This is a genomic window from Streptomyces sp. NPDC002306 (genome assembly GCF_053593435.1).
The window spans coordinates 1-52,769 of the sequence record NZ_JBSFCK010000034.1 but is presented as its reverse complement, the minus strand read 5'-3'; the positions used below and the strand labels follow the sequence as shown (position 1 = coordinate 52,769).

44 protein-coding genes, 1 tRNA gene and 10 pseudogenes are annotated in these 52,769 nt (G+C 67.3%); 24 read left to right on the top strand and 31 right to left on the bottom strand.

Annotated elements, in window-relative coordinates; genetic code table 11:
• Positions 1 to 814 precede the first annotated feature (814 nt).
• The 4 genes from ACWCQK_RS34870 to ACWCQK_RS34855 all read left to right on the top strand — a co-directional run bounded on the left by ACWCQK_RS34870 (position 815) and on the right by ACWCQK_RS34855 (position 3,408).
• Positions 815 to 1,396, top strand: a complete 582-nt coding sequence (locus tag ACWCQK_RS34870; RefSeq protein WP_451162023.1) for a DoxX family protein — start codon at positions 815 to 817, stop codon at positions 1,394 to 1,396.
• Positions 1,397 to 1,677: 281 nt separating this feature from the next.
• Positions 1,678 to 2,271, top strand: coding sequence for a GNAT family N-acetyltransferase (locus ACWCQK_RS34865; RefSeq protein WP_451162015.1), 594 nt, complete (start codon positions 1,678 to 1,680; stop codon positions 2,269 to 2,271).
• A gap of 637 nt (positions 2,272 to 2,908) precedes the next feature.
• Complete coding sequence (locus ACWCQK_RS34860) at positions 2,909 to 3,205, top strand: DUF6247 family protein (protein WP_451162013.1); 297 nt, start codon at positions 2,909 to 2,911, stop codon at positions 3,203 to 3,205.
• Entirely contained in the window at positions 3,202 to 3,408 is a 207-nt protein-coding gene (locus ACWCQK_RS34855) for a hypothetical protein (protein ID WP_451162012.1), read from the top strand. The genes ACWCQK_RS34860 and ACWCQK_RS34855 overlap by 4 nt, the downstream gene beginning before the upstream one ends.
• Before the next feature lie 534 nt (positions 3,409 to 3,942).
• Here ACWCQK_RS34855 and ACWCQK_RS34850 read toward each other — a convergent pair.
• From ACWCQK_RS34850 to ACWCQK_RS34835, 4 genes are all read right to left on the bottom strand, one after another.
• Positions 3,943 to 4,602, bottom strand: a complete 660-nt coding sequence (locus ACWCQK_RS34850) for a hypothetical protein (protein ID WP_451162010.1) — start codon at positions 4,600 to 4,602, stop codon at positions 3,943 to 3,945.
• 592 nt (positions 4,603 to 5,194) lie between these two features.
• Positions 5,195 to 6,172, bottom strand: a complete 978-nt coding sequence (locus tag ACWCQK_RS34845) for a phosphotransferase family protein (protein ID WP_451162021.1) — start codon at positions 6,170 to 6,172, stop codon at positions 5,195 to 5,197.
• 1,085 nt (positions 6,173 to 7,257) lie between these two features.
• On the bottom strand, positions 7,258 to 7,890 hold the full coding sequence (locus ACWCQK_RS34840; protein ID WP_451162008.1) for a DUF2461 family protein: 633 nt from the start codon (positions 7,888 to 7,890) through the stop codon (positions 7,258 to 7,260).
• A 571-nt stretch (positions 7,891 to 8,461) separates the two neighbouring features.
• Complete coding sequence (locus ACWCQK_RS34835) at positions 8,462 to 10,423, bottom strand: RICIN domain-containing protein (protein ID WP_451162006.1); 1,962 nt, start codon at positions 10,421 to 10,423, stop codon at positions 8,462 to 8,464.
• A 457-nt stretch (positions 10,424 to 10,880) separates the two neighbouring features.
• Between ACWCQK_RS34835 and ACWCQK_RS34830 the strand changes: the two are divergent.
• Together ACWCQK_RS34830 and ACWCQK_RS34825 are read left to right on the top strand one after the other, a co-directional pair.
• Positions 10,881 to 11,031 (top strand): annotated as a pseudogene (locus tag ACWCQK_RS34830) (telomere-protecting terminal protein Tpg); the annotation flags it as partial.
• Positions 11,032 to 11,052: 21 nt separating this feature from the next.
• A pseudogene (locus ACWCQK_RS34825) lies at positions 11,053 to 11,310 on the top strand (IS4 family transposase); the annotation flags it as partial.
• A 640-nt stretch (positions 11,311 to 11,950) separates the two neighbouring features.
• On the opposite strand, the gene ACWCQK_RS34820 reads toward ACWCQK_RS34825, so the two are convergent.
• From ACWCQK_RS34820 to ACWCQK_RS34805, 4 genes and pseudogenes are all read right to left on the bottom strand, one after another.
• Positions 11,951 to 12,148 (bottom strand): hypothetical protein, encoded by a 198-nt coding sequence (locus ACWCQK_RS34820; RefSeq protein WP_451162004.1) that lies wholly within the window; start codon positions 12,146 to 12,148, stop codon positions 11,951 to 11,953.
• A gap of 61 nt (positions 12,149 to 12,209) precedes the next feature.
• A pseudogene (locus tag ACWCQK_RS34815) lies at positions 12,210 to 12,293 on the bottom strand (IS5/IS1182 family transposase); the annotation flags it as partial.
• A gap of 254 nt (positions 12,294 to 12,547) precedes the next feature.
• Positions 12,548 to 13,447, bottom strand: coding sequence for a LysR family transcriptional regulator (locus ACWCQK_RS34810; protein WP_451162019.1), 900 nt, complete (start codon positions 13,445 to 13,447; stop codon positions 12,548 to 12,550).
• A 269-nt stretch (positions 13,448 to 13,716) separates the two neighbouring features.
• Positions 13,717 to 13,854 carry a hypothetical protein gene (locus ACWCQK_RS34805; RefSeq protein ID WP_451162002.1) on the bottom strand — a complete coding sequence of 46 codons (138 nt, stop codon included), beginning with the start codon at positions 13,852 to 13,854 and terminating at the stop codon, positions 13,717 to 13,719.
• Between the two features lie 373 nt (positions 13,855 to 14,227).
• Between ACWCQK_RS34805 and ACWCQK_RS34800 the strand changes: the two genes are divergently transcribed.
• The 4 genes from ACWCQK_RS34800 (at position 14,228) to ACWCQK_RS34785 (ending at position 17,823) form a co-directional block, all read left to right on the top strand.
• Positions 14,228 to 15,133 carry a hypothetical protein gene (locus tag ACWCQK_RS34800; RefSeq protein WP_451162000.1) on the top strand — a complete coding sequence of 302 codons (906 nt, stop codon included), beginning with the start codon at positions 14,228 to 14,230 and terminating at the stop codon, positions 15,131 to 15,133.
• Positions 15,134 to 15,783: 650 nt separating this feature from the next.
• Entirely contained in the window at positions 15,784 to 16,104 is a 321-nt protein-coding gene (locus tag ACWCQK_RS34795; RefSeq protein ID WP_451161998.1) for a winged helix domain-containing protein, read from the top strand.
• A complete protein-coding gene (locus ACWCQK_RS34790; RefSeq protein ID WP_451161996.1) occupies positions 16,101 to 17,009 on the top strand; it encodes an aldo/keto reductase in 909 nt (302 codons plus the stop codon). Before ACWCQK_RS34795 ends, ACWCQK_RS34790 begins: the two co-directional genes overlap by 4 nt.
• Positions 17,010 to 17,028: 19 nt before the next feature.
• Positions 17,029 to 17,823 carry a hypothetical protein gene (locus tag ACWCQK_RS34785; protein WP_451161994.1) on the top strand — a complete coding sequence of 265 codons (795 nt, stop codon included), beginning with the start codon at positions 17,029 to 17,031 and terminating at the stop codon, positions 17,821 to 17,823.
• A gap of 614 nt (positions 17,824 to 18,437) precedes the next feature.
• Here the strand turns inward: ACWCQK_RS34785 and ACWCQK_RS34780 are convergent.
• The gene (locus ACWCQK_RS34780) at positions 18,438 to 18,815 is read right to left on the bottom strand and encodes a ribosomal protein L7/L12 (RefSeq protein ID WP_451161992.1); all 378 of its coding nucleotides are present in this window, start codon (positions 18,813 to 18,815) and stop codon (positions 18,438 to 18,440) included.
• Between the two features lie 803 nt (positions 18,816 to 19,618).
• On the bottom strand, positions 19,619 to 20,029 hold the full coding sequence (locus tag ACWCQK_RS34775) for a hypothetical protein (protein WP_451161990.1): 411 nt from the start codon (positions 20,027 to 20,029) through the stop codon (positions 19,619 to 19,621).
• A 523-nt stretch (positions 20,030 to 20,552) separates the two neighbouring features.
• Here ACWCQK_RS34775 and ACWCQK_RS34770 point away from each other — a divergent pair.
• Both ACWCQK_RS34770 and ACWCQK_RS34765 read left to right on the top strand, forming a co-directional pair.
• A complete protein-coding gene (locus tag ACWCQK_RS34770; protein ID WP_451161988.1) occupies positions 20,553 to 21,917 on the top strand; it encodes an FG-GAP repeat protein in 1,365 nt (454 codons plus the stop codon).
• 270 nt (positions 21,918 to 22,187) lie between these two features.
• Positions 22,188 to 22,439 (top strand): hypothetical protein, encoded by a 252-nt coding sequence (locus tag ACWCQK_RS34765; RefSeq protein WP_451161986.1) that lies wholly within the window; start codon positions 22,188 to 22,190, stop codon positions 22,437 to 22,439.
• A 191-nt stretch (positions 22,440 to 22,630) separates the two neighbouring features.
• On the opposite strand, the gene ACWCQK_RS34760 is transcribed toward ACWCQK_RS34765, so the two are convergent.
• On the bottom strand, positions 22,631 to 23,269 hold the full coding sequence (locus tag ACWCQK_RS34760) for a hypothetical protein (RefSeq protein WP_451161984.1): 639 nt from the start codon (positions 23,267 to 23,269) through the stop codon (positions 22,631 to 22,633).
• 625 nt (positions 23,270 to 23,894) lie between these two features.
• Between ACWCQK_RS34760 and ACWCQK_RS34755 the strand changes: the two genes are divergently transcribed.
• Positions 23,895 to 24,512, top strand: a complete 618-nt coding sequence (locus ACWCQK_RS34755; protein ID WP_451161982.1) for a hypothetical protein — start codon at positions 23,895 to 23,897, stop codon at positions 24,510 to 24,512.
• Between the two features lie 42 nt (positions 24,513 to 24,554).
• Here ACWCQK_RS34755 and ACWCQK_RS34750 read toward each other — a convergent pair.
• Positions 24,555 to 24,869, bottom strand: a pseudogene (locus ACWCQK_RS34750) (ISKra4 family transposase); the annotation flags it as partial.
• 19 nt (positions 24,870 to 24,888) lie between these two features.
• Here ACWCQK_RS34750 and ACWCQK_RS34745 point away from each other — a divergent pair.
• Entirely contained in the window at positions 24,889 to 25,578 is a 690-nt protein-coding gene (locus tag ACWCQK_RS34745) for a hypothetical protein (RefSeq protein WP_451161980.1), read from the top strand.
• 414 nt (positions 25,579 to 25,992) lie between these two features.
• Here the strand turns inward: ACWCQK_RS34745 and ACWCQK_RS34740 are convergent, their stop codons facing one another.
• Together ACWCQK_RS34740 and ACWCQK_RS34735 are read right to left on the bottom strand one after the other, a co-directional pair.
• A complete protein-coding gene (locus ACWCQK_RS34740) occupies positions 25,993 to 27,645 on the bottom strand; it encodes an alpha-keto acid decarboxylase family protein (RefSeq protein ID WP_451161978.1) in 1,653 nt (550 codons plus the stop codon).
• Between the two features lie 526 nt (positions 27,646 to 28,171).
• Positions 28,172 to 28,375 carry a hypothetical protein gene (locus ACWCQK_RS34735; protein WP_451161976.1) on the bottom strand — a complete coding sequence of 68 codons (204 nt, stop codon included), beginning with the start codon at positions 28,373 to 28,375 and terminating at the stop codon, positions 28,172 to 28,174.
• A 670-nt stretch (positions 28,376 to 29,045) separates the two neighbouring features.
• On the opposite strand from ACWCQK_RS34735, the gene ACWCQK_RS34730 reads away from it, so the two are divergent.
• Positions 29,046 to 29,477, top strand: coding sequence for an Imm1 family immunity protein (locus ACWCQK_RS34730; RefSeq protein ID WP_451162017.1), 432 nt, complete (start codon positions 29,046 to 29,048; stop codon positions 29,475 to 29,477).
• A gap of 156 nt (positions 29,478 to 29,633) precedes the next feature.
• Here ACWCQK_RS34730 and ACWCQK_RS34725 read toward each other — a convergent pair whose 3' ends face one another.
• Positions 29,634 to 29,849, bottom strand: coding sequence for a hypothetical protein (locus ACWCQK_RS34725; protein WP_451162025.1), 216 nt, complete (start codon positions 29,847 to 29,849; stop codon positions 29,634 to 29,636).
• Here ACWCQK_RS34725 and ACWCQK_RS34720 point away from each other — a divergent pair.
• Together ACWCQK_RS34720 and ACWCQK_RS34715 are read left to right on the top strand one after the other, a co-directional pair.
• A pseudogene (locus ACWCQK_RS34720) lies at positions 29,750 to 30,753 on the top strand (transposase family protein). The gene ACWCQK_RS34725 and the pseudogene ACWCQK_RS34720 sit on opposite strands and share 100 nt — an antisense overlap.
• Before the next feature lie 165 nt (positions 30,754 to 30,918).
• The gene (locus ACWCQK_RS34715) at positions 30,919 to 31,506 is read left to right on the top strand and encodes an Imm21 family immunity protein (protein ID WP_451161974.1); all 588 of its coding nucleotides are present in this window, start codon (positions 30,919 to 30,921) and stop codon (positions 31,504 to 31,506) included.
• Positions 31,507 to 31,533: 27 nt separating this feature from the next.
• On the opposite strand, the pseudogene ACWCQK_RS34710 reads toward ACWCQK_RS34715, so the two are convergent.
• From ACWCQK_RS34710 to ACWCQK_RS34695, 4 genes and pseudogenes are all read right to left on the bottom strand, one after another.
• A pseudogene (locus tag ACWCQK_RS34710) lies at positions 31,534 to 31,746 on the bottom strand (transposase); the annotation flags it as partial.
• Positions 31,747 to 31,833: 87 nt separating this feature from the next.
• Positions 31,834 to 31,920, bottom strand: a pseudogene (locus tag ACWCQK_RS34705) (IS5/IS1182 family transposase); the annotation flags it as partial.
• Positions 31,921 to 32,155: 235 nt separating this feature from the next.
• Positions 32,156 to 32,839, bottom strand: a complete 684-nt coding sequence (locus tag ACWCQK_RS34700; RefSeq protein ID WP_451161972.1) for a hypothetical protein — start codon at positions 32,837 to 32,839, stop codon at positions 32,156 to 32,158.
• On the bottom strand, positions 32,836 to 33,591 hold the full coding sequence (locus ACWCQK_RS34695) for a MerR family transcriptional regulator (RefSeq protein ID WP_451161970.1): 756 nt from the start codon (positions 33,589 to 33,591) through the stop codon (positions 32,836 to 32,838). The genes ACWCQK_RS34700 and ACWCQK_RS34695 overlap by 4 nt, the downstream gene beginning before the upstream one ends.
• Positions 33,592 to 33,786: 195 nt before the next feature.
• On the opposite strand from ACWCQK_RS34695, the gene ACWCQK_RS34690 reads away from it, so the two are divergent.
• Positions 33,787 to 34,215: an ester cyclase gene (locus ACWCQK_RS34690; protein WP_451161968.1), complete on the top strand. Its 429-nt coding sequence runs from the start codon at positions 33,787 to 33,789 to the stop codon at positions 34,213 to 34,215.
• Positions 34,216 to 34,767: 552 nt separating this feature from the next.
• Here the strand turns inward: ACWCQK_RS34690 and ACWCQK_RS34685 are convergent.
• Together ACWCQK_RS34685 and ACWCQK_RS34680 are read right to left on the bottom strand one after the other, a co-directional pair.
• Positions 34,768 to 35,202 carry a hypothetical protein gene (locus ACWCQK_RS34685; protein ID WP_451161966.1) on the bottom strand — a complete coding sequence of 145 codons (435 nt, stop codon included), beginning with the start codon at positions 35,200 to 35,202 and terminating at the stop codon, positions 34,768 to 34,770.
• A gap of 108 nt (positions 35,203 to 35,310) precedes the next feature.
• Positions 35,311 to 36,550: pseudogene (locus tag ACWCQK_RS34680) on the bottom strand (IS110 family transposase).
• A gap of 314 nt (positions 36,551 to 36,864) precedes the next feature.
• Here ACWCQK_RS34680 and ACWCQK_RS34675 point away from each other — a divergent pair.
• Together ACWCQK_RS34675 and ACWCQK_RS34670 are read left to right on the top strand one after the other, a co-directional pair.
• On the top strand, positions 36,865 to 37,437 hold the full coding sequence (locus ACWCQK_RS34675; protein ID WP_451161964.1) for a transposase: 573 nt from the start codon (positions 36,865 to 36,867) through the stop codon (positions 37,435 to 37,437).
• Positions 37,367 to 38,596 carry a transposase gene (locus ACWCQK_RS34670; protein WP_451161962.1) on the top strand — a complete coding sequence of 410 codons (1,230 nt, stop codon included), beginning with the start codon at positions 37,367 to 37,369 and terminating at the stop codon, positions 38,594 to 38,596. Before ACWCQK_RS34675 ends, ACWCQK_RS34670 begins: the two co-directional genes overlap by 71 nt.
• Before the next feature lie 168 nt (positions 38,597 to 38,764).
• On the opposite strand, the gene ACWCQK_RS34665 is transcribed toward ACWCQK_RS34670, so the two are convergent.
• From ACWCQK_RS34665 to ACWCQK_RS34655, 3 genes are all read right to left on the bottom strand, one after another.
• Positions 38,765 to 39,148, bottom strand: coding sequence for a hypothetical protein (locus ACWCQK_RS34665; RefSeq protein ID WP_451161960.1), 384 nt, complete (start codon positions 39,146 to 39,148; stop codon positions 38,765 to 38,767).
• A gap of 420 nt (positions 39,149 to 39,568) precedes the next feature.
• The gene (locus ACWCQK_RS34660) at positions 39,569 to 39,796 is read right to left on the bottom strand and encodes a hypothetical protein (protein WP_451161958.1); all 228 of its coding nucleotides are present in this window, start codon (positions 39,794 to 39,796) and stop codon (positions 39,569 to 39,571) included.
• A gap of 448 nt (positions 39,797 to 40,244) precedes the next feature.
• Positions 40,245 to 40,314, bottom strand: a tRNA-Met gene (locus tag ACWCQK_RS34655).
• 397 nt (positions 40,315 to 40,711) lie between these two features.
• Here ACWCQK_RS34655 and ACWCQK_RS34650 point away from each other — a divergent pair.
• Complete coding sequence (locus ACWCQK_RS34650; RefSeq protein WP_451161956.1) at positions 40,712 to 41,449, top strand: vWA domain-containing protein; 738 nt, start codon at positions 40,712 to 40,714, stop codon at positions 41,447 to 41,449.
• Positions 41,450 to 42,294: 845 nt separating this feature from the next.
• Positions 42,295 to 44,133: an Ig-like domain repeat protein gene (locus tag ACWCQK_RS34645; RefSeq protein ID WP_451161954.1), complete on the top strand. Its 1,839-nt coding sequence runs from the start codon at positions 42,295 to 42,297 to the stop codon at positions 44,131 to 44,133.
• Between the two features lie 674 nt (positions 44,134 to 44,807).
• Here ACWCQK_RS34645 and ACWCQK_RS34640 read toward each other — a convergent pair.
• The 3 genes from ACWCQK_RS34640 to ACWCQK_RS34630 form a co-directional block, all read right to left on the bottom strand.
• Positions 44,808 to 45,248 (bottom strand): hypothetical protein, encoded by a 441-nt coding sequence (locus tag ACWCQK_RS34640; RefSeq protein WP_451161952.1) that lies wholly within the window; start codon positions 45,246 to 45,248, stop codon positions 44,808 to 44,810.
• A gap of 487 nt (positions 45,249 to 45,735) precedes the next feature.
• Positions 45,736 to 46,290, bottom strand: coding sequence for a hypothetical protein (locus ACWCQK_RS34635; protein ID WP_451161950.1), 555 nt, complete (start codon positions 46,288 to 46,290; stop codon positions 45,736 to 45,738).
• An 887-nt stretch (positions 46,291 to 47,177) separates the two neighbouring features.
• Positions 47,178 to 47,393: a hypothetical protein gene (locus ACWCQK_RS34630; protein ID WP_451161948.1), complete on the bottom strand. Its 216-nt coding sequence runs from the start codon at positions 47,391 to 47,393 to the stop codon at positions 47,178 to 47,180.
• A 259-nt stretch (positions 47,394 to 47,652) separates the two neighbouring features.
• On the opposite strand from ACWCQK_RS34630, the gene ACWCQK_RS34625 reads away from it, so the two are divergent.
• On the top strand, positions 47,653 to 47,928 hold the full coding sequence (locus ACWCQK_RS34625) for a hypothetical protein (RefSeq protein WP_451161946.1): 276 nt from the start codon (positions 47,653 to 47,655) through the stop codon (positions 47,926 to 47,928).
• Between the two features lie 87 nt (positions 47,929 to 48,015).
• On the opposite strand, the pseudogene ACWCQK_RS34620 reads toward ACWCQK_RS34625, so the two are convergent.
• Positions 48,016 to 48,327 (bottom strand): annotated as a pseudogene (locus ACWCQK_RS34620) (transposase); the annotation flags it as partial.
• Between ACWCQK_RS34620 and ACWCQK_RS34615 the strand changes: the two are divergent.
• Entirely contained in the window at positions 48,280 to 48,942 is a 663-nt protein-coding gene (locus ACWCQK_RS34615; RefSeq protein ID WP_451161944.1) for a tyrosine-type recombinase/integrase, read from the top strand. The pseudogene ACWCQK_RS34620 and the gene ACWCQK_RS34615 overlap by 48 nt on opposite strands.
• 246 nt (positions 48,943 to 49,188) lie before the next feature.
• On the opposite strand, the gene ACWCQK_RS34610 is transcribed toward ACWCQK_RS34615, so the two are convergent.
• From ACWCQK_RS34610 to ACWCQK_RS34600, 3 genes and pseudogenes are all read right to left on the bottom strand, one after another.
• Positions 49,189 to 49,764 (bottom strand): hypothetical protein, encoded by a 576-nt coding sequence (locus ACWCQK_RS34610; RefSeq protein WP_451161942.1) that lies wholly within the window; start codon positions 49,762 to 49,764, stop codon positions 49,189 to 49,191.
• A 386-nt stretch (positions 49,765 to 50,150) separates the two neighbouring features.
• Positions 50,151 to 50,438, bottom strand: a pseudogene (locus ACWCQK_RS34605) (hypothetical protein); the annotation flags it as partial.
• A gap of 246 nt (positions 50,439 to 50,684) precedes the next feature.
• On the bottom strand, positions 50,685 to 51,272 hold the full coding sequence (locus ACWCQK_RS34600) for a ScbR family autoregulator-binding transcription factor (RefSeq protein ID WP_451161940.1): 588 nt from the start codon (positions 51,270 to 51,272) through the stop codon (positions 50,685 to 50,687).
• Positions 51,273 to 52,769 lie beyond the last annotated feature (1,497 nt).

Sequence of the window (52,769 nt, the reverse complement as noted above, 5' to 3'; positions counted from 1 at the left end):
TCGCTCGATATCGAGCGACGCCCGCCTACCTATTTATGGCGCAGTTATGGACTTAAAACACAGGGAGTCACGAACCTATGACTTTCCCGCCTACTCCAAGTTGGTCTGCGGAATAGTTCAGTATGGCGGCAAATCGGACGTGCGTTCGCCGTCTGCGCGTCTACCGCTCGCTTCCCCTCGACTGCAGCGAGGGGCGACGCGTCGTCGGCGGGGCCGACCAGAGTGAACTCGCCAAGGCGGATCGCCGAGGCTTCGTTGTTGCCGAACTGCGTGACGGCCGCGGTGAGCATCCGGTGTGCAGGCGAGTGGTCTCGCGAGAGCGCCGTCCCCATCGATGCGCTGGCGGCGGTGGGCGACGACCAGGGCGTCGGGCACCACGCCGAAGCAGAGCGGACATCCGCGAGCCTCAAGAACACCAACTGCTGCCCAAACTGGCAGACAAATGCTGCTCCTTGAAGTGGACGAAGCCGGCGACCGGTCCAGCTGTTCTCGGGAACCGAGTTCGTCCAGGACCAGGCGGTGAAGCCCGGCTCACAGTCCGGCCTTGGGCTGTGCGCAGACGAAGGGCCTGGGTCGCGGCGCGCGCTTCGCGAAGGGCGTTGGTTGTGGAGCGTGGTGATGGTTTTCGCATTCCGAAATAGCCGATATCGTGACTTGTCAATGGACATGATGAGATGACGGCGTGATGCTTGGTGACGAGGGGGGAGCCCGCGTTACGGCGGGCGGATGAGCTGTCTCCGACAGTGAAGGCCTCTTCATGCGTGCACCGCGTTTCAATCATTTCGGCGGACTCCACCTCCTGTCAGTGACCGAGATGCCCGTCTTGGTGGCGACGGGCAGCAAGCCCGTCTCCTTGGCCGAGGGCGCCGCGTTGGATCGCCGCAACAGGCCAAGAGTCCTGCGCCTTCCATGGACGCCCACCGGCGCGTGGGGACTCCTGCTGATCAGGCTGACCTTCGGACTTCTGATGGCCGGCCACGGTATGCAGAAGCTGTTCGGCTCCTTCGGCGGGCCGGGTCTGGCGGCCACCGGCAGGAGCTTCGACGTCCTCGGATACCACCCAGGTGTGGTCTTTGCCGTGATCGCAGGTCTCGCCGAACTCGTCGGCGGCCTCGGCCTGGCTGCCGGACTGTTCACTCCGCTCGCGTCCGCCGCCGTCATCGGCGTGATGATCAACGCTATGGCAACCGTCAGCGGGGCCCATGGCCTGTGGATCCAGAACGGCGGAGTCGAATACGGCGTTTCCATCTGCGTCGTCGTCATCGCCATCGCCGCCATCGGTCCGGGCCCCCTGGCTCTTGACCGGTTCTTCCCTTGGCGGTCGGGCGGCTGGGCCGCCGCTGGTGTTGCCCTGGGTCTGGGCGGCATCGGTGCCGCTATCGCGCTGAGTGTTTGAATCGTTCTGCACACGTCTCGACGGCATCGGCCTGGCAGCCTCGTCAGGCCGGTGCACGCGGCACGAGAACCAAGCGTCTCGGTCGCGGCCGGCACCGTCTGCCCCGCCCGTGCATATGCAACGCGATCCGGGATCTGGCGAGATGCTCGCGCGAACGCCGGCTGACCCACGACTGGTGAAGGCGGCGGTCTCCCTGCATGCCAGCGTTGTGACGGGCGCGTGTGCACTGCATGACGAGGGCGTGGAACCACGTGCGGAGGGCCGGACACAGGCTTCCGCGTTTGCCGCAAGCCGCCTGTACTCAGACGGCGGTCCAGTCCGGTGCCGCCACCGACGCCATGTCGTCGTATCGACACTTCTCCCGAAGCCAATGGTGGAGTCGTCGACGGCAGCGGAAGACTACCGATGTGCTATCTCCATCAACCGGTACGGAAGGTGTGTCGATCCGCTCGGCTCGGCTGGAGGATCTGCCGGTCCTCGACGAGTTGGTCGTGCGGTCGAAATCGCACTGGGTGGGCGGCCGGGTGGAGGACGTTCGCCCGGTGACGCCGAGGCTGACGGCGGCCGATGTCACCACTCGGCATGCCACGGTTGCCGAGAGAGATGGTGTTCCCATCGGCTTCTACACGCTCAACGAACACGAGGACTACCTGGGCATCGGGCTGCTGTTTGTCGATCGACCGTTCATCGGGACCGGAGTCGGCCGACTGCTGTGGGGTCATCTGCTCCAGCGGGCGCGAGCGCTGGACGCACACCTCCTCGGTGTCGGCGCCGAGCCGCGGGCGGAGGGCTTCTACCGTCGGATGGGCATGGTCCGCAGGCGCGAGGTCGAGCACAACGGTGAGCGTCTGATCTGGATGACGGGTGAGATCTGACGACTCCTCACCGCGCAGGCGATCCCCGTTTCTGCGTGGAATTCGATCTGCAGAAGTGTGACTTTGGTCAATTCGTAGCGTGACTCTTGGTGGCATGTAAGGGAGTTGAGTATCGGGAGGGTCCTCAAGGATTCGGTGACGCGTTCGAAGATGCACCCGGTCCCGGTGATCCGAAAAGAAGACGGAGAGGCGGGCCGTGGTCGCTCATCAGTGAGGACATGGACGGCGAGCCGCGCTGGGTCCGCCCCGAGGTCACCAGCACCCGCGTCGCCCACGTCCGGGACCAATGGCGAGCGTGTGCGGCGCGATCAACTCGACGTGCCCAACACGTCCGGGGACGGCGTGCCGTGCCTGGTCGACCGCAACGGCTCCTTCCCCTCCGCCTGCTCGGCCGTTCCCCTCGCCCCGAACAAGCTCCTGCACACCGGCTGCCTCGATGCGTTCGACAGGAGTCAGGCCGGGATCTACCAGATCGACATCGCGGAATGGGACTACCCGAGCATGCCGCACCCGCTGGGACGCCTCATCGACCGGCCCGACGCCGAAGACCGGGTGCGGATAACCAATCTGTCCCATGCCCGCATCCACGGCCACTGCGCGCGCGTACGGTGGTGGTACGACCCGTCTAGAGGTGCCGATGAGTGCGCAGCCCGAAGAGATCCCGGCTCCGCCGGCCCCGGCCGCCGCTGCCCGACTCCTCACCGAGCTGCGCGCCGACCGGCGTGCCGAGACGTGGGTGCCGGCCTTCGAACGGGACTGGGCAAAGGCCCTGAAGGACTCCCGCCACACCTACAGCCTCACCCCCTTGCACGATGTCGTCCGCACCTGGCAGCTGCGCCTGGCCGCGGCCCCGGCCGTCGACGCCTATATGGACTCCGGCCGCGACGAGAGCGGCTTCGTCGACCTGGACGACGTGCTCGGCTCCCGCCCGTGACCGACCAGCCGTGGACGGTACGCCTGTCCCCACAGGCCGCGAAGACGTTCACCGAGCTCCCCTCCCACGCCAGGGAGATGGTGCGCGACGGGCTGGACATCGCGGTGCGCTCCCCTTGGGGCTGGCCCCAGTGGAACGGCGCCGACCCGGAAGGTGAGGACGTCCGCGCCGCGTCCGTGGGGCAGTGTCCGTTGCCTATGTGATCAACCGGCTCACCCGGGGGCTGTCCGTCCTGGACATCGTCTGGCTCGGGTAGCAGACCTTGGCTCTGTTTGCGAGTCTCGAGAGCACCTGTAGTGCAGCGGCGAGAGCGCCCTCTTCGACGGGAGAGTGATGTCGCTGGGTTTTGAGAGCGCCTGGGTGTTTGATTCGCGATCATGGTTGTGCTCTGCCCGACGAGGGGGCCCGGGTGCTGCCGAAGTCCAAGGTCGATCTGTATGAGGCGAGGCGTTGCTGGCCGTGCAGAAGACGTTGACGTCGGCCTGGCCGGAGCTGGAGCCGCGGCGCGAAGGTGGCCGGCGCCTACGGCCAAATCAGCGACCGCAAGCGCATCACCCCGCGGATGCCACCCTCGCCGCTCACGAACCGCATCCACTCCGAGGTCATCCACCTCGCCCACATCTGACCCGCCCCCGCGCCAGGCCGGGACCACCCCGCCCCTGCCGGCGCGCCCTGCAAGATCCAGGAGCCAATACCTATGGGCCCAGGGGAGCCGCCCGCCCACGCGGCGGCTTTGCTCAGCCGTTCAGGATGCCGCCGACCTCCGTGACGGGGACCGTGTCCGAGGCCCGCGGAACCGTCACGCGGACCGGCTCACCGATGTCCGACAAGGCCATGGTCAGCGTCGCCTGCGCACCGGGCATGTTGGCGCTCGTGCGGGTCTGCACCAGCCGCCCCCGGCCGTCGACCCACGCGTCGGCGAAGACCGGGAGGTCGCTGCCCAGCATGTCGCGGGCCTGATCCATCTTCGTGCGCACGTCCTTGGCCATGCGCAGGGTGACGGTTCGGTGGTCGAGGATGCCGCGGTAGTGCACGGCACGCACCCCTTGGACGGTTTCCTCGCCCTCCTGGGAGATCTCGCGCATGGCGGCGATCTGCAGAAGCACGTGCTCGGGGTCGTTGAGCGGGGCCCGCAGCAGGTAGTGGGCCTCCGCCTTGTCCCGGGGCATGACACCCCAGGCATCCTCATCGACACCCTCGGCGCCGCTGATGTAGATCTTGCCGTCCGCGAAGACCTGGTCGCTGTGGTCGATCGCGCCACCGGGGAAGTCGACCGCCAGATGGCCCTTGTCCGCGGCGAAGTCGAAGTCGCCGTTGACAGTGAGGCCGTACGCCTTGCCCTCACCCTCCAGTTCGACCTCTTGGCGGAACCCGGCGCTTCCCTCGCGGAGAGCCACGACGGCCGCTCGTACGGCGGAGCGGGGGTCGGACGACGATTTGAAAGACGGTGACGGTGACGCAGCCCCGGGCTTGTCGCGGTTACCGGCGTCGACCGTGGAGCAGCCGGCGCACAACAGCGCGGCAGCAACAGCGATCACGAAAGGACGGCGCATGGAGTTCTCCGAGGTTCTTGGGCGAGCACTCGGCCATTGCGGCACTGCCTCGCGCCGAGATCTTACGAAGCAACGCACAACCGTGCGACACGACCCCGGCGTTTGACGCTCGCTCCGGGGCCGGGTCGCTCAGCTCTCGACGCACGGAGCCCCTGTTCCGTTGGCCGCGCCCACTGTCACGACAGTGAAAGATCGGAGTCTCTTCAATGGTGTCGAGTGAGAGCCGTCCAGGTCACGTGCGGACACGAAGGCGCGAGATTGCGATTCAAGCTCTTGGAGTTCGCACAGGCATGCTGGCGGGCGATCATCGGAGCTCAGCTTGTAGTCCTGGTCCGGTTCAACGCCCCTCTCAAGAACGGCCAGTTGGTCGAACATTCCGAAGAACTGACAGCGTGACAGGCTCATGCGTCCGAGGCCGCTGGACGTCAGATCGGATTCACGCGTACCGGTCGAACAGGGCCTGGATGTACTCCTCCAGCCTGTTCGTCAACACGGTGGGGGTCAGATCGACCCGGCCCAGTTCACGCCAGGGAACGGCGACCTTCTCCGCGTCCGGGGCGAAAGCCAAGGTGTCCAGAAGCCGCCAGTAGAGATGCGTAGCCGGGTCTCCCGTCAAGGTCCCTCCTGCTGCAATGTATCGGTCGGCGAAGTTCATGCCTGCAGGGACGCCGTGCAGCAGCGCCAGTGCTGTCGAGCAGTGGGCCACGTCCAGATCGGCCGGCCCCCAGGAGGTCTCCACCCAGTCGACAACGCCGCTGATCTTGAGGTCGTCGCCGTTGCCGTCGAAGAGGACGTTGCCGGGGTGGAAGTCCCTGTGCAGGAAGCAGGAGAGGTGATCCGGCGGCTGACGTCGAATGACGTCCACGGCTCGTCGCCAAAGCTCGGGCCGTTCGGTGGCTTCGGGCAAGGTTACGCGCTCAGCCGTTGTCCACGCCTGGTAAGGGCGAGGCCGGGCCTCGGCGGACACGTGCACCCTGTGGATCAGAAGCAGTTGGCGGGCCAGCAGGTCGCTGCGCCGGACGGCTTCCTGGTTGGCGAGGCGAACAGATCCAGGTAGCAGGGACATCAGCAAGGAGGGGTAATCGCAGTGCTTCGCAGTCGCGTCGACGTCCAGGAGCGTGGCTGCGGGCACATCCGTGCCCTCGAGCAGGCGCAGAACGCCCGCCTCCCGCGTCAGCAGACCCTCCGCGTGTTGAAGGTAGAACGGTTTGACGAAGGAGCGAAGTACCACGGCGCGCTGGCCTCGCGGCCCGGAGATGTCCAGGCGGCGCATCTCCGACGTCCACCCACCATGCAGCCGAGTCACGGCTTCGATGGACTCCGGTACGAGCAGGCCCTTCTCGATCCATGAGCGCGTCGCACTCCGTACATGGTCGTCGAGATCCCTGTTGATGCCGTCAACTTCCCCACCCATCACCATGGGATGCAGGCTATCGGCCGTCCCACGGAAGCACCGCGCGGGCTTCTCATCCACAAATCTTGACACTTGCTCGGCATGGGCCTTCGCGGGAGCCTGCCGCGCAGCCTCAAGCGGCCCGCTGGGGCCCGAGTGCGGCGGGTGCGGCGAGTTTGTCGGTGGTGAGCTTGGCGCGGCGGCCGTTCTGGTTCGTGATCCACGCTACGAGCTTGACGTCCGCGCCGTCTTACAGTCGTTCCACGTGGGTCCTGGTACAGCGACGGAACCGGTGCGGGTCTTGTTCCGAGCATGGGCTGCTACGCCTTGCTCGAACGCCCCTGCAGTGCCTGCCTGCTGGCGCAGGGAAGTTGTGTGGTGTCGGCTGATGCGGATCGGTACGTCCGTTGTCAGACGTTGCTGGCAGCATCACCGCTGTGAACGCCATCCGTATCACTCCGCCGCGGCCGTTGGATGTGACCGCGCAGCTTCCTCAACTGGCCCCGTTGGCGCGGACGGCGACGCGGCTGCACCCGCGGCCGGGGGCGGCGACCGTGCACGACAGCTCCGTCGGCGGGTCGCTGTTGTGGCCCGCCGGTGAGCCGTGGCCGTGCTGCGACGAGCCGCACAACAGTCGCGCGGCGCGGGTGGTTCACTCCCCGGACGGCATCCGGCTCCACCGCCGCCTCTGCGCCGCATCGGCCGAGCGGCTGCACCTTGCTCCTCAGGCCCCCCAGTGGACCCCCGAGGAACGGGAGACCTGGGAGCGGATCTTCGCGGGCCGCCCGTGGTTGCGAGGTGCGCATCGCGATCGACGCTTTTCGCCGGCACATGGTCGACTAGACCGGTCGGGCGGACCGATTCGGGCACAGCTGTGGCGTTCGGCATCGCAGGCTTGCGGATCCTGCGATGCAGAGCGCCAACAGGTGTCCCGTCCGGCGTCCGGTGTTGCTCGCTGAGGTGCATTCCCGAACTCCGGCCGGATGTGCTCTCCGGGGCCCTCGGTTCGGGGCCGGGTTTCCGACCGTGCCGGTGCGCATCGTGTGAGCGCGGGGGATGGCGGCACGGGTGTGCTTGCTCCCGTGCCGCGCGGCGCCCTCGTGATGTCAGGCGGTGCGCTTCACGTGGCGGACCAGCCATATCAGCAGGGCGTCCAGGTCGGCGGCGGCCGAGAGGACCCGGTCGACCGCCTCGGGGGTGTGCAGCCACTCCTCGCAGCCGAGGGTACGGGCGGCGATCAGCGAACGGTGGCGCAGCAGGTTTGCACGGGAGTGGTCCGTCGGATAGCCGCGCGGGGGGCGTTTCATCACGTCCCCGGAGATGTCGTAGCCCTTCTTCCGCACATCCTCGAGGATGGCGGACAGTTCGCGGCCGCTCCCCTCGGAGGCCACGGCTTTGCGGAACATGTCCACCTGGCCGGGATCGGGGTACCACCAGGCGCCCTGGATCCGCAGGCCGTCCAGGTCGAACCGGAGACCGATCTCGATCTTGCGGCCGAGCCGGATCACCGCGCCCTGGTGCTGCCACCACCAGGAGTTGGTGCGGTAGTGCCAGACGGAGAAGTCCTCGTACCGGGGGTCGGTGTCCGCGACCTCGTTGAGCAGGGCGATCATCGGCTGCCGGACCAGGCGTTCGCGGTCGGTGCGGTAGCGCTCGCGGGTCGCGTGGGTCGGTTCGCCCTGGAGCTGCCACAACACGTCCATGGCCTGCTCCGGCCAGCCGGTGAACTGTCCGCGCATGCGCGGAGGATAGCTCACCCTTGGTCCGCGCGCGGAGAGTGAGACGGGCTGGGAGGCTGCTGCCGTTTGAGGGGCAGTAGGTAGAGGGGCGGCTGCCCTTGCGCCCCTGTCGGGGGCAGCCGCCGTACAGACGCCCGGCCCGCCCTCGCACCCCAGGCGACAGAGGGCGGGGGGTTCAATCGCAGGGAACGCTCAACGGGCGAGAGATTGCTGCCACCCTGGTCAGTCCGCGCCCTGCCCCGCTTGACCAGCCCCTGACGGATCGGCTGACATTGGTACGTTTCGAGCAGGCGATGGACGTTGCTCTGACCGCAGCAGAATTGCGGTCCTCCCCGATTCCGCTCACGTCGGTGGGCCGCTGCACCGAGCTCTCTTGCTGCCTCATCGAACCAGGACCGCTGCTTTTGGCGACACTGCCCTTTTGGGCGTCCTCACAGAGGGGGGAGTAGGTGAGCCCCTGGTCGGTGGACTCGGCGCTGCACCCTGCCGACCGACCGCCTTTTGCCCGGGTGGCGCTGCCCGGCGTCCTGCGGCACCGCGGGTGCCGGACGGCGGGCAGCGCCGATCCGGCCTACTGAGAGGTGAGCGTGAAGGACTGGGCAGCACCGCCGGAGCAGCTCCACTGCTGGAGCCGGGCGCCGTCGGTGGTGGAGACGTCGGTGACGTCCAGGCATCGGGAGGGATTGCTGCGTGGCGTCAGGGTGTACGTGCCGCCTGCCCCAGGCACCGGCTTCCACTGCTGATTGGTACCGCCGCCGTAGGCCCAGAGCTGGATCTTCGCTCCATTGCCGGCGCTCGTCCCGCCGGTGACGTCCCAGACGGCGTTGGCCGCGTTGCGGCTGACGACCTTGTAGTAGCCGCTGTCGGTGGGCTGGAACTGCCACTGCTGGTTGGTGCTCCCGGACACGCAGGTCCACTGCTGCACGGCGGCGCCGTTGGCGGTCGAACCGGCCGCGTCGTCGACGCACTTGCCGCTGTTGGCATTGGTGACCGTGTACCACTTCGCCGGGTCGATGGGCCCGGTGCTGCCTCCGCCGACGTCGGGCCAGATGTACGTGCCCACCGTCTTGGCGGGCAGCGTGCTGCTGATCTGCTGGCCGTTGGCGCGTAGCGTGACGGGCTGGTTGGAGGCCGTCTGGTTGACCACGACGGTCACCAGGCTGCCGTCGGGGTTGAGGAAGGCGACATTGGTGACACTGCCGCTGGTGCCGTTGTTCGTCTGGACCCGGGTGGCGCCGCGTGCGATGAACTTCGAGAACTGGCCGACGATGTAGTACTCGGGCAGGGCCCAGTACGTGTCTGGGTTGCTCGGCGACTGGATGAACATGGTCGGGTCGGGTGCGCCGGACCACTGCTCAGGGCTGCGGTTCTGGTCGAGCATGGTGACCCAGTCCTGGTACATGATCGACTGGTTGCGGAAGTACTGGACGATCCGGTCCGCGCCGGCGGTGCCCCACACGGCACGCTCGGTCATGGCGACATCCTTGGTCGGGTAGCTCGACTTGACCTGTCCCATGGCGGTCGGATCGCCGCCGTAGTCGTGGAAGGCGACGCCGTCGACCGAGCTGAACGCGCTGCTGGGCGAGCCGGGATTGCCGAGCACCCCGGCGGTGTAGGTTGGTCCCTCGCCGAAGTTGTGGTCGAAGGCCCAGATCTTGGTGGCTGACGCGCCGTTGCTGTTCAGCTCGGTGCGCAGCGCAGTGGCGATCCTGCGTTCCTGGTCGGCGGTGAGCGTCATGCCCGGGTAGTCCGGTGGCGAGAACAGCGGTTCGTTCTGCATCGTGACGGCGTACAACGGCAGTCCCTGGCCTGCGTAGGCGGTGACGGCCTTGCGCAAGTACGTCGCGAGCACGGGTATGTTTGCGTCGGGAAGCGTGCCGCCGATCAGACTGTTGTTGTTCTTCATCCAGGCCGGGGGGCTCCACACGCTGCCGAACAACAGCAGGTTGGGGTTGATCGCCTTCGCTTCCCTGAGGACCGAGATGATGTTGTAGTCGATGTCCTTCTGGATGGAGAACCGCGACAGGCTCGGGTCGGCCGCGCCATCGTCGTAGGTGTAGAACTGCCGCGAGGTGAAGTCGCTCGAACCCAGCGGGATCCGGGCGATGTTGAACCCGGCACCGTTGACTGGGTCGACGAGCTTGCGCAATGCCGCGGTACGCGCGGAGACGCTCATCCGGGACAGGTTGTAGATCGTGGACTCCTCCAGCGAGGAGCCGACGCCAAGGACGGACTGGTAACGGGTGGCCGTGTCGGCGGTGATGTTGGCCGCCCCCGAGGCGGTGACCGCAGTGAGGTCGGACTGCCGCGACAACTGGTACCGGGTCGAGGCGAGCCCCGTCGTCGGGTTGGTGAACCAGTTCGCGTTGGCCGGGCCGAATCCCGAGGCGGTCGACTCCGAGCTGAAGTACACCTGAACGGGAGCGCCGGCCGCCTGGGCCGACGGCGCGTTCACTGTGGTCAGAGCGACGGGTGCGAGCAGCGCACCGACTGCCGTCGCCGTCAGTGCGAGCGTGGTCCGACGGCTGCGCACCACGGGACTGGCGGTTCGGGAGCGCGGTCGCCACCAGTGGGGGTGTCTCAGAGGCACGGGAACTCCTGATCGGGTGGGGGATGTCGCCTGCCGCTCGGTGTGAGCCGGTGGGACCCGCTCGTCCGACGCCGGGCGGGCGGTGCGGGTGCTGGATCGGGCGGGGCGTTCAGAAGGCGGGAGGCTGATGCGACTGTGGTGGACGATCAGTGGGGTGACACAATGGATTCACCTCTTTTTACAAGTCGTGAACTTAGAGGGGGCGCCGAAGTACCGTCAACCCACGCGTCTCAACGGGCGCATCAGGCGTGGTGCCCCGGGACCAGCCGGTCGCTGTCTCCGTGCATCGTGGGAACCTGGCACGCCGAAGGCCGATCGGCCCGACCTGGTTCGGAGCCGAGCCGACGGCAAAGGAGGCAGCACGGGTGACAGACCCGATGCGCTTCCATCTCACCTTGACGTGGGGGCGATCCAGGACGCGATCGAGCACGCCGACCGCGAGGCGTTCACCCGCGAACCGCCGAAAACGCTCAAGGGCCGTATCGGATACCTCATCAAACAGTTGGGCAGCGCGAAGGCGGTCGCCCAGGAGATCGGTGTCACCGCCGAGACCCCGAGGCCGCCCGGCCATTTATCACGAGCGGTGGGAGATCGAGACCACGCTGGACGAGCTGAAGACCCACCAGCGCGGTCCCGCCCAGGTCCTGCGCTCCCGCTCGCCCGACGGCGTCGAGCAGGAAGTCTGGGGTCACCTGCTGGTCCACTACGCCATTCGCAGCCTGATGCACGACCCCGCGGACGCCGCCCGACTCGACGCCAACCGGCTCTCCTTCATCCGCATCCGCCTGGCCCGCCGCCAGGTCACCGCGCAGGCGGCTCTTTCCCCCTGACCGCCTGGCCACAGCCCTTGTCGAAGGTCTGCGCGAGTTAACCCGGCACCTGCTCCCCGCCCGCCGTAGACGCTTCAACCCCCGTGTCATCAAACGCAAGATGTCCGGCTTCGGCGTCAAACGCGACGAACACCGACGCCCTCCCCAGCCCGACCGGAGCCCAGCCGAGGCCGTCGCCCCGCACTGGCGCACAGCCTCGATCAACCCGCCAATCAAGGTCCCACGAAGCTGGGATCCAATCCGTTAAGTCACTGGTATTGAGTCCAGCGGGAGGGTGTTTCGATGTCCAGACGCGGTATGCCCGACTCGGCCAGCGGAGCGTGCTGAAACGAGGCTGGCCGTTCAGTCGAGGAAGGCCAGGCGGTTGTCCGGGCCGGGCAACCGGGAGCAGAGTGAGCGGGTAAGGGAAGAGATTGCGGCCAGTATCGAGGAGCCAAGAACTATCGCCCCTCTCGAAATTTAATACGCGGCCGCCACCACGATCCGAGAAGGTCACTCATGCACCGATAACGGCCAGCATCGATGTGTTCCTCCGTGGGCAGTGCTCACGGAAGCACGCTCTCATTAATCTATTTCTGAAGCTTCGCCCAGCCCCACGCTCGCAGCTCCGTCGCGAGCCTTGACGGCATCGAATCCAGGGTCACTTCATATTTTTTGAAACGACGAATAGTGCTATAGCGAAGAAGGTGAAGCTCCATCCTCCCTTGAGGAACAGCGCCGCCATTTCCTGGCTCCCGAGCCAGCCGACCCGCACCCCTCCCCAAAGGGCGAAATTAACCGCCGCCAAGACCGCGCAAGCCTTAGATCCAATTGAAGAAGCAGAAGCCAAAAATTCCATGACACTCCCGGCGTTTGCGTTGAGCTCTACGATTTTCCTACGATGAATGCTTTTGAATGCACTCGATGCGGCGTGCCCGCAGACGAGCGGACAGGAAGCGCAGCGTCGAGGTGGACACATCGACGCCGGACGCGTAGACAAGCACGCGGAAGCTCCTGGTGGACAGGCGATCTTGGTCGTGAACCCGTCTACCAGGAGCTTCTTCACGTCCAGACACCGCCCTCCAGCCCAACTAGGCAACCAGGTTGGAAAAGGCTCAGTAGCCGTCAAGGGCTGGCGGAGCCTGCCGCCGGTTCCGCGTGAATGAGTCACCGACCACGAGAAGACAGGCTTCGTGTTGCTCGTGGGCGACTCGGTTGTCTCCGGAATTATCCTACGATGGCGTTCTCAGGGAAATAATCAACGGTGGAGGTGTGCTTCGAATACCTCACGCGCCAGGGCGACAAGGTCCTTGAGGTCGCCGTGGGCGCGGTCGCGGCGCCAGATCAGAGCGGTCTTCAGCTCGGGCTGAAAGTCAGCGATCGGCAGCACCAGAACGTTCTCCTCGTAATATCTGCGCATCGGGCTTTCCGGCGCAAGCATGGTAATGCTGAAGGCCATCCCGCAAGAAATCACTTCGGATATTCCGGAGAAACCGGTGTCGCTGAGATCGATGCGATCTCGGATACCGTGCTCCGCCAGTGAGTGGTCGATCACGTCGAAAAACGGCGGCCTGATCTCCTTGGCCGGGGCGACGTATGCGAGTTTCTTGAGATCAGCGAGAGCGACGGAATCCCGCTCGGCAAAGCGATCGGCCGGCACCGCCGCACCCATGAGCTCGGACATGACCACCACCTGCTCCAAGCCCATGTCGCTCAGGGGCAACCGGGCCAGTGCGAGCGCGAGTTTGCCCTCGCGGACGCCGGTTGCCAGGGCCATGGTGCTGCCGGGCCAGCGCTGGAGCTCGAACCGCTCCTGGACGCAGTCGGTGAGCGTGATCACCCGGGAGCGGAGATCGGGGTGCAGCAGTGGAGGGATGCCCATCAGCACGCTGCAGGTTTGCGCGACAGTAGCCTCGTGCAGTCTCCAGGGGACGGCGTTGAACCGGTCGAGCAGGTCGCGCGCGATCGGCAACAGCGCCGAACCGGCCGGGGTGAGTGCCACACGGTGGGTGTCGCGGTCAAACAACCGCAGCCCGAGCTCCCGCTCCAGGTCCCTGACGCGCTGGCTCAACGGGGACGCCGCCATGTGGAGGCGACGGGCCGCCGCCGAGAAGTTCAGCTCCTCGGCGACTGCCACGAAATACCGCAGGTGCAGCATCTCCACAGGGCACACGATAGTACTGCCGGCGGAGCAGTGAGAGATTTCCTCCGGCGTCCGGCACGACGACGTGGAATCCCGGCTCCGGCCGCTTCATCAAGCGGACCCTGCACGCCGCGACGTCAACAAGGTTGGCCACGCTCTCCTCGACGGTGACGTCGGTCGGGACGAGCGGCATCGGCACCACCCCCACCACGATGGACGGGCAGGACGGGCCCAGGCCCACGCTGCCGCGATCGACGACCGCAGTGCGGACACCGGCGGCTGCGCTACCCCCGGGTGGCGGCCTCGGTGCCCGCCGCCCGCGCGATCCGCTTCTCCACGCTGACCCGGATCTGCGAGGCCTCGACTGCCAGCCAGGCGACCTGCTCACGTGCCAGAGCACCGAAGGCAAGCAGCGGCGTCAAACAACGCCCACCGGCCGTAGGCGCCGTCAGCAGAGCCGCGCAGCTCCTGCGCCGGGACTGCGCGCGGTGGGCTCAGGGGTCGTGCCCGTGACTGGCCTGACGGCCAGCCGCGGCCCGTCTCCCGCGCCCGCCCCGGACCTGCCAATCCTCCGGGCGCTACCACCGGTAGCCGGTCGAGTGAGGCAGTTTTCGATAAGGAATCACAAAATCTTTAAAGGTTGTACAACCATTCCCGCAGGTGGTCGTCTGATCCGTTGAGTCAACAGACTCCCTGGTCAACGGGGCCGCAGCGGTGGCACGAGCGACACGTGACGGCCGCCGCGCAGGGCCCCCTTCTCCTCTCTGGGGAAATCGCATGCGTATTTGTGCCACGGTGGCTGCCGTTACCGGCGCCCTGGCTCTGTCCGCGTTCGTCGTGCCGGCCGCGCACGCCGATGCCGCGGCGCCTTCACGCGCGGAGGTGGCGAAGCTCTTCTCTGCCGCCCACGACGCGTCGGGCAAGACCGGCTTGCGGGCCCCGGCTCCGGACGATGACGTGCCGTATGAGTTGGACGTGCAGTTCTCGAACGTCAAGATCGCCAAGTCGGTGAAGGTCGGCCCGACCGCCCATGTCGCGCTGCCCTTCACCTACACGCTGACGCACGGCGCCGACGTGGACATCACGGCGAACGACTTCTCCTCGGCGCTCTACCTCTACCGGGGTTCCTTCGACTGGCCCGACGACATGCTGATCGGCAACGGCGCCACCACCTGCACGGTCACCTCGGGGACCACCGCCGCCTGCAAGGGGACCATCGACATCTACCCGAGCTACGGCGAGCTGTCCAACCCTGAGGCGGGCACCTGGCACGTCGGCGCCGACGCCATCGCCCTCAACGGCCAGAACCTGACCTCCCCGGACGTCGACTTCAGCAAGATCGGCTGGACAGACAGCGCCACCTCCGCGACCACGCTGGTCCAGCGTGGCACCAGTCTGTCGGTGAACGCCGCGCCGGAGCCGGTGAAGAAGGGCAAGACCCTCACGGTCACGGGCAGGCTGACCCGAGCGGACTGGGAGACGAACACCTACCGGGGCTTCACCAGCCAGCCGGTCAAGCTGCAGTTCCGTAAGAAGGGCTCCACCGTCTACACGACGCTGAAGACCATCAAGTCCGACTCCGCGGGCAACCTGAAGACCACGGTCAAGGCCACGGTCGACGGCGACTTCCGCTACCTGTACGAGGGCGTCACGGTCGCCAGCCCCGCCGCACCCGCCGGCGACTTCGTCGACGTCAAGTAGCACCGGCGCCTCAAAGCGGCGGCCTCCCCTCTCCACGCGAGATCCAGGGCGGCCGCCGTCGGCCGCTGGGATCACCGGCCCCCCAGCCGTAGCCAGCGGGCCATGAGCCGCACCCGGTCACGACACCCCGTACAAGCAGAAGAGCACGGCCGGCGGCAAGCCGGGCGAGCATGAATTTTTGAGGCACGAATGGATCGATCAGCAGTGGGCACTCCGGCGTCTTCTCCTGTACGTCACGCCGCGCTGCGGCGCCTGCTCACCTGCTTGGTGCTGGTGGTACCGGCGATCGCTGCCCTGACGACGTGCGAGCCTTCCCCGTTCGGGACAGGGGAAGCCCGGGGCACGGCTTTGGGCGGAGGAATGCAGTCCGATATGGAGATATCTTTCGAGCACGCCCAGATCGGCCAGGAGTACTGGGTGAGTCTGCCTCAGCCGGCCAACAGTTCCAGCAGGCCCCTGACGGTCCTCAGCGGCGAACTCGCCCCCGTGCCGAAGGGGATACGGATCCTCGAATACCGCGTCTTCAGCGGCAAGGACACCGAGGGACATCCACTGGGTGTTGCCCTCATCGGTGAGTACGCGGGACAGTTCGAACGGGCCCGCAACTACGCGGGTCATCCGATGGTGGTCAGGCCGCATCACGTGTCGCGATGGACGGGCAGGCAGTCGGCCGGATGGTGCCGAGCCTGCCGTACATCGACGCCGTATCCGTCGACGGCGCCCTGCGGGTGCGGCTGACGACCGCCCGCGCCGTGTTGGAGATTGACGAGGACACGGTGACGCTGTCCGCTGCTGGAAGTGCGTTCGAGTTCGCGCGCGAGGCGCAGGCGGTGCTGCGCCCGCTGGTCGACGGCTGCACCGTCGATCTGGCCACGCTTGCCGACACCGCCGGCCTCGCCCTGGAAGACGTCGCCCGTCTGGTCCAGGAGCTTGTTGAGGGGCAGGCCGCTGTGGTGGGGAGCCTGTTGTGACGGCGGAGCTCGCTCTGGGCACCTACCGGTGCCGGGCGATCCCGGAGGCGGCCGTCCGCGCGGCCGCCTCCGGCGTGCAGTGGATCGACACCGCCCCCAACTACGCCACCGGTTGCGCCCAGGACTTGCTGGCTCCGGCCCTGGCTGCCCATCCGTGTTTGCGGATCGCGACGAAGGCCGGTTACTTCACCTCGGCCACCGGTGCCGACGCCGTGAACGCCGGGGTCCTCACTGAGGACCAGGCAGCGACCGGGCACAGTCTCGTCGCGGACTACGTGCGCTGGCAGATCGGCCGTAACCGCGAGGAGCTGAGGCGCGAGCGGCTGGACCTGGTCCTGCTGCACAATCCGGAGCGCGCCCATCCCGGGGACCGCCTTGCCCTGCACCGCGCGATGCGGGACGCGTTCGTCGTCCTGGAGGAAGCCGTGGCGGCCGGGCACGTGGCCGGGTACGGCATCGCCACCTGGACGGGTCTGGAAGGGGAGGCGTTCACGGTGGGGCACCTGCTCGCCCTGGCTGCCGAAGCCGCAGGCGGCGAGCACCACCTGGTCGCGGTCCAGATGCCGGTCAGCCTGGTAATGATGACACCGATCGCGCAGGCCCTGGATGGCCGGGGCCCGCTCCTGGCCGCCGCCGGGGCGGGCCTGCGGGTGATGGCCTCTGCTCCGCTGCATGGTGGCGAGTTGCCTGGCATGGTCGACCAGGAGTTCGCCGACCTCATCCGGCCCGGCTTGACCCCCGCGCAGGCGTGCGTCCTCTGCGTTGCGTCGTGCCCAGGCGTGACGGACGTCCTCATCGCGGTCTCAAGTGCGCCACACTGGAGGGAGGCGACCGACGCCGTCGCTCACCCCTTCCTGACCGCCGCACAGTTGCGGGAGATCACTGGTGTACTCGCGTCCGCCTGACCCTGACACGGAACAGCGCATGCGCGCCCACCACGCGCACACCGCGCAGACCCTGGGCGTCCAGGTGGAGCTGGGCGGTGAGTTCTGGGGTTGGGCCGGGCGCACCCTGGGCGCCCCGGCCCGCACCACTGCGGGCGCGCCCGTATGGCTGCGGCTGGTGTCCGCGCCACAGGACAAGGCGTCGGGGAAGCTGTGGGACGGCACCCTCGACGCACAGCACGCCTTCGGCGACCTCGACGGACACCGGCCCGCACTCCTGGCCGTCCACGACGCCCTCGACGGCGGCACCGCTTATCGGGCGGAGCTGTCGGTGCGCGTCGACCAGCCGGTCCTGTCCGACGACCCGATCCTCCAGCACGAGCTCCAGCTGCCAGATTCCTGGTGGGCCGATCTCGCCGGGACGCTGGAGAAGGTGGCGGCCGTCGACAGCGACCGCGTTGCCGTACGGCAGCAGTACATGGACCGGGCGATCCCTCAATTCGTAGGCATCCCGGCACCCGCCGCCATCTGCTGGACAACCGCCCACTCCGACGTGCACTGGGCCAACCTCACCGAGCCCCTGCGGATTTTGGACTGGGAGGGATGGGGGCGAGCCCCGGAGGGGTTCGACGCCGCCACGCTCTACGCCTACACGCTGCTCCAGCCGGACACCGCCGCCCGCGTCCGCGATGCTTTCCCCGTCCTGGGCAGCCCGGCCGGCCTCGCCGCCGAAGCCACCGTGTGTGCCCAGCTGCTCCAGACCGTGGCGCGCGGCGACAATCTCGCCCTCGAAGACCAGCTCCGCACCTGGGCAGAGGAACTGCGTCGCCGTTGAAGGGGCCGCACGTCGGGCTTCCATCAACCAGGATCGTTGCGTAGGAGTCGCCTGTGCGCAGAGCGAAGTCGTCCACTTCCAGGAATCTGACCGTGCGGACTGACGGCTGGGGAACCGAGCGGAGCAGGTCCAGCAGCGCGTCTTTGGCGACACGGATCCCAAGGGCCGTCGCCAGCGGGCACCGGGACGTCCCGCCAGGCACAGAGCGATCGAGATGAGCATCGACCGCAGCGCCTGCGTGTCTGCCGGGCCTGCGGCCTGGTCAAACTCTCGATCTGCTCGACGAACGTCACGGCTGTGCACGGGCTGTGCAGGCTCGTGAAGCGGCGCACGGTCAGCTCGATGACTACCGGGCTGCCGGCCACGTAAGACCCAGGCCTGTACGAAGACCTTCACCGGCTCCGCGTCTCTGCGTCTCCGCGCGAGCATCGTTGACGACTGCAACGTCACTATCATCGAGGACCGGCACCGACTCATGCTGCCCTGCCTTGCCTCCAACCGGGCGCGGCCCGAGGAATGGGCGAAGACGGGCTGACTGTTACGGGTACCCGCTTGACGGTCATGGGCATTCCTCCAGGATCGCTGCGCTGCGGGATGAGTGCCTTGGCGCGGTGTCAGAGGGTGAGGCCGGTTGGCCCGTAGGCGCTGCAGAACGCACAATCACAGCTGGTCAGGGAGTTCGCCTGGCAATGGGCGGTCGGCCAGTAGCGGGATGCGCAGGGATCTGGGTCGAGCAGCGTCCCGTTGCAGGGCACCGTTCTGTCGCAATAAGTGCAGCAGACGGCCGCAGACACGCCGGTCTCCTGCAGTCGCCCGGCCGCGACGACCGCCATGTCGAGCGGAGCCTCCTCAAGCACCGCCGCAGGGGCGCTGTCCAGAAGAAGCTTGCTACGCCACAAGCTCAGACCCGTCACCGCTCGGACTGCCTGTAGGGCTTTCGGCCCCCCGTTCCCGGATTCGGTCACCAGCACAATGAACCCCGGCACCTCCATGGACTCATCACCTTCGGTGACGGGACAGCCGCTTTCAGTGTGTCGACGGAGGGACCTTCGGCCCAACAGTCTTCAGTTCAGTGATCGCCATTACCGCCTGGCGACGACGCCATCTCGAGTCAGCTTGTCGTTTAACCTCGTCTCCGATGGGGGTGGGGATGGAGCGGGCGGTTTTCGAATCTGTCAGGTACTCCTCGGTGTGTCAGGACTGCGGTGCAGAGCTGGAGTGTCGGGGGACTCAGGCCCTCGTGGACGGCCGCTTGCGGTGGGACGTTGAGTCAGCGTGTTCCGCCTGCGGATGTGCGTTAGCCGTGTGCGGTGGCGACGTGCCGGCGGAACGGCGGGATCAGATGCTCTTCGAGCATGGTCCCGCGAGGTTGCAGGTGAGCAGTCCGCCGGTCAGGGGTGTCGCCATGATGCGGGTGCTGCGGGCCGAGCTTGGTATTGACCTGGCGGGCGCCAAGGCCGTGGCGCGTCGCGTGGTGAACGGTGATTACTCAGGAACGCTTCCGGAGATGGAATGCCTGGCCCGTAAGCTGAGAGAGTCCGGGATCACTGCTGTAGCAATGCGTCCTTAGGCGTCTGATCTGGCAGTCCGCTGACGGTTCGCCTGGGCTTGGTGCCGGTGTTGTGATGGGCGGGGCGGCTGCATGCCTCATCGGCTGCAACGCTGTTGAGCGAGCCATCAACCGGATCAAACTGCACCGAGCCGTGGCCACCAGATACGACAAACGCGGCTACGCCTTCCTTGGTCGCAGCACTCGTCATCTGGCTTCGGCCGTAACCGCAGCGCGGCAGAGGGATCACCCTTGTTCGGGTCTGGCGTCCTCGGGCCGGCCCAGTGCTCTCGACTGTTCCCGTACCGCCTCTGACCAGCTCTGCGGATCCGCATCGTAGAGATCGCACGCTCTCTGCCAGCGGGCGAGTCCGTCGGCGATGTCGTCGAGCGAATGAACCCACTCGCCTTCGCCTGTTGTGCCATGCCGGAGAACGCTGGGACGGCTTGGATCCTGGCAGAGGTCGAAGCCGTGCAGGTGTTGCAGGGCTGTCAGGACCAAAGGGGTGAGGGAGCCCGATGCCCCGTTGCGCTCCACCCACGGAGCCGCCCATCGATGCATGGCCTCGCGGGTTGCGGCACCTGCGGCCAGCGCCCGCCACTGAGTTGCCACTTCCTCACGGCTGGGCGGGAGCAACGGAGCCTTGAGATGCTTCATGCACTCATCGTTCCAGCCACGGAAGCGCGGGTCCACATCCCTCGGCGGGGACAGCCCGACCGCGTTGGCGGACTCACGCACCGAGGGGTCTTCGCCGTATGCGGCGACCCACTCCAGGTGGGTCGCCGCGGTGCATCGTGCCGCTCGGTCGCGGGCTGCCGGCGATAAGTAATCACAAAATCTTCAAAGGTTGTACGACCATTCCCGCAGGTGATCGTCTGACCTGTTGAGTCAACAGACTCCCTGGTCAACGGGGCCGCAGCGGTGGTACGAGCGATGCGCCACAGCCGCCGCGCAAGGCCCCCTGCGGTACCAATTCCGGAGGCGTGTCGGCGATGGACGTAGCGGGCTTCGATGCCCTCTTCGACGTGGACGGTGGTCCCGCCTCTGTCCAGCCGACTCCTAAAATGCCCTGACTGCGGCGCACGCCAGGTGCGTCGAGGGGAAGGGGATCCAGTTCATGGTGAATAGACGTGGTCTGCGCGGAGGTTGGCGGTCGGGGGCGCTCCTGGTTGCCGCCGTCATGAGCGCTCCGTTGCTGTCGGCCGCGCCCGCGGCGGCCGTGCACGGTGCGGTTCCCGGTGACTTCAACGGTGACGGTTACCGCGACGCCGTGCTGCCCGCGCCGGGGGCGAACATCGCCGGTAAGGCGGGAGCCGGTGCCGTGGTCGTTCTCTACGGATCGAAGACGGGGCTGTCGACATCCCGGCGGGCGACCATCACGCAGAACACCGCAGGTGTGCCGGGCACGGCCGAGTCGAACGACGGGTTCGGTGCCGCCACGGCGACGGCAGACCTGAACCGGGATGGTTACGCAGACTTGGTGGTCTCCGCGCCGTACGAGGACACCACGCGGGGCGAGGACGCCGGCACGGTGACGGTCCTGTGGGGCAGCAAGTCCGGGCTGACGTCCGGCACCGACCTGCCGGCGACCACGGCCGGCAGGTACTACGGCCTCGACGTGGCAGCGCTCAGTGCCGGTCCGGGCGTGCGAACCGAGGTGCTTGTGGCCGGTTACGAGGGGGCAATGCGCTTCCGGGGGCCGTTCAGCCGCAGTGGCACCTACGGCTCGGCCGATGAGAACCGTGACACCGGATCTGTCGGAAGCGTCACCCTGGGCGACTTCGCCCACAGCGGCGTCCCCGAGGAGGTAGTCCTCACCGTCCGGCTGAGTGACCTCAGCGGTGGCGAGGTGTACATCAACCCCGTCTACGGCGGCGCCCAGCAGACGGGCAACGGGCTGATCGCGGCCACCGGGGACGTCAACGGCGACGGATACGCCGATCTCGTGGTCGCCGACCCCGACGAGCCGGTCCACGCCGGAGCCGACGGCGCGCTCGGAGGCCGGGTACTCCTGTGGTACGGCTCGGCACACGGCATCGCACGCGTAACGAAACCCGTGCAGCTCACCCAGAACACCCCCGGTGTCCCTGGCATGAGCGAGAAGGACGACAACTTCGGTGGCACCCTCGCGGTTGGCGACCTCAACCGTGACGGGCTGGCGGACATCGTCGTCGGCTCGCCACTGGAGGACACGGGCAAAAGAAATGCCGGGCAGGTGACGGTTATCCCCGGCCGCCGAACCGGGGCTCTGGGCGCCGGCTCCTACGCCTTCACCCAGAACACGGCCGGAATCCCAGGAGCTGACGAAGCCGAGGACGCCTTCGGCACCACCGTGGCCGTCGGCGACATCAACAGGGATGGCAAACCGGAACTCTTCATCAGTGCCGCAGAAGAGAACAACTCCACCGGCGCCGTCTGGGTGCTCCCGGGCGGCACCAACGGTCCTACCGCCACGGGCAGCAGCGTGATCACCGCCCCGTCCGTCGGCTTCCCGCAGAAGGACAGCACCCTCCTTGGCGCCAACGGTCTCCTCGGAGTCATCTGAACGAGAGGCGACTGCGATGTAAAGTCGTGGTTTCACACGCCGCCCTCCAGCACGGGCCGCGGGCGCCTGCCCGGCGAGGGAGGCGGTGGCCGGTGGTGGAGGCGAGGTTCTCGCAGACCTCGCCGAACTCGGGCAGCGCGACTCCGCATCCTGTTGGACGATCGACCGTGCGTGATATGACACGTTTGCGTTGACCCGGGCGACCTCTACTTGAGCAGTCTCTGCCATGCGCCCGGCTGGAAGACCGGCGGCTGGACCCTGTGGGATCGCATGGACCCCGTGCCCCACCCCTGCCCCGAGTGCGGCACCACGGAGGTCGCGCTCCTCACCATCGCCTACTTGGAATGGGACGGCGGCAGCGGGACCTGGATCGCCGAGGCGGACCGGACGGACCCGGCCCCGCCTCCCCTGGACGCGAGCGGCGGCAACTTCACCTTGATCGACATCGTCGTCGGTTACAACCTGCAACTCCGCGTCTGCCCCGACTCCCTGGACCATCCGCACATCGCACTGGTTCAGTGAGCCCTTGCGGAAGTCGTCAGCGCCGACGCGTTCGCCGGGCGGATCTTTGAGGAGGTGACGAGCTCTCGCTCGAACGTCCATACCTGAGATCGGCGACGGCGGACAGCGGCGGCCACGAATGGCCCACGCCAGCCTCGCAGCGGTGATTCCCGTGCTGTGAGGCCGCATTGATCGAATGTGTAAAGCAGTGGTCACCCCATGTCGGCCAAGTGGAGGAGGGGGCGCTGGCTGTGCGGGTAGAACCATGGGCCCCAGTCACCTTGTTGCAGGTGAGAGATCGCGATGAGTGCGTCTGCCGCGTTCTTGCAGCGCGGGTGGCGTGCCGCGAAGGTCGCGATGCGGTGCCGCTGGGTGATCAGCCAGTCGGCGACGGTCTGCGGGTCGCCGTCGTACCACCACCAGAACTGGAAGTCCCCCCACAGCAGGTCCGTGCCCCAGTCGACGGCCAGTCGCACGAGGCCCGCGTCCGCGGTGGGACCGGGGAGCCCGGCGATGTGCTCAAGCCAGGGCTCCAGGCCGTTCGTGGCGTTGGCCACGCCTTCCGTGAGCTTGCGGATGTCCGAAGGGGAGCGACCGTCGGTGACGGCGACGGCGAGCAGCGCACCAAATGCCTGCTCGACCGCCGTGCGCTCGGTGACCGGCCAGTCGGCCAGTCCGGCCCCGTATTTGCCGAGACGGCTCAGCTCACGGGACGGGTCGCCACCGGGACCTCCCGGGCCCCAGTGACGCAAGGCGCGCGGCATGAGGCGGCGCCACAGAATCGGGTACTGGTCCGCATCCCAGTGGTCGACGACCTTGCCCATGAAGTATGCAAGGACGTCGTCCGGCACAGCCCGCGGATCCCCGCCGAGGACGCGCAGTTCCGACTCCGAGATGCAACGCGTACAGCCCGCAACAGGCCTGTCGAATGCGGGAGCGGAAGCGAAGACCCGGTCCACTTCGGCGAGCGCAAGCCGCCACATCGCGTGCGGGTCAGGGACATGCTGATCGGACATGGCGGCTACCTACCGGGGGACTCCGCACCGTGGGCGAGGCGAAGATCGCGACGCTACCACCTGCCGGTCACGGGCGCGCGACCACTTCAAGTGATCGAAACCGACACCGGCCCTCGTTCGCGTGCCTTTGTTCATGAGAACGGGGTTCTGACACCGTTCTTGGGGAGCGGTCACAGAACGTGCCCTTGTGTTCGCTTGCCAGGGGGCGGGTCGCGTGAGACCACGTACGCCTACCCGCCTGGTTACCGAATATGACGCCCCATCACATCCTTGGGTGTCCCTGCCGCGGGTGCGGTTCCTTTCAAGTGACGGCCGCGATCAAGTTGTGGGGTCATAGTTCCGCTGGTGAGTAGGTCAGACGTCATGCTGGAAAACCATGCGGCGGGGAACCGCGCTTCGTCGGGATACTGGGCCGGTGAGAGACGCCATGGCTGAGTACGAAGTGGATACTGAACAGTTGATGCGAAGGGTCTACCTCGGCGTGCGCGAGGACAGCATTGACCCACAGGACGTCGTCGCTCTCGCCTGCGAACTGCTCGACTGGTTCCATCACACCGACGCCGTCCTGGAGGTCGTCGAGCGGAACCCGGCCGAGGTGCCGCAGGCGGAGATGACCGTCCTGGCCCGGCGCCTCCTGGACGACGTGGGCTTCGATCCCGGCTTCGACCTCGCCCCCGAACGTTTGGAGACGTTGCGCGCCGCACTGCGAGTCGTGGCCCGCGACCTGCCCACGCGTGGGATCGAGGGTGAACCGGAGATCGAGATCCTGGAGGACTGGTTCCCGGTGGGAGCCGGTGTCCGTCTTGCCGACGGCGAACGGCTCAACTGGGGCGGCCCCATCCTGCCGAACATGTGCGACGACCCAGCCATGGCATTGACCGGCCTGGCGATCCTGATCCAGGAGAGCCTGCTCGAATGGACCTGGCAGGTCTGGCCGGTGTGCTCCGGGCATGACCTCGGCGTCCACGCCTCGGAGCGTGATCGCGAGGTTGTCTGGTGGTGCGCGGGCGATGGCGGACACATGCTGGCGCCGGTCGGCGAACTCGCGCGCGCTCTCGGCCGCCGTCGCCCCAAGTGAGGTCGGCGGCGGAGTGCAGTTCGTTTCGAACGACCGCCGTGATCAGGCGGTGAGGCTGTAGTTCTGCTGGTCGGGGCTGGGGTAGAGGCGTTGATGTTCGCGGGCCGTTTGGAAGATCCAGTAGTCCTCGAAGTCGCCGTTCGTTATCAGTGCGCGGAGTCGGAGGACGGCTTCGGCGCCGTCGAGTCCCCAGCGGGCGCCGGTGATGTCGCTCCGGTCGGCGATCAGGTGGCGGCAGGCGCCTTCGACGGCGCCGGTGGCGATGGGCCAGCCGGCTGCGAGGGCGGTGTCGTAGTGGAGTTGGTCGAGGTGGCCGGTGAGGTAGCGGTGGCAGGTGGTGACGGCCTCGCGGCGGGCGTACTTGCGCTTCTTCCGCTTGAAGTCCAAAGACCACCAGGAGCACGGCGTGCCGACCTGGCGGCTGCTGTATCCGCCGACCGGCCGCGAGGGCCATCCCCAGGTCGCGGTCGTCTTCAACCCCGGCACGAGGCTGGGACCGCAGGCGCTGAAGAACCGGATGAACACGGTGATGAACGAGACCCGCGCCATCTGGTCGGGCGACTACGAACGGATGAGCGGCGGATACGGCACCGCGGAAGAACAGGACGGCTACTACGACTACGCCGACGCCATCCCGGTCCTGTTCATCGACCGCCTCCAGACCCACGGCCCGCGCGCGGCCGTGTGGTGGCGGTGCGGGCACGGTCAGTGGGAGACTTTCGACACCGCTCTCGCCAACCCCCATGACCATGAGGCCTGGCGTGTACGCGAGGAAGAACGGCGCCGCCGGCGCGACGAACGACGCGAGCGTGAACGGCAGCAGGAAACAGCAGTTCGGGACCAGGAAGCAGCGGCGGCGGTGCAGCTGCCCACGGCGCGAGAACCTGAGCTTGAGCCGCCCGAGCCGTACCCCTGCGATCGCTGCGGGCGGCCCCGCACCGAGCCGTTCGGGCGTGGTGAAGAGCAGGTACCGCCTGAGGACGGCCGGCACTGCGACACTTGCCGCCTGGACATCTCCCGCGAGTACCCGAGCCTGTTCTCCGTGCTGTTCAAGCGAGGCCGCTGACCAGCCGGACGGATAACCCGACCACGGTCGTGGAGGGCCGTCCATGGGCCCAACCACGTCATGGACGGCCCTCCACGAGCGCGACCATGGGCCTGGGCATTCATCGGGCCCCGGGGAGGGGTAGTCGTCCCGGGGCCCGGTGCGGGGGTGCTCTGTCAACGACGTGAGGCCCGCACCGTCACGGGGCACACGGGTTGCGGTCAGCGGCCGCAGTGCGGGCACCGTCCGGCACGCTGCTGAACGGTAACGGCGGCTGCTCCTGGATCCGTCCGGCAGGAATGTGCCGCATTGCCGACACCGATGCGCCCTGACCAGGATTCGAGTGTGCCTGTCCGGCTCGGCCCTGACCCTCTGGGCGGATGGCCCGACCAGCGGTCCCCGGCCAGGGCCTGGCTGCGGTTTTCGTCTACTGGATCAGGCGGAGTAGAGGGTTTCCACGTTGTCGTGGAGCTGGTTGGCCAGCGGTGGTGCCGTGTAGGTGTCGGTCATGACCTCGATGTAGCAGCCGGTGTTTGCCTTGGTGGCCTTGTCCATGGCCTCGTCGAGTTCGGCGAGGGTTGTCACCCGGGCGGTGTACCAGTCGTTGCAGCCGAGGGCCTTGGGCAGTTCCGCATAGTTCCAGTTGGCGAGGTCGTTGTATTCGCTGTCCGGGTGCTTGCACAGGAGCCGTTCGATCAGGTAGCCGTGATTGTTCAGGACGAACACGACCGGACGCAGGCCGTACCGTCCGAGTTGGCTGATCTCCTGGGCGGTGAGCTGATGGGAGCCTTCACCGGTGACCAGGACGACACGCTGGTCGTCTCTGGCGGCGTGGGCGGCACCGACGGCCGCGGGGGTGGCCCAGCCGATGGAGCCCCACAGGGTCTGGTTGTGGAACGTGGCGCCCTGGGGCAGGCGGGCGAAGGCCATGCCCAGGGACGCGGTTCCGGTCTCGGCCACGAGGATGTCGTTGGGCTTGAGGAAGCTCTCCCAGCGGGGGTAGAGGTTCTCGGCAGTGATGGAGTCGCCGCCGCTGCCGGTGGCCGGGGCGATGCGGGTCGCCTCAGCCGGCAGGGTCGGCCAGTCCTTGTGGGGGAGCTTTTGGGTCAGAGCGGTGAGGAGATCCTTCATCTCCACGCTCTGGTACGTCATGCCGTCCACACTGACGTGGTGGTGGCGGATGTCGATCATGCGGGCCGGGTCGAGGTTGGCCGTGAACGCTCCGGAGTTGAAGTCGTGCATCAGCGCGCCGACCAGGACGACGACGTCGCTGTCCTCGACGAAGCGGCGCACGTTCTCGTTCATGAGCTTGCCGTCGTACATGCCGACGTAGGCGGGCTGGTCCTCCTCCAGGACGCCCTTGTCGGCCATCATCGTGGCGAAAGACAGCCCGGTGGCGTCGATGAACTGCTGCAGCTCGGGGGCCAGGCCGGAGCGCGCCGTGAGGATGCCGGGCAGGACACAGGCACTGCGGGCGGTGCCGAGCATGCTGGTGATGGCCTGAACGGCGGCCTCTACCTGCGCCGGGTCGCTCCTGGGCGCGGGGATGGGCTGGGCCTCCCCGACCACCAGCATGTTCGCGAGGTCGGCCGGGAAGGCCATGTAGACCGGGCGGCGGTGGTAGAGCGCCGCCGCGATGAGACGCTCCGTCTCGGCCGCGGTGTTCTGCGGGGTCATGATGGCGCTCGCGCAGACCACCGCCCCGGACAGCTTCTGGAAGAGGTCGAATTCGCCGTTGCCCAGGGTGTGATGGACGAGCGAGCGGTGGGACTGGACGGGCATCTTGGGCATGCCGACCAGGTGGAACACCGGTAGGTGGTCGGTGTAGGCGCCGGCGATGCCGTTGAGCGCGCTCAGCTCGCCGACCCCGTAAGTGGTGCACACCGCGCCGATGCCATGCACGCGGGCGTAGCCATCAGCGGCGTAGGCGGCGTTGAGCTCGTTGCACGCGCCGACCCACTCGACGTCCGGGTGCTCAACCAATGCGTCGTCGATGGGAAAGGCATAGTCGCCGGGGACGCCGAACACGTGACGTACGCCGATGTCCCGCAGCCGGTTCAGAACGTGCTGGATTACCGTGGTCGACATGCTTCTGGTGTTCCTTTCCGCGGAGGCTTCTGCCCACGAGCAGCTTTGGCGCAACGTTGCCGCCGCTGCGAAACACGCGGTGCACAACGGCCCCTTGGACGATTGAGGACGGCTGCACACAGTGAGCGGCGACGGCGCAGATTCCGGCCCGCGCTGTTCGGCGGCTCCTCCTGCGGCGCCCGGCCGTGGGCCGCACAGTCTCGGCAACCTGGTGCGAGACGGCCGCTCGCCGTGAGGCAGGTCGCGACCTTGACCCCTGATGGTCCTCCCGCGTCTCTGCCGTTGGCGCAGGCAGCTGATGGGCTGGTCATAGGCAAAACTAGGACCAAATATTCCTGATCCTGTGAAACCCGCAACTCCAGCAGGCTCCGGTTGCCCCCGCTCGCTTCCGGCAGGGCTCGCCACGACGCAGCTGCATTGCCCCCAGACTGTTGTTGTCGACGTGCGGCACCGACACACCGTCGCAGGGCCGCCCGTGCTGGCCGACCCGACCATGGGCCTGGGCATTCATCGGGCCCCGGGACGGTCAGGCGCCCCGGGGCCCGGTTCGGGGGTGCCCTATCAACGACGGCAAGCCAGCATCGTCACGGGGAGCGGTCAGCCGCCGCACTGCGGGTACCGGTGGCTGCGCCCCCCGAGTGGCGACCTCGGTGCCCGCGGCCCGCATCTGGGTCGGGTGGTGGCTGACCGTCGACGGGGACAGCCCGACCGCGTTGGCGAGCTCGCGCACCGAGGGGTCCTCCCCGTATGCGACGACCCACTCTCAGCGGGCGCGTAGCAGTGCACCGGGCCGCTCAGTCGCGGGCTGCCGGTGAGTTCCGGACCTGCGGATCTTCCGAGCCTTGCCACCGATAACCGATGGGCGAGGCTGCCAGCGATGAGGACTCACAAAATCTTCAAAGGTTGTACAACCATTCCCGCAGGTGGGCGTCTGATCCATTGAGTCAACAGACTCCCTGGTCAAATTGATGGCCCACGTGCCGAGGATGCCGTCGAGGTTGACGCTGGGGCCGCCCATCAGCAGGCGGACGATGCTGGTGGTCCAGCCGGCGGCGCAGGTGGTGTCGATGGCGTTGACGTAGCCGTCGGAGGTGGCCAGTGAGGGGAGTGAGGTGCCGCCGCTCTGTCGGGTCTGCCATAGCGCAGCCACAGGGTGCCGGTGGAGCAGGTCTCGTGCGCCGTCCTTGTTGTGGTCTCCGACGGATACGCGGTCGCGGTCGGTCCACGCGGTGCCGTCGTTCTGGAGGACTGCCTGACTGAAGGCGCCTCCCGTGCAGCCGAGGAAGGTCCGGTACTGGGTGCCGGCAAGGAGCGAAACCGTGATCTTGAACGTCGTGTTTCGGGGCGATTATCTCTATGCTGAAGGTGCATCAGATAGGCCCGCCTTGATTGAACAAGTAATGGAAAATCTCCGTGGAGAAAGAACTGGCTTGGACTGGATCAGTGCGGGAGATGATGCTGTTTTCAGTTTCGCGGATCGCTATCACACCAATGACACCTTCGATTGGTGGCCAGACAACTATCTACATGTTGCGGTTAATCCGTCTAGTGGATACGGGGGGCTAATTTGGTACGTCAGCGCTGAGCGTTCCCAGGGCTCCATGGATCCCATCTTTGATCACACGTGGGTTTCGGATAATCCCAACCCGCCTCAATTTGACCCGCGTGTTGTAACTGATCCCAGCTTTCCGAGATTTTATGATCTTCGGAGCGCTATCCCCATTCCGCAAGTTCGAGATGCAGTCGTGGAGTTTTGCAGAGTCGGAACAGGTGATCGTCCTACGTGCGTGCAATGGGTTCGAGGAGACACTCATGGGACACGCATAGAGTGAGCCTTTTCCAACCTGATCGTTGAACCTGCCTCGTACTGCTCGCATCGAGTGGCTGACCACCTTCGACTGCCACAATGGGCCTGGACAGGGGCCACCCACTCGGCGTCTGGCCATCGAAATCCCGGAGTCGTCGCGGTCCCGGCTCGTTGCGTGCGCCTACCCCTTGAACCAGGTCATGAGGCGCGTGCGTTCTTCGCCGCACCCGCCGGTGCCGGATGCTTTGATGCTGCTTGGGTCGAAGGTGGACCCATACGGTTCAGAGGTCATTACGCATGCTTCCCGTACGGGCTGCAGAGCGTAGTAGCCGAAGGCGACCAGTGTCACGACCAGTAGGGTCGTCAGCACGAAGTGGCGGGCCATCGGGGAAGACATGCCGTGATGCTATTGACGTCCACTGGAGCTCTGTCAACTTACCGCGGAAGGTGATTGGTTGGTTCGGCACAAGAGTGAAGCCCCTGGTAGACGGGTTCACGACCAAGATCACCCGGGATCCACCAGAGGCTTCCGTGCTTGTCTACCCGTGCGGACTGGACGTGTCTGGTCGGTCCCTGTCCTTCCTCGCTGCTCGTCCGCGTGAACACCGTCGTCGGATCGGGAGCCGCTGGCGCCGGATCGCGACCGGACGTCAAGCCTTGCTGGTGCTGGCTCATCTGCGCAACGGGACCACGTACGCCCAGCTCGCAGCGGGTTTCGAGGTCGGGACGAGTACGGTCTACCGCTACATCAGCGAGGCCGTCGACCTGTTGGCCGCACTCGCCCCGACCCTCGACGAGGCTGTCCAGGCTGCCTCGGCGAAGGCGTACGTCCTGCTCGACGAGACACTTCTGCCGATCGACCGGATCGCGGCCGACCGGCCCTACTACTCCGGCAAGCACAAGAAACACGGCATGAACGTGCAGGTCATCGCCGATCCGTTTGGTCGGCTCCTATGGGCTTCGCCCGCACTGCCAGGAGCTGTCCACGACATCCGCGCGGCCCGCGAACACGGCATCATCGACGTCCTCGACCAGGCCCACATCCCCTGCTGGGCGGGAAGGGCTACCAGGGCGCCCGCGGCACAGTCCGGGTGCCGTTCCGCGGTCAATGGGAGACGCTATCCCCCGGTCAGCAGGCCGTGAACCGATCCCAGGCCAAGATCCGCGCTCTCGTCGAACAAGCCATCGCCGCCCTCAAGTCCTGGCGGCTCCTCCGTAACCTTCGCTGCTCGACCACCCGCATCACAGGCATCGTCCAGGCAATACTCACCCTCCATCACACCAGCTCAACCGGAGGTTGAAAACACCTCAGTAGCAACGCGGGTGACGCCTTGGGAGTCCTGACGAAATGGCAAGCTCCCACGGGCTGTTCCCTAACTGCAGGTGCCCCAGACCCTGGGCCGTTCCTGTCCTGGTGTCAGTCGGCCACGGTGGGCGTTGTCAGTGGGCGCGGGCACACTGACGTCATGAGCGTTTCTTCGTCTCCCGAAGCCCATGCGTCCCGCACTTCCCCTGGCTGGGTGGAGTCGATGGGCGGGCCTTTGATCCTCGTCCCCGTCTCCGCGTTGGCTGCATGGCGTGGGTGTACGGAGACCGGGGTCATGGCGGGAGACGCCACTGCTCCAGACGACTACGACCGGGCCTGCGCGGTGGACGATCTGGCCGGTGTGATCACCGTTGGCGCGAACGGTGCGCAGGCACTGGTGCTGGCGGACGAGCCGGCGACCAGCTGTTTTCTACCCGAGCATCGGGCATTCCTGCGGTGGCTTGCGGCTGACTCCGAGGCCGAGCTGAAGGCGGTGGCCAGGGCGGTTCTCGCAGACACCGCCACCGCGTGGGAGGAGTGCGGCACGTGGTCGTCGGACGGTCCGGCCACACTCATGGACTCCGCCGAAGCAGGCTCCGCGCTGGACACCGAGTATCCCGGCGGCGGGATGCCCTCCCAGGTATCGGTTGCGCTGCCCGCCGCCCGCTGGAGGGTCCGAGCCACCCATGCCAAGGCGGACGATGAGAACTGGGTCGGCCTGGTCCAGTTGCTGCCCATCGAATCTTGAACAGCCAGCTGCTTTGGTTGAGTGCGGTCACGTGGTGCGCGCAAGGTTGTGCAGATGGGCGACGCCGAGCACCGCGTGGTGGACACCTTCGCCTTTCAACCGGCAGTCGCGGAGGATTTTCCAGGCCTTCATCCGCCCGAAGGCATGCTCGACGCGGGCGCGGACCTGCTTGTGCGAGCGGTTGTGCTCCGGCTTCCAGGTGGGCGGTCCCTCGCCCGCCCGCCGACGGGGTGGCATGACGATGCGGCATGGGCTCCCTTCCGGCCCGGCGGCGGGAGTTCAGAAGTCCAGGTCGAGGTAGTCGATGTCGGTGAGGGGCTCACGTTTCTGGAGGGCGAGCAACGGGCCGAGGTGGCCGATGACGTGGTCGTCCGCGGGCGTGGACACCCCGAACAGTGGCGCCATGTGGCGCAGGTCAGGTTCGTTCTCCGCGACGGATCGGTCGCATAGCGCGTGGAGCTCAGCGGCCGGAGCCGTGGTCTCGGGGCCTACGGGCGCGAGGACGCCGTTTTACCCTCGCTCATTCCTTGACTATCGGCTTGTCTCGCGCGGGATGCTCTCGGCTCGTGGAGCGGTGCGTTTGGTGGTTTTCCGGTCCGTGCGCCAGTCGCATCGGTAGAGGGCCTGGTGCTGCCCGGCTCGGTGCCGGTCAGGGCTGCGGGACCGTGTTCGGGGTGGGCTGGGGTGTGGTGCGCGCTTGTTTGACGGTGTTGTAGAGGGCGTTGGGGTCGTCCGCGTGCAGCCTGATCACGGTGACGTGGCGGGGTGCGCCGAAGAAGGTCGGCGCGTTGACGGGTTCGGTGAGCTGGAGGGTGATGGAGGTCTGTGCGCCGATGGGGAGGTTCAGCTCGCCGTCCTTCTTTTGGTGGGTGAAGCGTGTCTCGCGGCGGATGGCGGCGATCTGGTCGAGGGGGAGGCGGATGTCGTTGGTGGCTGCCTGTCTGATGCGCAGGGTGTGGCCGGTGAGGGTGTGCGGGCGGGTCCGGGAGGCGGCGTGCAGGCCGAGGACGAACAGGACGGTGTAGATGTCCACGATCAGCATGACGGTGTGGATGACGGGCCAGCCGGCGAGGAGGTAGGTGAAGGCGGCGGTCTCGACGACACAGGCGAAGGTGAGGCCGTACATCATGGCTGCTTGGTCCCGGCCGTGGAGGAAGACCGCGTCGGCTTTCTCGGTGCCGTGCGGGCGGCGTGTGATCCAGCGGATCAGGCTTTCCATGATCCGGCCTTCGTGTGCGAGGAACCGCCGCACGGGCATGTGTATGTGCCGGGGGTGTTCGTGTGATGCGGGGGCGGCGGGCTGAGCCTGGGCGGCCGGGGGTGTGGGGGTCATGCTGGTCCTTCCTGGCGGCTTTTGAGGAGTTCGAGGGCGCGGCGGACGGCTGCGGCCTGGGCCGGGGCCAGGTCGTCGTAGAGGGCCTCGGCGGGGCCGTGGGTGTCTGTGTCGGGGACGTGTGCCGCCAGGCTGTCTGGCAGAAGGGCCGCCAGTGCGGCGGCGGCCCGGGTCACCTGCGGGCTGTCCGGCTTCTGGCCGGCGAGGCCGTCCAGCAGGCTGTAGACGTGTCCGGCGTGCTCACGCATTTCGCGCAGCGCCGCCATCAGCGAGACCCGCTTGTCCTCGGGGGTCGCGGCGTCGAGGAACGCGAGGTGTTCGCGGTCCTTGACGGCCATTGGTGATGCGTCGGGACCGGTGTCGCCGAGAGCGGTGAGCAGGCCGGTGAGTTCGGGTGACATCGGCCCCTCGGGGAGCAGGGATCCGTCCTTGGCCTGCTCGATCAGCTGGGCCAGTTGCGTGCGCCGCTTGTGGACAAGGGCCTCCTGCCGTGCCAGGTCGGCGTCCAGTTCTTCCAGGACCTCTTTGAGGTCGTGGCCTTCGGTGTCCGCGAGGACGTCGCGTACCTCGTCGAGGCCGATACCGAGTTCGGTCAGTCGGCGGATCCGGGCGAGCAGGACGGCGTCCTGGACGCCGTAGTCGCGGTAGCCGTTGCTGCGTCGTGCGGGTTCGGGCAGCAGTCCGAGATGGTGGTAGTGCCGCACGGCCCGCGGGGTGAGCCCGGCCAGCGCCGCGACTTCTCCGATTCTCATGAGCCCAGTGGAAACCATGACGTCGCGGCAAGGTCAAGGATGCGGGTCCGCCTGGCGGCCGGAACCCCCGGCCGCCGCGGAAGGTCTCGGTCCGTCTGGTTTGACCTTGCCGCGACGTCATGGTCTTCACTGCAGGACATCGGCTCCGGGCGGTCACCGCACCCCGGGGGCCTCCACCTGCGGAAGGACACTGGGATGACGACCAGCACGGACAAGAACGTGGCCCTGATGCGCATGGCATACCGGTGCGTGGAACGCGGCGACCTCGACGCGGCGGTGGAACTGCTGGCGCAGGACTTCATCGCCAACGTCCCTGGTTCGCCCGAGCTGCTGCTCGGCCGGGAGGCGTGGCGCTCGGGGACCCGGGCGATGCTGGACGCCTTCCCTGATCTGAAGATCGACGTCCAGGACATCTTCGGCGTCGGTGACAAGGTCACGGTGCTGGTCACCTTCCGGGGAACCCACCTGGGAGCTTTCCAGGAGTTCGAGGCGACGGGCCGGACGGTTGTCTACCGGAGTGTCGAGGTCTACCGCATCGAGGCAGGCAGGATCGCCGAGGAGTGGGTCGCACCGGACCTGATCAGCCTCATGCAGCAGATCGGGCCCGCCACGGCCGAGCACTGACCCGTCCGGCCTGCCGACTTCTGGGCCGGGGATCACGATGGGCGGGCTGCGTATGGGGCTCCGCCCGAAGACCGGCAACACGCATCCGGCCGGCGGCAGTCAGAGCAAGTGCGCCGAGCGGAAGATGCCCGACCCACCCGCGAACGCCCGGATCATTCCGGTGGGACCGTCCATCGGCGCGGTATCAGGGCCTGCATGGCCGGGGTTGCCGGCCCCTCGCGGGCGTGGGGGGGGCAAGTCGGTCCTGTGCGTTCGGTGCTGCGGGCGTCAGCGTCTTCACTGCGACTGCGACTGCGACTGCGACTGCGACTGCGGCGGCTGTGGCCGGACCGACTCCGCCTTGGCTCTGTCCACGAGAAGGGACAGCGCTTCGATGTTGGTTTGGGAGGCAGCTGTCCGTCGGAGCCGGACTGGAATGTTCACGAACTCTCGGCTATGGCTCAATTTCCGTGATCGGGTAGCTGTGCGTGACACCGGCTGGGTAGGCAACGAGGGCCCTTCGGTATGCGCGTGCTGCCCGGATGCCGACCGAGAGCTGCTGACGAACGAGTCTCAGTCAGCAAGGTCCCGCGCTTTGTAGCTGGCCAGCCCCAGGGCAAGCAGGGGCGGCACCAGCGCGTTCAGATACCAGGCTATGTCCGTCAGGGCTGGTGCTCCGGAGAGGCTCCGCCGGTCGATCGTCGGGATGAAGGAACAGTGCGATCGGCCAGCATGAAAAAGTAGTTGGCCACCGGTTTCCGCAGTTGAGTGATAGATGCAGACACCGACGTGGTGGTCGGCGTTGGCCGGTGAATCAACCAGGGTCAAGATCTCAGCTGCCTGGTCGGTTGAAGTCGACTGCCAGTCGAACAGGTCGTCGTTGTTGACCACGTAGGAGATACCAAGCGGTTCCTGCAGCGACCACCCCTCACCGGCCAGCGCTCGCACCACGGCGTCGACGGTGACGGCGTGTGCGAACACGAGATCGATGTCGGCGGTCCTGGACATTCGCGGCTCCTGCGGTGGGGTTGAGCGTTGTCGGAAGCGTTTCACGTGTCGGCATCCGTCTGGAGCGAGGAGCACTCGTTTCCCCCGTCCCGTGTCTGTAGCCGCTGGTCAGGTAGCTCCTTCTGTTTGGAGGGTCACTTGGTAGCCGAGTTGGTTGAGCTGGCTCACCAGGCGTCGGGTCCGCCTGGCCCGGCCGGTGCGTTCGAGGAGGTACAGGCCGGTGAGGTCGGCGTATGCGGTGTGGTGGGTGAACCTGTGCCAGACCGCGATCAGGATCGAGTGTTCCAGGGCGACCAGGGCACGCTTCTTGCCGCGGCGGGCGACGATGCGCCGGTAACGGGCTGGGAGGTAGGTGTCCTTGGTCCGCGCCGCGGATTCGGCGGCCTGGCCGAGGGCGGCCTTGAGCCAGGGGTCGCCGTGGCGGGTCTTGCCACTGCCGCTGCGGCCGCCGGACTGGTGGCTGCCCGGGCAGACGCCGGCCCAGGAGGCCAGGTCGCCCGCGCTGGGGAAAGCGGGCGATGTCGGCACCGATCTCGGCGAGGATCACCTGTGCCGCGCGGGTCTCGACGCCGGGGGTCGTCACGAGCAGATCGATCCGGCGGCGACAAGGCTGCAGCATCACCTCGATGTGCTCGCTGAGGCGGGTCTCGGTAGCGGTGCAGGCGTCGATCCGGTCCAGCATCGCCCGTGCCAGGAACGCGTGGTGGGCGGTGAGGTTCCCGGTCAGCGCCTCGGCCAGGGCGTCGGTCTTGCGGCGCATGCTGCCCTTGGCCAGGTCCGCCAGGACGCGCGGGTTGCGTTCACCGGCGATGAGGGCTTCGAGCATCGCGCGGCCGGAGACGCCCAAGATGTTGGAGACTGTGGCGGACAGCTTGATGCCGGTGTCCTCCAGCAGCTTCTCCAGCCGCTGGATCTCGCGGGTGCGTTCGCGGACGATCTCGGTGCGGTAGCGGGTGACGTCACGCAGTTACCGGATCGGCTCCGGCGGCACGAAGCTGGGGCGGACCAGGCCGTGTTCGACGAGCTTGGCGATCCACTCGGAGTCCTTGACGTCGGTCTTGCGGCCGGGCACCGACTTCATGTGACGGGCGTTGAGCAGCCGGCACTCCACGTCGTGCTCGAGCAGGTAGAACGCCGGCTTCCAGTAGACGCCGGTGGCCTCCATGCCGACCATGGTGATGCCCTCGGCGAGCAGCCGGTCCCGCATCGCCGGCAGGCCGGAGGCCACCGCCGAGAACGTCCGTACCTCGCTGCGCCGCCGCTTGCCGGTACTGGGCACTCGGATGCAGACCTTCACGCCGACCTTGCTGATGTCGATACCCGCCACACGTTCGTGGATCACTTCCATCCCGTCGGCACCCCCTCCTGATATCGGCCGCGAGCACGCGATCGTCCGGCGTGGGTCCGGCAGGCGGCAGAGTCTGATTCACGTGCTCGGAGCAACACATCCGGGCGCCTGTCGATGGACCCCCAGCGGCCTACTGACCCACGGGCTCGGAACGCGCCAAGGCGACACGACGTCCGCCGGACGACCACACACCGATTTTCACGCACACAGGGATCCTGCTGGCCAAATGTCGTGTCCTGGGGTGTGGGGATGCTGTTGGCACCGTGGTGGCCGGTCTTGTCGTTCCCGGTCGCTGGGGGGGGGGGGTGAGAGTTATGTCGTTGCGGCCGGAGGAGTGGCCCGAGGTCCCGGAGGCGACGTTGCGGGTCGCCCGGGCAGCGGCAGGACGCGGGGTCCCGCCGTTGGCGATGCGGGTGCGGGACGAGCTGGGCGGGCTGTTCGCGGATAAGGAGTTCGCCGGGGCGTTCGGCCGCAGGGGCCGGCGTGGATGGTCGCCGGGACGGCTGGCGATGGTGACCGTGCTGCAGATGGCGGAGAACCTGACCGACCGTGCCGCTGTTCAGCGGGTCCGCTTCGATCTGTCGTGGAAGTACTGCCTGGGCCTGGAGCTGGAGGACGTCGGCTTCGATGCGTCGGTGTTGTCGGAGTTCCGCACCCGGGTGGCCGGCCATGGCCTGGAAGAGCGGGTGCTGGATCTGCTGGTTGCGGCGCTCAAGGAGAATGGCCTGGTCAAGGCAGGAGGCAAGCAGCGTACCGATTCCACTCATGTGCTGGCAGCGGTGAGGGAGTTGAACCGGCTGGCTGGCCGGGGAAACGGTGCGAGCCGCGCTGGAGGCACTGTCCTGCGCGGCCCCCGACTGGGTGGTGCAGGTGCTGGAGGTCGGTGAGTGGAACCGGCGTTACGGGCGGCGGATCGATGCGTACTGGCGCCCGCCCGGCTCGCAGACCCAGCGCGGCCAACTCGCTGTGAACTACGGCCGTGACGCGGTGGCTCTGCTGCGGGCGGTCTACCGTCCGGCCGCGCCGGTCTGGTTGCGGGAGCTGCCCGCGGTCCAGACGTTGCGGCAGATCACCGTGCGGAACTACCTGATCACCACCGACAGCAACGGAGCGGAGGTGGTCAAGTGGCGGGAGGCGGACAAGGACGGCCTCCCGCCCGGCAGAATCCGCCTGACCTTGCCTTATGACCTCGACGCCCGCTACGGCACCAAGGAAGATCTCCACTGGACCGGGTACAAGCTGCACATCAGCGAGGTCTGCCAGCCGCCCCGGCCTGCCGACGAGGCTCCGCGGCCCGGTCGGCGGCTACGTCCGCCCATCCCGAACATGATCACGCATGTCGCGACCAAGGATGCGACCGTGCCCGACGTGAAACTCGTCGAGCCCGTCCACCAGGCCCTCGCCGGCCGGGACCTGCTGCCCACCGAGCACTACCTGGACTCCGGCTACGCGAGCGCCGAACTCATCGTCGGTGCCCGGGCCACCTTCGGCATCACGCTGGTCACACCACTGCTGACGGGCACCTCCCGCCAGTACCGGGAGAATGTCGGCTACCAGCGCGAAGCCTTCGCCATCGACTGGGACGCCCGTCAGGCCACCTGCCCCCAGGGCGTCACCAGCCGGTTCTGGAGCCCGGCCAAACAAAAGGGCCGCGACGTGATCGTGGTCCCCTTCGATCAGGCCGACTGCGTTCCCTGTCCGGTCAGAGCAGAATGCACCAACGCCACCCGCTGGGGCCGCCAACTCACCCTGCGGCCACGGGCACTGCACGAACTCATCCACGCCAACCACACCGCCCAGCAAGACCAGGCGTGGCAGGCGAAGTACGCCCTGCGAGCGGGCGTCGAGGGCACGATCCGCCAGGCCATAGCCGTCACCGGCAGCCGCCGTGCCCGCTATCGGGGCCTCGCAAAGACCCACCTCGAACACGTCTACTCCGCCGTGGCCCTCAACCTGATCCGCCTCGACGCCTGGTGGAACGACCAGCCCCTCGCCCACACCCGAACCAGCCACCTCGCCCGCCTCGACCTCACCCTCGCCGCCTGATCCCCACATTTGGCCAGCAGGATCCGCAGGGTGCCGCCGTCAGGCGACCGGACTACTGACCCGTGCCACGCTGCAGCACCGCGGCCCGGCACCCGTCAGGGGCGCCGGGCCGCTGCCTGGGCGGCGAACCTTCGCGGTTGGCCCCCAGAGAGCGCCGAGAGTGGCCGATCAGTCGGCTACGAGGCCCCCCAGACCTTGGCTGAACTGGAGGTAGTAGTTGGTGCCGTCCAGGACGTCAGTCGCCGCTGTGCCCCACGTTCCGCCGAATATCCAGGTCCAACCGTTGCAGGTACCTGTCCTCTGGAAGCAGGTCCGCACGTAGATGGTGTAGTTCGGCTTGACGTTGATGTCCGCGCAGTTCGGTCCGGTCTGGGCCCATCCCGTCGGCCACTCGGCCCATTCAGGGCCCCAGGTCGTGGAGAAGCTGACGGCCTGGCCATAGCAGCTGACTTGCGCTCTTGCTGGTGCCGCGCTGGCGGATACGGGTGCGGTCAATGTTGCTGCCACCGCGAGGGCTGCTGCCCCGAAAATGCCGACGATCCTCTTGCTCATGGAGTCTCCGTCCGGTCGGGCGTTCTACGGACAAGCGCGAGCATCGTAGAAGTGGAATCCCGGATGCAGCAGAGCGCGCGCAGCAAGTCGCTGCGCCATACCGCAGCGCAGCGGCCCGGAACCTCCGCCGTGGGGGCCCGGGCCGCTGCGGTGCTCCGGCACCAACGTGCCGTAGGCGGCTACTCGCCCATGTCCTTGCCGCGAGGCTGCTTTTTGCCGTCGGCCTGCGGCGTCGGCCGACGGTGACCTCCTGGCGGCTGCTGCTGGCGACCGAGCGCGCCAAGCAGGCCGGCAGGACAGGGAACACGGGAGCCGGGTGAGGGCCCGACGCAGACCGGCTGATCCCCGCCGGCCGCAGACGCGCCCGGCGCTACATGGTTCCTGGATGCCGGGCGGGGCCGCCTGGGAGAGGGAGATGACTCAGGACTTGCCGCGGGTGTCCTCCTCCCGGACGTTGCGGAGTTCCACGCCGGGAAGGAGCAACTCGGATATGAAGGCGCTGGTCAGTACGGTCGTCGTGGTCCGCTTGGTCCCTCCGCCCTTGATCAGGCTGGGCACCAGGACCCGGGGAACGCGACGGACGCCGCTCACCTCAGCAGCATCCTCAACTGGTGTGTCCTCCCGCAGGTTGTTGGAGCTGTGATCCATGGTCCTCCCCTTTCCCCGGACGCGGAGTGCCCGGACCCGCCTTGAAACGAGCGCTGCACTTCGCCGCCCGATGTTCCCACGAACCTGAACAGCACTGTGACCACGCGCTGTTGAGCAGAGAGACGCCGCCTCACACACGACCCCCGGGACACCGTCGCACGTTGCCGCGAGTGCGGCGCGAGGACAGCACACGGTGCCCAACGCCCCGCCACCTGGATGCAGGCCTACCTCACCGGGCTGACCGGACCTGACCCTGACCATCCGCGCGTCGTATCCGGCGGATGCGCCGAAGCTGCGCCCGCTCGCCCCGCAGGTCTCGAACGGGGCTCGCCTCATCGCCAGCCGCTACCCCCGACCGCGCCCCGGCCCGGCGGCGTACGGCCCGGGATGCCGCTCGTGAACGGCTCCGGCCCCTCCGACTCGACAGGTCGGAGGGGCCGGGTATTCGTGGCGGGGCGGGATTTGAACCACGCGACCTCTGGGTTATGAGCCCAGCGAGCTACCGAGCTGCTCCACCCCGCGTCGGTCCCTCCAGCGTACGGGACGCCTGCGGTGCGCACGGGGGTTTTCGGGCGGCTCGCGCGGTGACGTCGCTGGAGCGGCGGGCCGGCCGTCGCACGGAGCGCGCTGCCCTGCCCCTGTTGCCCGTGCCCCGGTCTGCTCCTCCACTGTGCGCTCTCGCCGCACGCGCGGGTGATGAAGGCGGTGATTTCGGCGCGCAGATCTTGGCCGTCGCCAGCGTTGGCTTGCCGCTGCATTACCTCGACCGACGACCCGGAGCGCCCGCTCGTGCAGAGTCCCGTTCGCTTGCTGGGCGGCCCGCAGTTCGCCTGGCACGCCCTGTTGGAGAACTCCACCTCATGATGCCGACTCGACCGACAGGATGAGGGGGCACGCGATACGAGAGTGGTGACCATGAGCAGGGTTCAAAGCGACGCGCCAGCAATCAGTCTGTTCAAGATGCAGGCGCAGGCGCCGGATTTGGTGAGCCTGTACAAGGCAGCTGGGTCCAGCGTACGCGCGCACGGTCTTGAGGGGGTGCGCGCTGCCGTCTATCTCGTGCTGGACCGTTCTGGCTCGATGCGGCCCTACTACAAGGACGGCACCATGCAGCATCTCGGTGAGCAGATCCTCTCCTTGTCCGCCCACCTCGACGACGACGGCACCGTGCCGGTGGTGTTCTTCTCCACCGACGTCGACGGAACCACCGACCTCAGGCTCGGAGGCCATCGTGGGCGTATCAACAAGTTGCACGAGAACCTCGGTCATATGGGGCGGACGAACTACCACTGGGCCATGGACGATGTCATCGATCACTACCTGGCTTCCGGCAGTGCCGCCCCAGCCCTGGTGATCTTCCAGACCGATGGCGGACCCACCAGCAAGTTCGCCGCCGAACGGTACCTGTGCAAAGCAGCCCGGCTGCCGCTGTTTTGGCAGTTCGTCGGGTTCGGCGACCCCGACGACAACGAGTTCACCTTTCTTCGCCGCCTCGACGACCTGGCCGTACCCCGATATCGCATCGTCGACAACGCGGGCTTCTTCCACGCTGGCCGCAATCCGCGCACCGTACGCGACGATCTCCTCTACGACCGGCTTCTGCAGGAGTTCCCCACCTGGCTTGCATCGGCTCGCACCGCTCAGATCCTGTGACGAGCGTCTCGACCACACCAGACCGGACCACCGATCTCGCACCACATGGCGCGCAGAGCCCAGCACGTTCGCGATCCACCTTTCGGGTCTGGCCCGGATCGCGTCGCACGGTCACGCGCCCTGCGGGAATTCCGACGATGTGTTCAACGCCGTATCTGCAGTCGGCGTAGCCGGTCGTGGACGTGGAGGTATCGGGTCTCAGGTCGCACGAGTGGGTCGTGTCCCCCGTCGTGCACAAGGCGGGCCACGATCCGCGTGTGGCTACACCTGTGGGAACCCGAGTACATCGTCCAGCACAGCCTGGCCCCGCGGATCTGGCAAACGGCCTCATCTACTGGGACCGACAACAACGCGAGCGTCCGATCGTCGACGTGACACGGGAGGTGCCCGAAGGGCCCTGATCACCGACGGCAGGCTTCGGCCGCAGGCCGAGCCAAGACCGGCCGTGGTTGCCCGGCTTGCGCCGGCAGCGTGTGCCGGTCACAAGCAGCCCGCCCGCCCGCTTCTCCCAATAGGCCGCGGGTCTGGAAACGTCGGCGAGGGTGTCGCGCTGGCTCCCCCGTGAGCCGTGGTTCGCGATGCTGTAGCCGGCGCGATCTGCCATCTCGTGAGACGCGGCTTCTCCACCGCGGGCGCCCGAACGGTTGTCGCGGGCATGTCGTAATGTTCGATACCCAGGTCCGGAACCCCGGACCTGCAACAAGGGTGGGGACAACAACCTCGTGCTCCGACGCACACTTCCGGCAGCGACTGCAGTCGCTGCTCTCTTCAGCTCTGCCGCGCTGACCTTTGGCACCGCAGGTACCGCGGCTGCGGACACCCAGACACCGATCCCGATGGCCCGCATGGCGTACGCCGACACGGCAGTGGACGGTGTGCACCACAAGATCTTCATCTCCGGTGCCGACCAGGTACTGGTGACGGACTACTCCGGCAAGGTCCTCGGCACCCTCAGGTACCCGCAGGGCGTGACGTACATGGCCCTCAGTCCGGACTCCAGCACGCTGTACCTGGCGGCCACCTACAGTGACAAGATCATCGCGATCGACACCGCGACCCTGGATCAGCTCGCCGAGTACCCGACCGGCACCAACACCAGGCCCCGCCGGATCACGTACACCGACGGCCACATCTGGTTCTCCTACGGAGACCAGTGGGAGTCCGGCCTGGGCGTCGTCGACCTGGACGGCGAGAGCCCGGCAGTCAGGCTGGACATGGCGGCCGGCTGGGACTTCGCTTCGCCTCCACTGCTTCTCAGCTCTCCGACCCTGCCTGGAACACTGGTCACTCTGGACGGCGGGATCAGCAACGGCCCGATGGTCATCTACGACATCAGCACCGGCACCCCGCAGATCCGCACAAGCGCCCAGCCGGGAGGCTTCTACGAGGACGCGGCTCTCACCCCGGACGGCACCGGCATGGTCGTTGCCCGCAACCGCGCCCTGACCGAGTACCGCCTGTCCGACCTGGCGGAGGTGCGCAGCTACCCGATGCCGGATACGGCCGAGTCGGTCGCGATCGCGCCGGACGGAACCGTGGCAGGGACGCACTACGACTTTGCGGGAACCGGCGAGACCCTCATCTTCGCGAAGGGCTCCACCCAGCCCGCGAGTGTCCGCAACCTTCAGGACACGGTCACCTTCAACGAGCACACCCTGGCCTGGGACCCCGATGGCAGCCGTCTGTTCTTCGTCAGTGAGAGCGGTGACGACTCCGCCCTGTCGGTCGTGACCGAGCCGCGCAAGTACACCGACACCCTCACGGTGTCTGCCCCCAGCAGCGCAACCCGGGCGAAGGTCCTTACGGTCTCGGGGACCCTCACCTCGGCGCTGGCCCTTCCGGCGGGTACGCCGCTCACTGTCGTTCGCACCGACATGGAGTCGCCGGCCGGGAAATCCCTCGGAACCAAAGCTCTCGGCGCGGGTGGCAGGTTCTCCTTCACTGACACGCCCCCCGCAGGCGGCAAGGTCACGTACAAGGTCTCCTATGCCGGTGACGCCGACCACCTGCCGGCATCGGGAAGCGACGTCCTCAACGTCTCCCGGGCCACGCCGGTCATGACGCTCAACCACAACAAGTCCGTCTACAACTATGGGTCGGACGTCTCCTTCACCGCTCATCTTGGCGCCACGTACACCAACCGCACCGTCGAACTGTGGGCAGACCCCCACGGCACCGACAAGCCCAAGAAGCTCCTGAAGACCGGCAAGGTCAACTCCAGCGGCAACCTGTCGGCCACAGTCGACATGGCCCGTGACACCGTCGTCAGTGCCGTCTTCAAGGGCGACTCCCACTTCGCGCCCAGGACAGTGACGGCAACTGCGTACGCGCGTGTCAGGATCTCCACTGCGGTCTCCAAGTACTACAAGACCGGGAAGATCGGCTCGACCGGCTACTACTGGTTCCACAAGAAGACTGCGCCGGTCTTCACCACGACGATGACGTACTACAAGGGCCGCCAGCAGCGGTTCGACTTGCAGGTGTACTACGGCGGCAAGTGGTACGACTCCGGCAGCCAGTACTTCGCGCTCGCCAGCAACGGCAAGTCCGCTGTCAGGCTTTCAGCCCCCGGCGAGTCCGGGATCCGTGCCCGCATGCGGTCTTCCTACATCGACCCGACCTCGGGCGACAGCGTGAACTCCACGACCTACGGGCCCTGGAAGTACATGTACTTCACGAACTGACCGCCGGCGCAACACCGCGGCCGCCTCGCGCATGCAGGGCGGCCGCAGCTCGTTTCGTACAGCGGGCCCCTGCTCGACAAAACACCACCGACCGGTACCGGCCCACCCCGGCTACCCCAGGGGTACCCCTGGGGTAGCTGCTTCCCGGCGTCTGGCCTCCTCGATGCGAACTACGCGCGGGGGCGGTCGCTTGGGTCTGCTCGGCTGGTCAGACAGTCATGCGGGGCTGCTCGCGGTTGGATTCGACCTCGCTGCGAGACGCCGGGAAGGCGCGAGGTACAACTGCGCCATGGCGACTCGACCGACGCGGGCAATGTGGTGGGCTGAAATGGCGATCTTCCTTGCCGTAGCAGCCGTGACTTTCGCTGGGATCAGCGCTCTTCTGGGGGCGTCGGCGCCCCAGGGCCACCACGTCACAGTGGAGGGAGGGGCCTCCATCGTGGTGATTGCGCTGTCCGCCGGCGTCGGCATCTTCGTGAGTGGCCGGTTCAGGGCGTGGGGGCTGCGTCGGCAAGCCTTGTCCTGCGCACGGTCTTGAGATCTGATTTTGAGGTCTGGCCTCATCTTTATCAGGTCGATCACGGGGAAACGTCGACCGTGGCCAACCCGGCTTGTGGCTCGACTGTCTGTCCCTGAGGTTCAGCGTCAACCGCCGCTGTTCGCGCCTGTTGGTGTCAGGTGCTGATGTCAGGAACCGTGGCGCTCGACAAGTTCGAGGTACTTGTACGCCGGATCATCTCCACAACGTGCTCCGTGTACTCAACGCGGGCACACAGATGTACAGGCCCCACGGACGATTCACACTCGATCACCCGCGCACCGGGCGGGAGCCTCAAACTTTCGCGGAAGGTCATGTCGCGCGCGCGGATGTAGCGCAGATCTGTCGGGAGTTCACGCAGCCGCGTCCACGACCGGCGAGGCTTCCACTCGAACTCGCCTCCGGCCTGTACCTGGCCAAGACTGTATCGGCGTTCCTTGTCCGGCAGATTGGCACCGACCTGGAAGAAGACCGCTTCCCCTGCTTCGGCCCGAGACGCTGTCCGCCGCGCTCGCCGCCCGATGAGCATCATCCCGATCTTCACACCGATGAAGCCAACGAAGAGCACCGTCATCATGTGCGAAGTAAAGCAGGCAACCAACTGATCACCAAGGGGCCAAGCGCGCCTCGGACCTGGCCTTACCCACCACTCACCCCAGCTCCCATCCCGTCTGCCGTCGAACCACGACTGCTCGGCTCTGCCTGGGTCGACGACGGACGGGATGGGAGCACCCACGCCCCCGCCACACTCGGCCCGCCGGCGAACGGCGCCCCCTCCATCTCGGAGCCTGAGCGCCCCCGCCGGAGGCACGTTCTGACACGCTGACGCTATGCGGTGATCACCTCATGGTTTCCGGCCCCACCCGCTGTGGGCGCGCGTCGGCGCAGCGCCGGGAGCGAGCCCGGCGGAGCGGAGCGCAGCCGGTGCTGCGGCACAGCCAGCTCGGCATGACCATGCCCCGTGAGTCCCCGCCTGATCTGGCGCGGTTGTGGCACGGGGAGCTTCTTGGCAACCAGCGTGCGGCCCCGCTCCATCGCCCGAGGGTGCGCGGACCAGCCACCGACTACGTGGGAGAGGCGAAAGGGTTCCCGTCAGGAACTGGTGGGCCGCTCAACTGCGTCCCCGGATGCTGGACAGGCGCCCAATCCGGGCCGCGGTGGTCCAGCCACCACCTGCCGATGGTGTGGAACTTCTCCTCGAACCCGCGATCCCAGCAGAGGAATCCGGTGATCGGTGCCCGCAGGCGAGTACGACGGCCACCCGCTTCGTAGATCACAACGATCTGGGCCCCCTGGATGCGTTCGGCGCGGATGGCCTGGACGTTCGACCACTGGACAGTCCGGCCGGGGAGGCCGTGCACGATGGCCGTCGACTCCGTGAGAGTGACGCCGACGTGCTGCCCGAGGATCACCAGCACGAGCAGCGCGGGTCCCCACATCTCCAACGACTCGACCAGCCCGGACCCGGTGGGCTTCCAGATCATCCAGTCCAAGACCGTCATGCCCCCGGCGACGACAAAGGGGGGTAGAAGAAGCAGTACGCGTTGGAGACGCGTATACCGGTAGCGGATGCGCTCCGGCGGCACAGCCTCGACCTGCGATTGCTCCACAATCCCCACCCCTCACACGATGCAGCCACCGTCGGCTCTTGATCGCCAAGGCAGCATGGCCGACCGGGGGCGCGGTGTCCATCGCCTACGGCTGCCGGCCGGAGCGGGCCAGCAGGGTCATTCGGCTTCCGCCGCCCCATCCCAACCCGCCTGCCGTCCTGAGGGCCTTCCAGGGGGGCGGACGGCACGCTGGGGTGAGTGCTGCCGGGCCCGTCCGCCCCCGCGACTTCACCGAGGCTCTTCCGCGGTGTCGAGTGGCAGGGGCGTTCATCGGCTCGTCTCGGTTTCCGTCTCATTCAGCCCCGTTCACCGCCGTTCAGGCGAGACTGCGAGAGTCCGATACGACGCGATGCCAAGACGTCCATGAACGCAGGTGAACGCCCCCGCACATAGTCCACCGACCCACCACCACAGTTCCATGAGGGCTTCCCAATGTGGGGCTGGCAACGGACGTCTCAGGAATGGTTCGTGCCAAAGAGCATCAGGGAGTGGGACCCACCCAAACTCTGGTGGAACAGCTTCGAAGCACGGGAGGAGATGCACCAGCTTCGCTCCGTTGTCCAGAGCCATCCCGTGCTGGCTTCCCGCGTCGACACACTGGTGGGAACGACCTTCGGTGCCCAACTGCGCGAACTCACAGGGCTAGTCCGATCACTCGTATACGTGGGGTGCTCCCATCCCGTCCGCCATCGACCCAGGAAGAGCCGAGCGGACGCGGCCCATGGCGTCCAGGCGGAGCGCGCCACTGTACGAACGACCCGGACGCCAGGAACCACGCCCGCTCCACGGTGTGTGGGTCGACGGCGGACGGGATGGGAGCGGGGAGAGTGGTGGGTTGAGCTGGTCGGGCAACGAGAGACGACTGGATCCGGTCGGTGGCAACGGCGCCAGCGAGGCTATTTGATGATGAGACCGACGACTACTGCAATCAGTCCGCCGAGGACACCCAGACTGCCCTGCACCATCCCGGACTTGTATGAGTACGGCCCCTCTTCCAGAGCCCACTTCCACCCACGCCGACGGCCGAGCGTCACCCATCCGATCACGATCAACCCCACGACCAGGAAGAAGAGCCCGGTACTCACCGGATCATCTGCCGAGCCGGCAGCCATCGCGCATGTCACATCGGCCGATGTTATGCACAGGGTTCTTTGGCCCGTCAGCCGGGTCTTCAAATACGTCTCGGGCCGCCCCTGGGCCGTGCGAGGGTGCTCAACGACGACCAAAGCTGACAACCACCGACAGTTAAGTCGCAGGTCACAGCGTTGATCGATAATAAGGCCGCAGGTCACAGACCCGGCCCGGCCCTTCACTACTTCGGCAACTGTAGGGACTGGCCATACGGGCCTGGTCACACTGATCATGAGGGGCATGCAGAGCGTTCAGGTGAAAGCAAAGGTCAGCAGGCCACGGAGATCCCTCGGTAGAGCCTCGGTGTGCCTTTTCGCGCTGGGGAGCTTCAACGCGGCGATCTACCTCACCGAGCTGATCATGGATGGAGACCGCTACGTCCCCCTGCTCGAGTCTGCTTCCGGGCTGCTACTCGCGAGCTGGATCACCGGAGCCGTGCACCTTCTCCAGATAGGGAAGGCAGGGAGGCAGAACCCGCACGGGAGACCGGGTACGACGGCTGACATCAGCGGCTGACACCAACAAGCGCGAACAACGGTGAACCAGGCCGAACCCCAGTGGACGATCAGGCGAGGCGCAAAGGGCGTTACTGACTTCGGCGTTTCAAGGTGAGGCTGGGGTGTCGAGGGTGAGGCCGGTGCCGGCTACGAAGCCGTCGAGAGTGTGGGGCCGGTATTGAAGGCGTTTGAGGCGGTTGCGGACCAGGGTTCCGAGTCGGTCGAGGGCCACGACGGCGAGGTTGGCGAGGCTGCGTTTGATGTGTGCCCAGACGCCTTCGACAGGGTTGAGGTCGGGTGAGTAGGCGGGCAGCAGGAACACTGTCAGCCACTCGCGTTCGGCGACGAGGTCCCGCATCCTGCGGGAGACATGGGTGTTCAGGCGGTCCCGGACCAGCACGATCGGCGCTCTGACCAGGAGCTCGGCGGCGCGGTGCCTCCAGTGGGCGGCTGGCGCTTCGCCTCCGTGCCGCCGACGATGGCAGGCGGCGACGTTCAGCGGCTGCTGGACGATACTCCGCGCCACGGGACGGTCGGTGTCCGCGACTACGCAATCCTGATGCTGGTGGCCAGCCTTGGACTGCGCTCGATCGAGGTGGCCCGGCTGCTGCTGGACGACATCGACTGGCGCTGCGGCGAGATCGTCGTCCGCGGCAAGGGACGCCGTGAGGACCGGCTCCCGCTCCCGGCCGACGTCGGAGAGGCCCTGGTCGCATACTTGACCGGCCCCAGGCTGCGCCTGGATGCCCGCCATGTCTTCCTGACCTGCAAGGCTCCGCACGGTCCGATCCGGGCGGACCTGGTCGGCGACGTGGTGGAACGAGCCTGTCGGCGGGCCGGCACGCTCAAGGTCGGGCCGCACCGATTGCGTCATGCCCTGGCCGCCGACATGCTCCGACACGGCGCCGGGCTCACGGCCATCGGCCAGGTGCTCCGGCACCAGGACCTGGCCACCACCGCGCTCTACGCGAAGGTCGACTTCATCGCCCTGCGCGCGGTCGCACAGCCCTGGCCCGGGACGGAGGCGGCATGACCGACCTTCGCCAAGTGGTCGACGACTACCTGCGGCTTCGCCGTTCGCTGGGGCACCAGATGGCCGAAGCGGCATATCTGTTGCCCGACTTCGTGAGCTACATGGATGACCGCGGCGGACAGACCGTCACCATCGCCGCCGCGCTGGACTGGGTGAAGACCCGCGAACCCGAGGTTCCGGCACCGAGTCCTACCGGTTCCGCGTCACCGAAGCAGAACGACGCAACTGAAGGGGCCGTTCGCCCGGTCAGTCCCGACTCGAAAGAGGGGTCCGCAGTTCCACGCGAAGCCGGATCGAAGTGTCGATGGGCAGCCCGAGGCTGGCGAGCCGCAGATCCTTCGAGTATGTCGCGATGAGGTCGAGATCCCGCAGCTGGCGTTGGAGTTCGGCAATGGTTGCCTCGTCGAGGTCGGGTAGGTTCTCTTCCTGCTCGGCGAGGTACTCAAGGTGCTCGTCCACAGCGTCCACGGCCCGCCGACTGGCCCAGACCGCGAAGTCACGGCACTCGAACAGGTAGGCGTGCGCGGCATAAAGCGTCGCGGCCGCCGCGTTGTCGTCCGCATCCTCGGGACCGTCCTGCCCATCGTTGTGGCAGTACTCGCTGAGCATGTACTCGGCCACACCCCGTTTCACGGCCGTGAAGGCGGTCGAGTCCCCGAGGGAGCCCTCCCACACGGAGTTCAGCAGGGGCCGCAGGCTCATCGTGAACGGTGCCCGATCCTCCTCGGGCAGTGCTTCATGCCAGCTCATGAGCCGTTCAGCGGCGCCGGCTGCGAAGACTCCGCGCTCACTCGACGACATGGCCGTCAGGCGCTCCTCCACCGACGCCGACAACTCCTGCCACGTGTTCAAACCGAGCCGCCCCCGAGTCGCGATACCGGCGAGCTCACGCCCGCCTCGGGGATCATCGCACCCATCCCCGACAACGCCTGAAGCAGCCGTCACCAATCCGGCTCGCTCAACAAAGGGGCGGGCCCGTCCGCACCGCGCCTGTCAGGGACACGGGCCGGCAGGGCCCAGGCCACCAAGCTACTGGCCCACATCCATCCGCTACCGCAGACACTCCCAACCCGACGTCACTCGATCAGGGTGGCTCCCGTTCTCGCCGCCGATCATGGACCTACACCGTTGTCCATCTCCCGCACGGATGGATCAAAGCGGCTCTCAAAACCACCGCCCACGTGGCTCTCGTTCACCCCGCCGAAAACACCACGGGTGTCCCCGGGTGCGATGACGATCGCGCCGGGCGCGCCCTGGGACACGGCGTGGACCGGCGCGTAGATACCGCGGGCCGCCGCCTCGTCCGGATCGGTCTCCTCCCATCTCCGCCACGGCGGCCCCCAGGGCTCGGGATCCACGGCGAACGTGCCCGACTCCATGAGCACCGGGAGCTGGATCCCGTTCCCGTACTTCTGACGGGCATGGGCCGGCAGCGCGGCCTGGGACAGCGGGACGGTCAGCCTGGCACCGCATCCTGCACACACGAAAACGAACAAACGTCCTCAGCTGGAGAAGCAGAGCGCATCGTGTCAGCTTCGCGGCGTTGCGGCCACCGTGTTTTTCATCCGTTGCGGGGCCAGGCACCGCAACGGCGTGGAGCATCACCGTTCGCATCATCGACGCGCCGGGTGTCTCCCGGAGCGGTGGACATCTGGTGTCCGGTCTCGTGGGCGAAGTCTGTGGTGTGCGGCCGGGAGGTTGTGCGTGTGCTGGGGCTGGCCGGGGGGGCAGGTGTGGGGGTGTCAGGCGTTGTGGTGTTGGTGTGTGGTGTGGGGGAGGAGGTGGTGCCAGAGGTGGTTGAGGGTGGTGGGGGTGAGCCAGTGGGGGTTTTTGCGGTGGAGGGTTTCGAGGCCGATGGTGGCGGCGGTGATGGTGGTGGTGAGGTGGTGGGGGGTGGTGTGGTGGGGGAGTTGGTGGTGGGTGGCGGCTTGGGTGAGGTGGTGGTGGATGTATTGCTGCCATTCGGTGCGTAGGTCGAGGTGTGGGTGGTGGGGGGTTTCGCTGTTGAGGTGGTAGCCGGCGCGGGCGATGGTGTTGTGGCGGAGGGTGTGGGCGAGGGCGTGGGTGGTGTTGATGAGTTGTTGGAGGGGGTCGGTGTCTGGTTGTTGGGCGGTGGCTGCTGTGGTGCGTAGGAGGTGGGCTGCGGTGGTTTCGAGGGTGGTGGCGAGGTCGGCTTTGCTGGTGAAGTGGAAGTGGAGGGCGCCGGTGCTGACGCCGGCGTTGGTGCTGATGTCGGTGAGGCCGGCGCGGGTGTAGCCGTGCTGCTCGAATGCCTGGGCTGCGGAGTGGATGAGCGCCTGGCGGGTGTGGGCGGCACGTTCTTGTTTCATTGCCGGGGGCTCCTCGGGGCGGCGGGGGTGTGTGCTGCAGCCTGGCGATAGAAAACCGGGTTGCTGGTTCTGTATTATCTAACCGGGTGGAGTCGTCCCTGGCCACTGTGTGACGGTGGCGGCGTCAAGTCTGCGGGGGAGCCCTGGAGCCGCAGGGAACGGCATGTCCGTGCGGCCGAGCCCGTCTGGGCCCGGGCCCGGCGGGGTTGCGCCGTCCGGGCCGGGTCGTACCGGTCCGGTCCGGCAGGGCCGGGTCGGTTGGCGCCGGGTCGTGCGGGGCCGGGTCGGTCGGGTGGTGCCGGGCCTGGTGGTGTGCCGGCCGTGCCGGGCCAGGTCGGTCGGGTCAGGTCGGGTCGTGCCGGGGAGGGCCAGGCGGGCGGGGCCGTGTCGCGCCGGGCTGTGTCGTGCGGTGCCGGGTTGTGCGGCGCCGGGAAGGGTCGGGGCGTGCGGGGGTCGGGCTCTCTGTGGGGCTGGGCCGGGCCGGGCTGGGCCGGGCCGGGCTGCTGGGCTGGGCTGCGTCGGGCCGGGCCGGGCCTGGTGGGCTGTGCCGGGTCGGGCTGTGTGGTGCCGGGTCGGGGTCTGGTCGTGCCGGGTGCCGGGTGCCGGGTGCCGGGTGCCGGGTGCCGGGTTGGTCGGGGGTTTCGGGGGTGTGCGGTGGTGCGTGCTGCCTGCGTGGCTCCGCACGCTCTGCATGGCCTGGTTGCCGTGCGCTGTTTCTGCTGATGGAAACGCTACGTTGCATTTATGGATCACGCAACGGATCTGTTGCGCATGTTTCCTTTCACTGCAGCTGATCGCCGGGAAATCGTTGCAATGGTTTTACGTCTAATGCAACGGTCACTGTCCGGTTCGTTGCAATGGTTTGAGGGTGAACGCTATGCGTGAGGTGCCGGGGGGCTGGGTGAGGGCGGGGGCGCCGGCGGGCGGTGTTCCGGGGCGGGGCGCGGGCCTGCCGCCGGGTGCCGTCACGGGGTCCAACGGCCCCGGCGGCCGGGTGCCCCCGAGAGGTCCGGCAGTGCGGGAGGGCCGGGCGTTGCCGCAGGGCCTGGCGGCCCCTGCGGGCCGGGCGGGTGTGGGGGAGGTGTTGGCCGGTATGCGCGGGGATCCTTCGCTGCGTACGGATGCGGGGCGGGTGCTGCTGCAGCTGCTGGCGGCGCATGGGCTGGGGGACGAGGCCCGCTGGGAGCGTCTTGGCGCACGGTGTGCCGGAACACCGCAAGGACGTGCTGGCGCGGGCGGCACGCGAGTGTGCCGGGCTGTGGCTGCGTTTCGCCGACACTCTCGAGGCCCGCCGCGGGTGAGCGGTGCCCGCACGGACCCTGCCCGCATGGATCCCGCCCGCATGGATCCCGGCCGTGCGGATCCCGGCCGTACGGATCCCGCCTGTGCGGATCCTGCCGTGGGGTGGCTGGATCCGTTGTAAAGAAACCTGGTTGCTGGTATTTTTTGGGTGGTGTGGGGGTGGGGCGGGATGTTCTGTCCTGGTGGGCGGGCCGG

What these genes read in the sequence shown, in the direction of transcription:
- ACWCQK_RS34795 (WP_451161998.1), top strand. Translation starts at nt 15,784, where the DNA reads ATGGACGGGCAGGCAGTCGGCCGGATGGTGCCGAGCCTGCCGTACATC.
- ACWCQK_RS34615 (WP_451161944.1), top strand. Translation starts at nt 48,280, where the DNA reads ATGGGTGTTCAGGCGGTCCCGGACCAGCACGATCGGCGCTCTGACCAG.
- ACWCQK_RS34660 (WP_451161958.1), bottom strand. Translation starts at nt 39,796, where the DNA reads ATGGATCACAGCTCCAACAACCTGCGGGAGGACACACCAGTTGAGGAT.
- ACWCQK_RS34645 (WP_451161954.1), top strand. Translation starts at nt 42,295, where the DNA reads ATGGCGTACGCCGACACGGCAGTGGACGGTGTGCACCACAAGATCTTC.
- ACWCQK_RS34630 (WP_451161948.1), bottom strand. Translation starts at nt 47,393, where the DNA reads ATGGCTGCCGGCTCGGCAGATGATCCGGTGAGTACCGGGCTCTTCTTC.
- ACWCQK_RS34765 (WP_451161986.1), top strand. Translation starts at nt 22,188, where the DNA reads ATGGACCCCGTGCCCCACCCCTGCCCCGAGTGCGGCACCACGGAGGTC.
- ACWCQK_RS34690 (WP_451161968.1), top strand. Translation starts at nt 33,787, where the DNA reads ATGACGACCAGCACGGACAAGAACGTGGCCCTGATGCGCATGGCATAC.
- ACWCQK_RS34820 (WP_451162004.1), bottom strand. Translation starts at nt 12,148, where the DNA reads ATGGAATTTTTGGCTTCTGCTTCTTCAATTGGATCTAAGGCTTGCGCG.
- ACWCQK_RS34770 (WP_451161988.1), top strand. Translation starts at nt 20,553, where the DNA reads ATGAGCGCTCCGTTGCTGTCGGCCGCGCCCGCGGCGGCCGTGCACGGT.
- ACWCQK_RS34780 (WP_451161992.1), bottom strand. Translation starts at nt 18,815, where the DNA reads ATGGAGGTGCCGGGGTTCATTGTGCTGGTGACCGAATCCGGGAACGGG.
- ACWCQK_RS34685 (WP_451161966.1), bottom strand. Translation starts at nt 35,202, where the DNA reads ATGTCCAGGACCGCCGACATCGATCTCGTGTTCGCACACGCCGTCACC.
- ACWCQK_RS34845 (WP_451162021.1), bottom strand. Translation starts at nt 6,172, where the DNA reads ATGGGTGGGGAAGTTGACGGCATCAACAGGGATCTCGACGACCATGTA.
- ACWCQK_RS34675 (WP_451161964.1), top strand. Translation starts at nt 36,865, where the DNA reads ATGTCGTTGCGGCCGGAGGAGTGGCCCGAGGTCCCGGAGGCGACGTTG.
- ACWCQK_RS34785 (WP_451161994.1), top strand. Translation starts at nt 17,029, where the DNA reads ATGCGCGCCCACCACGCGCACACCGCGCAGACCCTGGGCGTCCAGGTG.
- ACWCQK_RS34640 (WP_451161952.1), bottom strand. Translation starts at nt 45,248, where the DNA reads ATGATGACGGTGCTCTTCGTTGGCTTCATCGGTGTGAAGATCGGGATG.
- ACWCQK_RS34665 (WP_451161960.1), bottom strand. Translation starts at nt 39,148, where the DNA reads ATGAGCAAGAGGATCGTCGGCATTTTCGGGGCAGCAGCCCTCGCGGTG.
- ACWCQK_RS34600 (WP_451161940.1), bottom strand. Translation starts at nt 51,272, where the DNA reads ATGAAACAAGAACGTGCCGCCCACACCCGCCAGGCGCTCATCCACTCC.
- ACWCQK_RS34740 (WP_451161978.1), bottom strand. Translation starts at nt 27,645, where the DNA reads ATGTCGACCACGGTAATCCAGCACGTTCTGAACCGGCTGCGGGACATC.
- ACWCQK_RS34725 (WP_451162025.1), bottom strand. Translation starts at nt 29,849, where the DNA reads ATGTCTTCCCCGATGGCCCGCCACTTCGTGCTGACGACCCTACTGGTC.
- ACWCQK_RS34810 (WP_451162019.1), bottom strand. Translation starts at nt 13,447, where the DNA reads ATGCTGCACCTGCGGTATTTCGTGGCAGTCGCCGAGGAGCTGAACTTC.
- ACWCQK_RS34755 (WP_451161982.1), top strand. Translation starts at nt 23,895, where the DNA reads ATGCGAAGGGTCTACCTCGGCGTGCGCGAGGACAGCATTGACCCACAG.
- ACWCQK_RS34650 (WP_451161956.1), top strand. Translation starts at nt 40,712, where the DNA reads ATGAGCAGGGTTCAAAGCGACGCGCCAGCAATCAGTCTGTTCAAGATG.
- ACWCQK_RS34715 (WP_451161974.1), top strand. Translation starts at nt 30,919, where the DNA reads ATGAGCGTTTCTTCGTCTCCCGAAGCCCATGCGTCCCGCACTTCCCCT.
- ACWCQK_RS34860 (WP_451162013.1), top strand. Translation starts at nt 2,909, where the DNA reads ATGAGTGCGCAGCCCGAAGAGATCCCGGCTCCGCCGGCCCCGGCCGCC.
- ACWCQK_RS34775 (WP_451161990.1), bottom strand. Translation starts at nt 20,029, where the DNA reads ATGAAGCATCTCAAGGCTCCGTTGCTCCCGCCCAGCCGTGAGGAAGTG.
- ACWCQK_RS34700 (WP_451161972.1), bottom strand. Translation starts at nt 32,839, where the DNA reads ATGACCCCCACACCCCCGGCCGCCCAGGCTCAGCCCGCCGCCCCCGCA.
- ACWCQK_RS34840 (WP_451162008.1), bottom strand. Translation starts at nt 7,890, where the DNA reads ATGCGCGGACAGTTCACCGGCTGGCCGGAGCAGGCCATGGACGTGTTG.
- ACWCQK_RS34695 (WP_451161970.1), bottom strand. Translation starts at nt 33,591, where the DNA reads ATGAGAATCGGAGAAGTCGCGGCGCTGGCCGGGCTCACCCCGCGGGCC.
- ACWCQK_RS34730 (WP_451162017.1), top strand. Translation starts at nt 29,046, where the DNA reads ATGGAAAATCTCCGTGGAGAAAGAACTGGCTTGGACTGGATCAGTGCG.
- ACWCQK_RS34870 (WP_451162023.1), top strand. Translation starts at nt 815, where the DNA reads ATGCCCGTCTTGGTGGCGACGGGCAGCAAGCCCGTCTCCTTGGCCGAG.
- ACWCQK_RS34625 (WP_451161946.1), top strand. Translation starts at nt 47,653, where the DNA reads ATGCAGAGCGTTCAGGTGAAAGCAAAGGTCAGCAGGCCACGGAGATCC.